The 56,349-nt window shown below is 63.4% G+C and carries 54 protein-coding genes (1 of these 54 only partly in view); 37 read left to right on the top strand and 17 right to left on the bottom strand.

The genetic code is table 11. The features are described from left to right. A protein-coding gene (locus UW3_RS0100950) for a PhoX family protein (protein WP_010220274.1) crosses the window boundary here: on the bottom strand, positions 1-1,740 show its 5' portion. The gene continues 309 nt to the left of window position 1, outside the view; the window shows 1,740 of its 2,049 coding nt (coding positions 1-1,740); the start codon lies at positions 1,738-1,740; its stop codon lies off the left edge, out of view. Positions 1,741-1,976: 236 nt separating this feature from the next. Here UW3_RS0100950 and UW3_RS0100945 point away from each other — a divergent pair, with 236 nt between their 5' ends. The 12 genes from UW3_RS0100945 to gspN are packed head-to-tail and all read left to right on the top strand — an operon-like array spanning position 1,977 to position 12,617. Then, a complete protein-coding gene (locus tag UW3_RS0100945; protein WP_010220273.1) occupies positions 1,977-3,608 on the top strand; it encodes a bifunctional UDP-sugar hydrolase/5'-nucleotidase in 1,632 nt (543 codons plus the stop codon). Beyond that, positions 3,605-4,030, top strand: coding sequence for a pilus assembly protein PilZ (locus UW3_RS0100940; protein ID WP_010220271.1), 426 nt, complete (start codon positions 3,605-3,607; stop codon positions 4,028-4,030). Before UW3_RS0100945 ends, UW3_RS0100940 begins: the two co-directional genes overlap by 4 nt. A 3-nt stretch (positions 4,031-4,033) precedes the next feature. Then, positions 4,034-5,986 (top strand): type II secretion system secretin GspD, encoded by a 1,953-nt coding sequence (gspD, locus tag UW3_RS0100935; protein WP_010220270.1) that lies wholly within the window; start codon positions 4,034-4,036, stop codon positions 5,984-5,986. Positions 5,987-5,991: 5 nt separating this feature from the next. After that, complete coding sequence (locus tag UW3_RS0100930; protein WP_026001142.1) at positions 5,992-7,440, top strand: GspE/PulE family protein; 1,449 nt, start codon at positions 5,992-5,994, stop codon at positions 7,438-7,440. Between the two features lie 3 nt (positions 7,441-7,443). After that, entirely contained in the window at positions 7,444-8,646 is a 1,203-nt protein-coding gene (gene gspF / locus UW3_RS0100925) for a type II secretion system inner membrane protein GspF (protein ID WP_010220267.1), read from the top strand. A gap of 14 nt (positions 8,647-8,660) precedes the next feature. Then, a complete protein-coding gene (gene gspG, locus UW3_RS0100920; RefSeq protein ID WP_010220266.1) occupies positions 8,661-9,095 on the top strand; it encodes a type II secretion system major pseudopilin GspG in 435 nt (144 codons plus the stop codon). 2 nt (positions 9,096-9,097) lie between these two features. Beyond that, complete coding sequence (locus tag UW3_RS0100915; protein ID WP_010220265.1) at positions 9,098-9,532, top strand: prepilin-type N-terminal cleavage/methylation domain-containing protein; 435 nt, start codon at positions 9,098-9,100, stop codon at positions 9,530-9,532. Further along, positions 9,529-9,897 carry a type II secretion system protein GspI gene (locus UW3_RS0100910; protein ID WP_010220264.1) on the top strand — a complete coding sequence of 123 codons (369 nt, stop codon included), beginning with the start codon at positions 9,529-9,531 and terminating at the stop codon, positions 9,895-9,897. Before UW3_RS0100915 ends, UW3_RS0100910 begins: the two co-directional genes overlap by 4 nt. Next, on the top strand, positions 9,894-10,481 hold the full coding sequence (locus tag UW3_RS0100905; RefSeq protein WP_010220263.1) for a prepilin-type N-terminal cleavage/methylation domain-containing protein: 588 nt from the start codon (positions 9,894-9,896) through the stop codon (positions 10,479-10,481). Before UW3_RS0100910 ends, UW3_RS0100905 begins: the two co-directional genes overlap by 4 nt. Further along, positions 10,481-11,590, top strand: a complete 1,110-nt coding sequence (locus UW3_RS0100900; protein ID WP_010220262.1) for a GspL/Epsl periplasmic domain-containing protein — start codon at positions 10,481-10,483, stop codon at positions 11,588-11,590. The genes UW3_RS0100905 and UW3_RS0100900 overlap by 1 nt, the downstream gene beginning before the upstream one ends. Next, complete coding sequence (gspM, locus tag UW3_RS0100895; protein WP_010220261.1) at positions 11,587-11,973, top strand: type II secretion system protein GspM; 387 nt, start codon at positions 11,587-11,589, stop codon at positions 11,971-11,973. The genes UW3_RS0100900 and gspM overlap by 4 nt, the downstream gene beginning before the upstream one ends. Then, entirely contained in the window at positions 11,970-12,617 is a 648-nt protein-coding gene (gene gspN, locus UW3_RS26350) for a type II secretion system protein N (protein WP_010220260.1), read from the top strand. Before gspM ends, gspN begins: the two co-directional genes overlap by 4 nt. Before the next feature lie 6 nt (positions 12,618-12,623). Here gspN and UW3_RS0100885 read toward each other — a convergent pair whose 3' ends face one another. Together UW3_RS0100885 and UW3_RS0100880 are read right to left on the bottom strand one after the other, a co-directional pair. Next, positions 12,624-13,181, bottom strand: coding sequence for a L,D-transpeptidase family protein (locus UW3_RS0100885; RefSeq protein WP_010220259.1), 558 nt, complete (start codon positions 13,179-13,181; stop codon positions 12,624-12,626). Positions 13,182-13,202: 21 nt separating this feature from the next. Beyond that, positions 13,203-13,757, bottom strand: a complete 555-nt coding sequence (locus UW3_RS0100880) for an NUDIX hydrolase (protein WP_010220258.1) — start codon at positions 13,755-13,757, stop codon at positions 13,203-13,205. A 134-nt stretch (positions 13,758-13,891) separates the two neighbouring features. Here UW3_RS0100880 and UW3_RS0100875 point away from each other — a divergent pair, with 134 nt between their 5' ends. The 5 genes from UW3_RS0100875 (at position 13,892) to purT (ending at position 17,072) form a co-directional block, all read left to right on the top strand. Next, positions 13,892-14,491: a CoA pyrophosphatase gene (locus tag UW3_RS0100875; RefSeq protein ID WP_010220257.1), complete on the top strand. Its 600-nt coding sequence runs from the start codon at positions 13,892-13,894 to the stop codon at positions 14,489-14,491. Between the two features lie 43 nt (positions 14,492-14,534). Then, entirely contained in the window at positions 14,535-15,059 is a 525-nt protein-coding gene (locus tag UW3_RS0100870; RefSeq protein ID WP_010220256.1) for a gamma carbonic anhydrase family protein, read from the top strand. Continuing rightward, on the top strand, positions 15,059-15,262 hold the full coding sequence (locus tag UW3_RS0100865) for a DUF1289 domain-containing protein (protein ID WP_010220255.1): 204 nt from the start codon (positions 15,059-15,061) through the stop codon (positions 15,260-15,262). Before UW3_RS0100870 ends, UW3_RS0100865 begins: the two co-directional genes overlap by 1 nt. Positions 15,263-15,325: 63 nt before the next feature. Further along, entirely contained in the window at positions 15,326-15,793 is a 468-nt protein-coding gene (locus UW3_RS0100860; RefSeq protein ID WP_010220254.1) for a VUT family protein, read from the top strand. A 97-nt stretch (positions 15,794-15,890) separates the two neighbouring features. Next, the gene (purT, locus tag UW3_RS0100855; RefSeq protein ID WP_010220253.1) at positions 15,891-17,072 is read left to right on the top strand and encodes a formate-dependent phosphoribosylglycinamide formyltransferase; all 1,182 of its coding nucleotides are present in this window, start codon (positions 15,891-15,893) and stop codon (positions 17,070-17,072) included. 91 nt (positions 17,073-17,163) lie between these two features. Here the strand turns inward: purT and UW3_RS0100850 are convergent, their stop codons facing one another. From UW3_RS0100850 to UW3_RS0100840, 3 genes are all read right to left on the bottom strand, one after another. Then, positions 17,164-18,468: an MFS transporter gene (locus UW3_RS0100850; protein ID WP_010220252.1), complete on the bottom strand. Its 1,305-nt coding sequence runs from the start codon at positions 18,466-18,468 to the stop codon at positions 17,164-17,166. A 264-nt stretch (positions 18,469-18,732) separates the two neighbouring features. Next, positions 18,733-19,944 carry a transporter associated domain-containing protein gene (locus tag UW3_RS0100845; RefSeq protein ID WP_026001140.1) on the bottom strand — a complete coding sequence of 404 codons (1,212 nt, stop codon included), beginning with the start codon at positions 19,942-19,944 and terminating at the stop codon, positions 18,733-18,735. Positions 19,945-19,957: 13 nt separating this feature from the next. After that, positions 19,958-20,770 (bottom strand): cytochrome C assembly family protein, encoded by an 813-nt coding sequence (locus UW3_RS0100840; protein WP_010220249.1) that lies wholly within the window; start codon positions 20,768-20,770, stop codon positions 19,958-19,960. A gap of 196 nt (positions 20,771-20,966) precedes the next feature. Between UW3_RS0100840 and ffh the strand changes: the two genes are divergently transcribed. From ffh to UW3_RS0100810, 6 genes are all read left to right on the top strand, one after another. Then, on the top strand, positions 20,967-22,343 hold the full coding sequence (ffh, locus tag UW3_RS0100835) for a signal recognition particle protein (RefSeq protein WP_010220248.1): 1,377 nt from the start codon (positions 20,967-20,969) through the stop codon (positions 22,341-22,343). A gap of 238 nt (positions 22,344-22,581) precedes the next feature. After that, a complete protein-coding gene (gene rpsP / locus UW3_RS0100830; protein ID WP_010220247.1) occupies positions 22,582-22,833 on the top strand; it encodes a 30S ribosomal protein S16 in 252 nt (83 codons plus the stop codon). Positions 22,834-22,838: 5 nt separating this feature from the next. Further along, a complete protein-coding gene (gene rimM, locus UW3_RS0100825; protein ID WP_010220246.1) occupies positions 22,839-23,375 on the top strand; it encodes a ribosome maturation factor RimM in 537 nt (178 codons plus the stop codon). Between the two features lie 3 nt (positions 23,376-23,378). Further along, on the top strand, positions 23,379-24,131 hold the full coding sequence (trmD, locus tag UW3_RS0100820) for a tRNA (guanosine(37)-N1)-methyltransferase TrmD (protein ID WP_010220245.1): 753 nt from the start codon (positions 23,379-23,381) through the stop codon (positions 24,129-24,131). A 42-nt stretch (positions 24,132-24,173) separates the two neighbouring features. After that, the gene (gene rplS / locus UW3_RS0100815) at positions 24,174-24,524 is read left to right on the top strand and encodes a 50S ribosomal protein L19 (protein ID WP_010220244.1); all 351 of its coding nucleotides are present in this window, start codon (positions 24,174-24,176) and stop codon (positions 24,522-24,524) included. Positions 24,525-24,619: 95 nt separating this feature from the next. After that, positions 24,620-25,027, top strand: a complete 408-nt coding sequence (locus UW3_RS0100810; RefSeq protein ID WP_010220243.1) for an acyl-CoA thioesterase — start codon at positions 24,620-24,622, stop codon at positions 25,025-25,027. A gap of 136 nt (positions 25,028-25,163) precedes the next feature. Here UW3_RS0100810 and UW3_RS0100805 read toward each other — a convergent pair whose 3' ends face one another. Then, positions 25,164-26,966 carry a cation:proton antiporter gene (locus UW3_RS0100805; RefSeq protein WP_010220241.1) on the bottom strand — a complete coding sequence of 601 codons (1,803 nt, stop codon included), beginning with the start codon at positions 26,964-26,966 and terminating at the stop codon, positions 25,164-25,166. 76 nt (positions 26,967-27,042) lie between these two features. Here UW3_RS0100805 and xerD point away from each other — a divergent pair, with 76 nt between their 5' ends. The 10 genes from xerD to UW3_RS0100755 all read left to right on the top strand — a co-directional run bounded on the left by xerD (position 27,043) and on the right by UW3_RS0100755 (position 42,358). Continuing rightward, positions 27,043-27,939 (top strand): site-specific tyrosine recombinase XerD, encoded by an 897-nt coding sequence (gene xerD, locus UW3_RS0100800; RefSeq protein WP_010220239.1) that lies wholly within the window; start codon positions 27,043-27,045, stop codon positions 27,937-27,939. 105 nt (positions 27,940-28,044) lie between these two features. Then, positions 28,045-32,364, top strand: a complete 4,320-nt coding sequence (locus UW3_RS0100795; protein ID WP_010220238.1) for an RHS repeat-associated core domain-containing protein — start codon at positions 28,045-28,047, stop codon at positions 32,362-32,364. A 10-nt stretch (positions 32,365-32,374) separates the two neighbouring features. After that, on the top strand, positions 32,375-32,653 hold the full coding sequence (locus UW3_RS0100790; protein ID WP_010220237.1) for a hypothetical protein: 279 nt from the start codon (positions 32,375-32,377) through the stop codon (positions 32,651-32,653). A gap of 65 nt (positions 32,654-32,718) precedes the next feature. Then, on the top strand, positions 32,719-33,033 hold the full coding sequence (locus UW3_RS27815) for a hypothetical protein (protein ID WP_010220235.1): 315 nt from the start codon (positions 32,719-32,721) through the stop codon (positions 33,031-33,033). A 73-nt stretch (positions 33,034-33,106) separates the two neighbouring features. Continuing rightward, positions 33,107-33,565, top strand: coding sequence for a hypothetical protein (locus UW3_RS0100780; protein WP_010220234.1), 459 nt, complete (start codon positions 33,107-33,109; stop codon positions 33,563-33,565). A 174-nt stretch (positions 33,566-33,739) separates the two neighbouring features. Further along, positions 33,740-34,468 carry a bifunctional protein-disulfide isomerase/oxidoreductase DsbC gene (gene dsbC, locus UW3_RS0100775; RefSeq protein WP_010220233.1) on the top strand — a complete coding sequence of 243 codons (729 nt, stop codon included), beginning with the start codon at positions 33,740-33,742 and terminating at the stop codon, positions 34,466-34,468. 79 nt (positions 34,469-34,547) lie between these two features. After that, positions 34,548-35,852, top strand: a complete 1,305-nt coding sequence (locus UW3_RS0100770) for a homoserine dehydrogenase (RefSeq protein WP_010220232.1) — start codon at positions 34,548-34,550, stop codon at positions 35,850-35,852. A 105-nt stretch (positions 35,853-35,957) separates the two neighbouring features. Then, entirely contained in the window at positions 35,958-37,367 is a 1,410-nt protein-coding gene (thrC, locus tag UW3_RS0100765) for a threonine synthase (protein WP_010220231.1), read from the top strand. Between the two features lie 89 nt (positions 37,368-37,456). Further along, on the top strand, positions 37,457-41,053 hold the full coding sequence (locus tag UW3_RS0100760; RefSeq protein WP_148276781.1) for a transporter substrate-binding domain-containing protein: 3,597 nt from the start codon (positions 37,457-37,459) through the stop codon (positions 41,051-41,053). 84 nt (positions 41,054-41,137) lie between these two features. Further along, positions 41,138-42,358, top strand: a complete 1,221-nt coding sequence (locus UW3_RS0100755) for an EAL domain-containing response regulator (RefSeq protein WP_026001138.1) — start codon at positions 41,138-41,140, stop codon at positions 42,356-42,358. Positions 42,359-42,365: 7 nt separating this feature from the next. On the opposite strand, the gene UW3_RS0100750 is transcribed toward UW3_RS0100755, so the two are convergent. Next, positions 42,366-43,028 carry a response regulator gene (locus UW3_RS0100750; protein WP_010220228.1) on the bottom strand — a complete coding sequence of 221 codons (663 nt, stop codon included), beginning with the start codon at positions 43,026-43,028 and terminating at the stop codon, positions 42,366-42,368. 138 nt (positions 43,029-43,166) lie between these two features. On the opposite strand from UW3_RS0100750, the gene UW3_RS0100745 reads away from it, so the two are divergent. Further along, a complete protein-coding gene (locus UW3_RS0100745; protein WP_010220226.1) occupies positions 43,167-43,463 on the top strand; it encodes a DUF3509 domain-containing protein in 297 nt (98 codons plus the stop codon). A gap of 169 nt (positions 43,464-43,632) precedes the next feature. On the opposite strand, the gene UW3_RS0100740 is transcribed toward UW3_RS0100745, so the two are convergent. After that, positions 43,633-44,520, bottom strand: coding sequence for a TIGR02285 family protein (locus UW3_RS0100740; RefSeq protein ID WP_010220224.1), 888 nt, complete (start codon positions 44,518-44,520; stop codon positions 43,633-43,635). Between the two features lie 44 nt (positions 44,521-44,564). Further along, entirely contained in the window at positions 44,565-45,764 is a 1,200-nt protein-coding gene (locus UW3_RS0100735; protein ID WP_010220223.1) for a CaiB/BaiF CoA transferase family protein, read from the bottom strand. Positions 45,765-45,894: 130 nt separating this feature from the next. Between UW3_RS0100735 and UW3_RS0100730 the strand changes: the two genes are divergently transcribed. The 3 genes from UW3_RS0100730 to UW3_RS0100720 all read left to right on the top strand — a co-directional run bounded on the left by UW3_RS0100730 (position 45,895) and on the right by UW3_RS0100720 (position 49,428). Next, positions 45,895-46,437, top strand: coding sequence for a YaeQ family protein (locus UW3_RS0100730; RefSeq protein WP_010220222.1), 543 nt, complete (start codon positions 45,895-45,897; stop codon positions 46,435-46,437). Between the two features lie 57 nt (positions 46,438-46,494). Next, the gene (recJ, locus tag UW3_RS0100725; protein ID WP_010220221.1) at positions 46,495-48,204 is read left to right on the top strand and encodes a single-stranded-DNA-specific exonuclease RecJ; all 1,710 of its coding nucleotides are present in this window, start codon (positions 46,495-46,497) and stop codon (positions 48,202-48,204) included. A gap of 117 nt (positions 48,205-48,321) precedes the next feature. Next, a complete protein-coding gene (locus tag UW3_RS0100720) occupies positions 48,322-49,428 on the top strand; it encodes an NADH:flavin oxidoreductase/NADH oxidase (protein ID WP_010220220.1) in 1,107 nt (368 codons plus the stop codon). A 44-nt stretch (positions 49,429-49,472) separates the two neighbouring features. Here the strand turns inward: UW3_RS0100720 and UW3_RS0100715 are convergent, their stop codons facing one another. The 7 genes from UW3_RS0100715 to UW3_RS0100685 all read right to left on the bottom strand — a co-directional run bounded on the left by UW3_RS0100715 (position 49,473) and on the right by UW3_RS0100685 (position 56,237). Then, the gene (locus UW3_RS0100715; RefSeq protein ID WP_010220219.1) at positions 49,473-49,805 is read right to left on the bottom strand and encodes a type II toxin-antitoxin system HicB family antitoxin; all 333 of its coding nucleotides are present in this window, start codon (positions 49,803-49,805) and stop codon (positions 49,473-49,475) included. Next, a complete protein-coding gene (locus UW3_RS0100710; protein WP_010220218.1) occupies positions 49,802-50,056 on the bottom strand; it encodes a type II toxin-antitoxin system HicA family toxin in 255 nt (84 codons plus the stop codon). Before UW3_RS0100710 ends, UW3_RS0100715 begins: the two co-directional genes overlap by 4 nt. Before the next feature lie 85 nt (positions 50,057-50,141). Further along, positions 50,142-52,004 carry an NAD(P)-binding protein gene (locus UW3_RS0100705; protein ID WP_010220215.1) on the bottom strand — a complete coding sequence of 621 codons (1,863 nt, stop codon included), beginning with the start codon at positions 52,002-52,004 and terminating at the stop codon, positions 50,142-50,144. Positions 52,005-52,017: 13 nt separating this feature from the next. After that, positions 52,018-53,442 carry a gamma-aminobutyraldehyde dehydrogenase gene (locus UW3_RS0100700; RefSeq protein ID WP_010220214.1) on the bottom strand — a complete coding sequence of 475 codons (1,425 nt, stop codon included), beginning with the start codon at positions 53,440-53,442 and terminating at the stop codon, positions 52,018-52,020. A gap of 18 nt (positions 53,443-53,460) precedes the next feature. Further along, positions 53,461-54,267, bottom strand: a complete 807-nt coding sequence (locus tag UW3_RS0100695) for an ABC transporter permease (protein WP_010220213.1) — start codon at positions 54,265-54,267, stop codon at positions 53,461-53,463. Next, entirely contained in the window at positions 54,257-55,195 is a 939-nt protein-coding gene (locus UW3_RS0100690) for an ABC transporter permease (RefSeq protein ID WP_010220212.1), read from the bottom strand. The genes UW3_RS0100695 and UW3_RS0100690 overlap by 11 nt, the downstream gene beginning before the upstream one ends. A 1-nt stretch (position 55,196) precedes the next feature. After that, positions 55,197-56,237: an ABC transporter ATP-binding protein gene (locus UW3_RS0100685; RefSeq protein WP_010220211.1), complete on the bottom strand. Its 1,041-nt coding sequence runs from the start codon at positions 56,235-56,237 to the stop codon at positions 55,197-55,199. Between the last annotated feature and the right edge of the window lie 112 nt (positions 56,238-56,349).

The following is a 56,349-nucleotide window of genomic DNA, read 5'->3' as shown; positions in this document are numbered from 1 at the left end:
GGTCAGGGTTTTTTCGCCGTTGTCGGTCTGGAACCAGAGGATGCCGCGGCTATCGAAACTCATGCCGTCGGGGCTGGCGAACTGGTTGAGTTCGGTCAGGCCCGAGCGGTTGATGTCGGCGGTACCGGCGGCGTTGGCACCAAACACGAAGATGTCCCAGGTGAAACTCAGGTGATTGTCGCTGTCGTGCCAGCGGATGATATGACCATGGCGGTTCGGCCCGCGCGGGTTGGCGGCATCGACCTTGGCGGCGGTGCGCGCGCTGTTGTTGGTCAGGGTCAGGTAGACGTCGCCATTGAGCGGGTTGACCGTGGTCCATTCCGGGCGGTCCATCGGCGTTGCGCCCAGCGCGTCGGCAGCGCCGCGGGTGTTGAGGATAATGCCCGGCAGGTCGCCGTAGATCGAACCCAGGGTCTTGCCGCTGCTGGTCGGGGTGTTGACGTCGAGCAGCAACCACACCCCTGAGCCGTCGGCATTGAAGCGGGCGACATACAGCTTGCCCTGGTCCATGTACTTGTTGCCGGTGGCCAGGCGGTCGGCCGGGGTGGCATCGGCCGCTTCCCACAGCGCGGTGGAGACGAACTTGTACAAATATTCGTTGTTCGAGTCGTCGCCCATGTACCAGACCAGCGGCTTGCCCACTACCGGCAGGCCCGGGCAGCAGCCTTCATGGCGGAAACGGCCGAGCGCCGTGCGTTTCACCGCCAGGGTGCTGGCGTTGTACGGGTCGATCTCGACAATGTAGCCGTAGGTGCTGGCCTCGTTACGGAAGTCGTCGGTGGCGCTGGCGCCGCTCGGGGTGACGTTGAAGCGGCTGAATTCGCCATCCACTTCGGTCGGATCGCCCGCCACGCTTTCCCACTTGTAGTTACCGGCCTTGGTGCTTACGCCGATGCGCTTCTGGTCGGCCGGCAGGGTGGTGCTGGTGTTGACGAAAATCCCCGGCCAGTTCTCTTCGCAGGTCAGGTAGGTGCCCCACGGGGTGTAGCCGTTGCCGCAGTTGTTGTTGGTGCCGCGGGCCTGGGTGCCGCTCTTCGAGAAGCGCGTCTTGACGTGGTCGCTGCCGCGCAGGGGGCCGGCGATGTTCATCACCGTGGCGGTAGTGAAGCGGCGGTTCAGTGGGTCATTGTCGACCACCTGCCAGCGGCCGCTGACTTTCTTCAGGCGGATCACCCCGGCGCCGTGGGCGTTGATCTCCTTGCGTACTTCCTCGACCGGACGCTTGCCGCTGCCGTCGCTGGTCGGGCCGTTGGGGTGCAGGGCGTCGGCGTCGATGTACTCGTGGTTGATCGCCAGCAGACCGTCTTCGGAGCTGCCGTTGATGGGGAAGAAATGCATGCCGTCATGGTGCATGCCCACCGAGTTGGCCTGGTCGGCGGCGGTGTTGCTGCCGTCGGCTTTCCACGGGTTGGCGCTGGTGTTCAGCGGTGTGCCCCAGGGCGCCAGGACATAGGCGGTGTAACCGGCGGCGACCACGCAGGCGTCAGTGCGCGAGCCGGGGATGGAGGTAAAGCCCAGTTTCAGTTTCGGCGGGGTTGGCGGCTCGACCACCGGATCGTCGTCATCCGAATCACTGCTGTCAAAGCAGCCCGTCAGGCCAGTCCCGGCAATCATCGCGATCGCGGCGCCCAGGCCACCGCGTACCACGCTGCGGCGGCTCAGGTAAGACTCCAGAACGCTGTCCATGGGCAGGTTGCCACTTGGGTTGCGGTTCAGGTTGTCGCCGGTGTCTCGACTCATCAGTTCAGTTCCTTTTGTTCAATGATGCGGCGTGAAAGAAACCGGGACTTTAGTGAGCAAGTGTGATGATTGATTGGCAGTTTTGTTAAAAGGCGTTGAAGAAATAAATCGTTACCACCTGATTTGCCTGAGGTTTTGCCTGGGCTGTCGATTAACTGCCATCAAACTGTAATCCAGGCGCCCCAATATCCCGGCCCGACAACCAACAAGCGCGAAGGCGACGGGACAGGCTGAACATGCACAGACGGGAAGTGTTGAACTGGATTGGCGTTGGCGCTGCGGCGCCGCTGCTCACGGCCTGTGCGGGTCTGGGCGGGACGTCGACCGGCAACGATGCTTGGCTGGATGTGCTGTATTTCGCCGACACCCTCGACGCCCGCCAGGCGGGCAAACCGGTGGTCCCGGCCACGCGCCTGGGGCCGGTGACCCACCTGGGCCAGGCACCCTGGATGACCGGCGCCAGCGCCCGCCAGGCGCGAGCCGAACTCAACCCGCTGCTCGATGCCAACCTGGCCGATGGCGTGCGCACCGGTGGCTATGCGGTGCTGGCGGCTGTGCTGGAGCAACTGCGCCAAACCGCCGGGGCCGGGAACTGCCTGACCCTGGAGAACGGCCAGGGCTGGAACGGCAGTGGCCTGGCCTACCTGACCCAGGGTGGCAGTGGTGTTGAAGGCAGCCAATTGCTGGCCAGCGACGTGCGCGTCAGCAGCGATGAGCGGGTGCTCTGGCCGCAGCGTTGCAGCGGGCTTTATCGGCAATATGGGCAGGCTGTGCTGGGCGCAGGTCTTGCCCCGGAGCAGTCCGCTGCGCTGGGTGTTACGCCGTTGACGGTCATTCGCCGTGGCGGGGTACGGGTTGCAGTGGTCGGCATCACCGACCCCTATGCCCAGGACCAGAAAGCCTCGCTCAAACAGTGGTACCAATCGCTGTTGCCGGCCTTCGAGCAGGCCCGCGGCCAAGCCGAACTGGTGATCGCCCTGGCCGATGTCGGCACCGGCCCGGGCTTGTGGCTGGCCGAGCGTTTGAGCGACGCCGACCTGTTGCTCTGCGCCCGTGGCCAGGACTTCTGGCCCGAACCGGTCAGCGTGCTGCAAGCCAGTGGCAAGCGGGTGCCAGTGCTGTTTGCCGGCAGCCGGGCCAGCGGCGCCTTTCAAGTCCGCTGCCAACGCGCTGGCGGGCAATGGCAGTTCAGCGCTCACTTTTACCCAGCTTTCGACAGCAGCCTGACGCCCACCGCCCAGGCCCGTGCGGCGCAGTTGCGTGGGCTGTTGGCGCAGCAACGCGCCGGTCACGCCGCCTGGCTCGATCAACCCCTGGCCCGGGCACCGCAGGCACTGTGGCGCCGCGATACGCGTGGCGGCAGTTGGGACCGCGTGCTGCATCAAGCGCTGTCGGCCGACAGCGACTACCCGGTGCTGTTGCCAGGCCTGCGTTACGACAGCCCTCTGGCCGCCGGCCAGGCCATCACTCGCGAACACCTGATCAGCCTGACCGGCAGCTACCCGGCGCCGGTGGTCGAAGCGCCCGCCCGGCAAGTCGAACAGGTATTGGAAAACGCCGCCGAGCAACTGTTTGGCGACCCGCTGTTACTCGACAACAGCCAGGACCTGCCGCGCTGGCTGGGCCAGCCCTGGCAGCTCAGCTACAGCCCGAGCGGCAAGCGCGTGTCCGGTTTCAGCGAAGTGCAAGGACAGTGCCGTACCTTCGGCCTGCAGTACGCCTCCAGCAGCGGCGAGCCACTGTGGCAACGGGTCGAAGCCTGGCTGTCGAAACAGCCAGCCGACTGGCAACTGCCGGCATTGCAATTGCCGCAGCTGCGCTATGTCCAGGGCCATCCCGGCTGGCATCCGCGTGAGTTGAACGCGTGATCAGCGTCTCGCGCCTGTTCAGCGGCGCACTGCTGACCCTGGCCGCCTGGCTCGCCGCCCAGTGCGTGCTGCAGCTCAGCCGGGCACCTGTGCCGGCAGTGGCCCAGGTACAGGACGCTACGCCATTGCCGGGCCTGATGCTCGGCCACTGGCAGGCCGAGGCCGACAGCGGCGGCGTGCCGCTGACCCGTTTACCGCTGCAGTACCTGGGCGGCCTCAGGGCCGTGCCGCTGAGCGCCACCGTGGTGGTGCTGCGTTACGGCCAGGCCACGCGCACCGTGCGCCGTGGCCAGCGCCTGGCCCCGGGCATCGTCCTTGAGAGCATCGACGACCAGGGCCTGATTTTCGACAACCAGGGGCGGCGCGAACGCCTGCCCTGGCCGCCACGGCCCGCCGTGACCGGCTTCAAGCGCCAAGGATGAATGATGATCGCAAGACTCTGCCTGGCCAGCGTGCTGAGCCTGGGCCTCAACCTGGCATGGGCTGAAGAACCGGTGGCGCTGGATGACAACGAGACGCCGTTGTACGAAGTCAATTTCGTCGACACCGAACTGAGCGAGTTCATCGACAGTGTTTCGCAGATCACCGGCACCACCTTCATCGTCGATCCGCGGGTCAAGGGCAAGGTCACTGTGCGCACCGTCGATCGTCACGACAGCGAAGCGATCTACGACATCTTCCTGGCCCAGCTGCGGGCCCAGGGTTTTGCCGCCGTCGACCTGCCCAACGGCAGCGTCAAGATCGTCCCCGACCAGGCTGCACGGCTTGAGCCGGTACCGGTGGAGCGCGCGGGCAAATCGGCGCAAGGCAGCGACGGTGTCGCCACCCGGGTGTTCAATGTGCGCAATGCCGCCAGCGAGCAACTGCTGGGGATTCTCAAGCCGCTGATCGATCCACGGGTTGGGGTGATCACTCCGTATCCGGCGGCCAACCTGTTGGTGATCACCGACTGGCGCAGCAACCTGGAGCGCATCGACAGCCTGTTGCTGCAGCTCGACCAGGTCAGTGACGAACCGATGCAGGTGATGCCGCTGCAACATGCCAGCGCCAACGACACCAGCAAGTTGATCAGCCAGTTGCTGGCCCGCGAGCAGGGCGCCGACAGCGCCCAGGTGGTGGCCGATCCGCGCAGCAATGCCTTGCTGGTGCGCGGCAGTGCCGACAGCCGTGAGCGGGTGCGGGCCTTGCTCGCGCAACTGGATCGCCCCGGCGATAACCTGCGCAGTTCCAACACCCAGGTGATCTACCTGCGCCACGCCAACGCCAGCGAAGTGGTCAAGGTGCTGCGTAGCCTCAGCCAGGACAGCCTGCCAGCCGGAACGGGCGAAGGTGGCAAGGATGACAAGGCGCCGCCGCCAGTGAGCAGCTCGGGTATCCGCCTGGAGTACGAAGAAGGTACCAACGCCGTGGTCATGGTCGGCCCCGACAGTGAGCTGGCGGCCTATCGCAACATCGTCGAGCAACTGGATGTGCGCCGGGCGCAGGTGGTGGTCGAGGCGATCATTGCCGAAGTCTCGGATTCACGCGCCGAAGAGCTGGGCGTGCAGTGGCTGTTCGCCGATGAGCACTTCGGCGCCGGCACGGTCAATTTCGGCACCGGCGGCGCGAGTATCGCCGCCATCGCGGGCGCCGCCGCAGCCAAGGACAATGCCGCACTGGGCAAGCTGCTGTCCGGGACCAACGGCCTGACCGCAGGCTTTGGCAACTTCGGCGGCGGCTTCAACTTCGCCGTGCTGGTCAACGCGCTGAAAAGCAAAAGCGGTTTCAACCTGCTGTCGACCCCCACCTTGCTGACCCTGGACAACGCCGAGGCATCGATCCTGGTCGGCCAGGAGGTGCCCTTCGTCACCGGCTCCGTGACCCAGGACAACACCAACCCCTACCAAACCATTGAGCGCAAGGAGGTCGGGGTCAAGCTGCGCATCAAGCCACAGATCAACATCGACAACACCGTGCGCCTGGATATTGTCCAGGAGGTCTCCTCGATTGCCGACAACGCCTCAGCCAGCGACGTGATTACCAACAAGCGCGAGATCAAGACCAAGGTCATGGTCGAGGACAACGGCCTGGTGATCCTCGGCGGCCTGATCAGTGACGAGGTCACGTCGAGCAAACAGAAGGTGCCGTTGCTCGGCGATATTCCCTGGCTGGGGCGGCTGTTCAGCTCCTCCGGGCACCAGGGCGTGAAACAGAACCTGATGGTGTTCATTCGCCCGCGGATCCTGCGTGACGGCCCGAGCCTGGCCAGCCTGAGCACCGAGAAGTACCGCAACCTGCAACAGGACACCGCCCTCAAGCTGCCGGCCATCAGTGACGACGGCAAGCTGTTGCAGGCCTTCCCGGCCAGCCGCCAGCGCCTGGACGAGGGTGTCTGGTGATGGAACTGTTGCCCTATCGCCTGGCCCGCCAGGCCGGCCTTGCCGTGGCGCCTTCGGCGACTGGCTGGAGCTTGTGGCTGCGCAGTGATGCCGATAGCGATCAATTGCAGGAACTGCTGCGCGTACAGGGCCAACCGGATCAGGTCTGCCACCTGGACAGCGCCAGTTTCGACAGTCAGCTGGGGCAGCTGTACCAGGCCGGCGAAGGCGCCACCGCAGCGCTGATCGAAGGCATCGGCGAGCAGGTCGACCTCGACGGCCTGATGAGCGAAATGCCGCGCATTGAAGACCTGCTCGAAAGCGATGACGAAGCGCCGGTAATCCGCCTGATCAATGGCCTGTTCGCCCAGGCCCTGCGCTTGCAGGCATCGGACATTCATATCGAGACCTTCGAGCAGAGCCTGGTGGTGCGCCTGCGCGTCGACGGTCATTTGCGCGAAGTGCTGCGCCCACCGCGAGCGCTGTCGGCGATGCTGGTGTCGCGGATCAAGGTCATGGCCCGGCTGGACATCGCCGAGAAGCGCCAGCCCCAGGATGGCCGTATCACCCTGCGCTCGGCTGGGCGTGAAGTGGACGTGCGGGTGTCGACCCTGCCGGGCATCCATGGCGAGCGGGTGGTGATGCGTGTGCTCGACAAGCAGGCCAGCTTGCTGGCGCTGGCCAACCTCGGTATGCCGCAGGCCGTGGAGCAGGGCTTGCGCGCTTGCCTGGCGCGGCCCAATGGCATCGTCCTGAGCACCGGGCCGACCGGCTCGGGTAAAACCACCACCCTCTACGCCAGCCTCAACAGCCTCAACGACGGCAGCCGCAATATCCTCACCGTCGAGGACCCGGTCGAATACGCCATTGCCGGTATCGGCCAGACCGCAATCAACCCGCGCGCCGGGCTGACCTTTGCCACCGGCCTGCGGGCGATCCTGCGCCAGGACCCGGACGTGATCATGCTCGGCGAGATCCGCGACCGCGAGACCGCGCAGATCGCCGTGCAGGCCAGCCTTACCGGCCACCTGGTACTTTCGACCCTGCACACCAACAGCGCCGTCGGCGCGGTGACGCGTCTGCGCGACATGGGCATCGAGCCGTTCCTGATTGCCTCGTGCCTGCGCGGGGTCATGGCCCAGCGTCTGGTCCGGCGTCTGTGCCCGTGTGCCCGAGCGCAGCCCTTACAGGCGGCCGAGCGGCAGCTGTGGCCGGAGCTGGCCGAGTTGAGTGAGACATTTCATGCCGTGGGCTGCGAGCAGTGCCAGGGCACGGGCTATCGTGGTCGGCTCGGCCTTTATGAATTCATCGAACTGGACGCCGGCTTGATCGCCTTGCTCTACGACGGCGCCAGCGAAGTGGCCATGCACGAACACCTGGCCGGGCGTCGGCAGAGCCTGGCCGGCATGGCCAGCGAGTGCCTGCGCCGCGGCGACACCAGCCTCGCCGAAGTGCTGCGCGCGGTGCAGGGCTGAGCCATGCCGACCTTTCGCTACCAGGCAGTGGACCTCAGCGGGCGGGCGCACAAGGCCAGTATCCAGGCCGACAGCGAGCGCCATGCCCGCCAGTTATTGCGTGAGCAGGGGCTGTTCACCCGGCAGTTGCAACGCCACGAAACCGGCAACGCCCAGCCGCGACGCCAGCGCGTCAACCGCGCCCAGTTGTGTGAACTGACCCGGCAACTGGCGACCCTGACCGGCGCCGGCATTCCCCTGGTGGATGCCCTGGCGACCCTGGAGCGGCAACTGGTGGAGCCGGCCTTGCGCAACGTGCTGGTAGCGGTGCGCGGTTCGCTCGCCGAAGGCCTTAGCCTGGCCCGCAGCCTGGCGCGCCAGGGGGGCTTGTTTTCCGGTTTGTATTGCGCGCTGGTCGAAGCTGGCGAGCGCTCCGGGCGCCTGGCCCAGGTGCTGGAACGGCTGGCCGAACACCTGGAGCAGGTCCAGCGCCAGCAGCACAAGGCACGTACGGCACTGATCTACCCCTGTGTGCTGATGGGCGTGTCGCTGGCGGTGGTGGTTGGCCTGATGACTTTCGTGGTGCCCAAGCTCACTGAACAGTTTGCCCACTCGGGGCAGAGCCTGCCGTGGATCACCTCGCTGCTGATCGGCATCAGCGACCTGCTGGTGCTGCTCGGCCCGTGGTTGCTGATCGGCGGGGCGCTGGCGGCCCTGCTCGGCGCCTGGCTGTTGCGCCGCCCGCACTGGCGTTTGCGCCGCGACGACCTGCTGCTGCGCCTGCCACGGATCGGCAACCTGCTGGCGGTGCTGGAGAGCGCGCGCCTGTCGCGCAGCCTGGCGATTCTGGCCGGCAGCGGCGTACCGTTGCTCGAAGCCCTGCAAGTGGCCACGGCCACGGTCAACAACCGGCGCATTCACCTGGCCCTGCAACGGGTCAGCACTGATGTGCAGGGCGGGGTCAGCCTGCACCGGGCGCTGGATGCCAGCGGCCACTTCCCGCCGTTGCTGCTGAACATGGTCGCCAGTGGCGAGGCCAGCGGCACGCTACCGGACATGCTCGAACGGGTCGCCGACAACCAGGAGCGCGGCTTCGCCCGCCAGGTGGACAGCGCCATGGCGCTGTTCGAACCGCTGATGATTTTGGTCATGGGCGCGGTGGTGTTGTTCATCGTCCTCGCCGTGCTGTTGCCGATCATGCAGCTCAACCAGGGACTGACACTTTGAAAAGGAGCAAGACCATGCACAGCCCACGCGCGCGTCAGCGCGGTTTCACCCTGATGGAAATCATGGTGGTGATCTTCATCATCGGCCTGTTGATCGCCGTGGTCGCCCCCAGCGTGCTCGGCAGCCAGGACAAGGCCATGAAGCAGAAGGTCATGGCCGACCTGTCGACCCTGGAGCAGGCGCTGGACATGTACCGCCTCGACAACCTGCGTTTCCCGTCGGCCGAGCAAGGCCTGTCGGCGTTGGTCAGCAAACCGACGCTAGAGCCGCTGCCACGCGCCTGGCGCGCCGACGGTTACATCCGCCGCCTGCCGCAAGACCCGTGGGGCACGGCGTATCAGTACCGTGCCCCCGGCCAGCACGGGCGCATCGACATTTACTCGCTGGGCGCCGATGGTGTCGAGGGCGGCGAAGGCATCGATGCCGACCTGGGTAACTGGGAACTCTAGGCATGCGCGCCGAGCGTGGTTTTACCCTGCTGGAAATGCTTGTGGTGCTGCTGATTGCCGGGCTGATGAGCACCTTGAGCATTGCCTGGCTCGACAGCGGCAAGGCGCCGGTGCACCAGGCCCTTGAGCGCCTGGCCAGTGCCAGTCGCCAGCAGGCGGAGCTGGCGCTGCATGGCGGGGAGATTCGTGGCCTGCGCTGGAATGGCAGCCGTCCCGAATTTGTCCGCCTGATCGATGAGCGTTGGCAGGCCGAGCCCGTTGCCTTGGGCGACTGGCCGCCAGTTTTGCAAGCCGACTGGCCAGCCAGCCGCGAGCCACGCCTGGTGTTCACCCCCTCCGGTGTTGCCCGCAGTGCTGCCTTGAACTGGCATTGGCCGGAGGGGGCCCAGCGTTGGCAGTGGAACGGCGCCGGCCAGTTGCACAGGGCACCGCGGTGAGGCGCGCACAGCGAGGTTTCACCCTGCTGGAGGTGACCGTGGCCTTAGGGATTGCCGCAGCCTTGGCCATCATGACCAGCCAGGTGCTGCGCCAGCGCCTGGCGGTGCAGCAGAGCGTGCAGCAACACCGCCTGGGCGTGTTCTGTGCCCGGGAGCTGCAGGCGCGTTTTGCCGTCGAGCAGTACTGGCCGATGGACAACAGCGTTGGCGGGCAATTGCAGCAGGGCGATGGCCTCTGTCATTGGCAGCTGCAACTGACGTCCACGGGCGTGCGCAACCTGCGCCGTGGCGAGTTGCGCCTGTTTGCCGACCGTGACGGGCGCGACCCCCTTGGCCAGTACCGCATCTTCCTGGTGCGCCCATGAAGCGCCGTCAGCAGGGCCTGACCTTGCTCGAACTGCTGGTGGCCCTGGCCCTGACTGCTGTGCTGGGGGGCTTGCTGGCAGCGCTGGTCAATGCCTGGGTGGGTGTGCGCGAACGCCTGCAACAACCTGCCCAGGCCTCGCCGGTACTGAATTTTTGCCTGGCCCTGGAGCGGCGCTTCGACTCGACGGTGTTGCGTCAGCTCTACGAGCAGCGCCTGCCTCTGGCAATCAATTGGCTGGACTGGCAACCCGCCGCCTTGCAACTGCACTGGGTGGCCCGCAGTGCCTGGCCGCAAGCTGAAGGCGGTTCACGCGTGCAGCGCCAGCGCCTCAGTTACGACCCACGCGGCCAACGCCTGCTGCTGGAAACCTCCGCCGACCTGTATGCGGTGGGGAAACCGCAGTGGCATGAGCGCGATCAGCTCGATCAGGTTGCGGCGCCGAGCTTCTCCTTTTTTCACTCGGGCCGCTGGCTGGCCTTTCCTTCTGCCGAGCGATCCGCCCCGGATCGCGGCATACGGCTTGAGTTCAAGCGTGATGGAGCACCTTATGTCTGTACCTTCGCCCTGCCGGAGGCGCCCTGATGAAATGGCTTGAGCGCTGGCAATCTCCACGCGCGAGCAACTGGCTGCTGCTACGGCCTGGCCTTGGGCACGCGCCCTGGAGCTGGCTGCGCCTGGCAGACGGCAGGCGCGAAGCCGGCGAGGGACCGCCACCCAGCCCTGACGGCGCTTGCGTGGCGCTGGTCCTGCCGGGCAACCAGTGCAGCCATTGCCAGCTTGCGGCGCCACCGGGGCTCAAGCGTGACGAGTGGCCGCTGCTGCTTGAAGAGCGTTTGCTGCAGCCCGCCGAGTCCATCCGTTGTGGCTGTGTGTCGCGCCAGGGCAATCAGCTGGAGCTGGTCAGCGTCGATCAGGCGCTGCTCGGCCAGTGGTTGGCCCAGTGTACGGACTGGGGGCTAGTCGTGGAGCGTTGCTGGGCCGAGTTTCAGTTGATGGCGGATACGCCGGCAGGCACGGCCCTGTGCTGGCAGCGCAGCCCTGATCTGTTGTTGCTCAAGGGCGTAACCGAACAGTCCCGACAGCACTGGCTGGCTTGGCCGACCTTGCTCGGGCCGAACCTGCCGGCACCTTGGCCGGGCCTGCAACGCGAACAGTTCGAGGGTGCCTGGCCACCCCGACTGGTCGCGCTGGAGCGTTTGCCCAGCCTGTTTGACCTGCGCCCGGCACGTGAGCTGCGGCTGCGGCTTCCAATGGCCCCCGGGCAATGGCGACTGATTGGCGCGTGCGCGCTACTGGGCCTGCTCTGGAGTGGCTTGTGGCTGACCCAGCAATGGCGCCAGAGCGAGGTCTACAAGGCGCAGGTGGTCGCCGTGACCGGGCCGGTCACTTCACCGCGGCAGGCCGCCCAGGTCCTCAAGCGCCTGCGTCAGGCCGAGGAAGATCGCCAACTGCGCCTGCGCCAGATCGAGCAGCTGCAGGCGGCGTTGCAGCAATGGCTGCAAGCGCAGCCTGCCTGGCACATGACCGCCACCGGCTTCGACGGGCAACGCTGGACGCTGCGCCTTCGTGGCAATCAGCCGCCTGCGGCCGCGACCTGGGAGGCCATCGCCAAGCAGGTCGGTGTGCTGGTTGAAGTCGTCGGTGGCGAAGATCAATTGCAACTGGTCTTCGACCTGGGAGCGGCGTCATGAGTGAGTGGATACAGCGCCGCTGGTTACTGCCGGCCGCCTGGGCAACGGTCGCGTTGTTACTGCTGACCCTGGTGATGCGCGAGGGCATGGCCCGCTGGCAGGCCGCGCAGCAGTGGCAGGCGCTGGCGCGGTCGGCGGCCAGCGTGCCGGTCGACGCGCGCTTCAGTGTCGAGCAACTGCAACAATCAGCCCAGGCAAACAGCATCGTCCTCAACCAGGTACTGGCGGAAAATCACAGCTGGCAGATCAAGGGCCGCGCAGCCGATGAGCAAGGTTTGCAGCGCTGGTTACTGGCCGTGCAGGGCGAAGGCCTGCGCCCGCTGCGCTGGTCACTGGAGCAGGCTGAGTCCGCCATGACCTTCGAGCTGGAGTTGCAACAATGAAGCGCATCGGCTGGTTCAGCCTGGTGTTCTTGGTGAGCGTATTGGCCGGGTTACCGGCGAACTGGTTGCTCGCGCCCATGGCCGCCCAGGGTGTCTCCGGCAGCCTCTGGCAAGGCCAGGCTCAGCGACTGGGGCAGGTGGGGCCGCTTGCCTGGCACTGGCAGCCCTGGCGTTTGCAGGCGCAGGTCAACCTCGGGTTTCAGGGGCAGGACTGGCAGCTCAAGGTGGCTGGCTGGCCGTGGAACTGGACCGCCGCTGTCGAGCCGTGGCAGCGCACGTTGGCAATGCCTTTGTCCTATCGCCTGACGGGCGAGTGGACAGGCCGGATCGAAGTGCAGGGTAGCGGTCGGCAGTGCCAGGGCAGCCAGGGTGAGATCGCTGGCCACAACCTGGCACTGGTTGCGCCATGGTCAGTGCCGTTGGGCGCCACCCGGGTGCGGGTTGATTGCTCGGTCGGCATGCACCTGTTGGCGCAATTGCAGTTGCAGGGGCAGCATCAGTTCGAACTGGACGCCGACCTGCGCCAGCGCCGCGGGCGTTTGCAAGGCGCTGTCGAACCCGGCGCAACCTTGGCCCCGGTGCTGCTCAGCGCCCAGTGGCTCAAGCCCGATGATTCGAGGCTGAGCCGCAGGCTCAAATGGTGACGGAGCTCAGGGCCGGATTTCGATCATGGTGCCGTCCGGCACCATGTTCCACACCTCGCGCATGTCGCGGTTGGTCATGGCGATGCAGCCTTCGGTCCAGTCCAGGGTGTGGAACACCTCTTCCGGGTACTCCTCGCTCAGGGGCGTGCCGTGGATCATGATCATGCCGCCTGGCGGGACGCCTTCACGACGGGCGCGGGCGGCGTCGCTGATGTTCGGGTAGGACACATGCATGGCCAGGTTGTAGCGATCGCTCTGCTTGCGCCAATCGATCCAGTAGAAACCTTCGGGGGTGCGCTTGTCGCCTTCCTGCACCTTGGCGCCCTTGGGCTGCTTGCCCAGGGAGATGCGGTAGGTCTTCAGCGGCGCGCCGTCACTGATGAGCTGCAGGCGGCGTTCGGACTTGATCACCAGGATCTTGTCGATCATCGCAGGCTTCGGCTGTTGCGGTTGCAGTGGCGAAGGCGCGGTCTTGTCGACCGGCCGGGTAATGATGGTTTCGGTGAAACCCGCCTGGGACATCGAAGCCACACTGAGGCAGAAAAGGGCAAGCAACCAGCGCATGAAACGATATCCCTGAAAATGCTAGGTGTTGGGTGACAAGACGAGCATGGGCGAAAGGCATTCGTTGCCAATCGGGAAGCGTTGCTCGATGCGGTCACGATAATAGCATTCTAGGGTACGACTGACGGTGCGGAAAGCCAGCTCGTCCCAGGGGATTTCACTTTCGTCGAAAAGCCGCACTTCCAGGCTCTCGACGCCGACGGCGAAGTCCAGGTCGGCGAGTTCGGCGCGAAAGAACACGTGCACCTGGTTGATGTGCGGCAGGTCGAACAGCTGATACAGGCTCATGGTCCCGACCCGGGCGCAGGCTTCTTCGATGGTTTCCCGGCGGGCGGCCTGGTCCATGGTTTCACCGTTCTCCATGAAACCGGCCGGCAAGGTCCAGTAACCACGGCGCGGTTCGATGGCGCGGCGGCACAACAGCACCTGGCTGCCCCAGATCGGCAGCACCCCGGCGACGATATTGGGGTTCTGGTAATGAATGGCCTTGCAGTGATCGCAGACAAAACGCAGGCGGGTATCGCCCTCGGGAATACGCTGAATCACCGGATTGCCGCACGCGCTGCAGAATTTCATGCTTTTATTCCTGTTAGGTGCGCCTATCTTGGCGCCACTGTCACCGCCGCCGCAAGCCGGATCGTCGTCGGGGCTTGGGCGGTTCGCGGCTTTGGTGCATCATGCAGGACAGGCTTTGGAATCGAGAGAGAGCAATGCTGGACGAGCTACTTCGCCGCGTGAGCAGTCATACGCCGAGTACCCTGGAGACGGACCGACGTTTTCCCGAGGCCGCTGTGTTATTGCCCATCACCCGCAGCGAAGAGCCGGAACTGGTGTTGACCCTGCGCGCCAAGGGGCTGTCGACCCACGGTGGCGAGGTTGCCTTCCCGGGCGGTCGCCGTGACCCGGAAGACCCCGACCTGATCTTCACCGCCCTGCGTGAAGCCGAAGAAGAGATCGGCCTGCCGCCAGGCCTGGTGGAAATCATCGGTCCGCTGAGCCCGCTGATCTCCCTGCACGGCCTGAAGGTCACGCCTTTCGTTGGCCTGATCCCGGATTTTGTCGAGTACCAGGCCAACGATGCCGAGATCGCCGCGGTGTTTACCGTACCGCTGGAGTTCTTCCGCCAGGACCCGCGCGACCATACCCACCGTATCGATTACCAGGGCCGTAGCTGGTACGTGCCCAGCTACCGCTACGGCGAGTACAAGATCTGGGGCCTGTCGGCAATCATGATCGTCGAGCTGGTCAACTTGCTTTACGATGCCAACATCAGCCTGCATCAGCCACCTGAACGTTTCACCCCCATTTGAGCGGGTGCACCCGCCAGCCACGCCGCACCGTGAGGAACCACGCATGAAATACCGTCTGGGCGACCTGCGGGTCGAAACCCATCCGCGCAGCTGGGTTGCGCCGACCGCCACGCTGATCGGCAAGGTCCGCCTGCAGGCGGGCGCCAACGTCTGGTTCGGCGCGGTGCTGCGCGGCGACAACGAGCTGATCGATATCGGCGAGAACAGCAACGTCCAGGATGGCACGGTGATGCACACCGACATGGGCTCGCCGCTGACCCTGGGCAAGGGCGTGACCGTCGGTCACAACGCCATGCTCCACGGCTGCACGGTCGATGATTACAGCCTGATCGGCATCAACGCGGTGATCCTCAACGGTGCACGCATCGGCAAGTACTGCATCATCGGCGCCAATGCGCTGATCCCCGAGGGCAAGGAGATTCCCGACGGCTCGCTGGTCATGGGCTCGCCGGGCAAGGTGGTGCGCGAACTGAGCGACGCGCAGAAGAAAATGCTCGAAGCCAGCGCCGCGCACTATGTGCACAATGCCGAGCGCTATGCCAGCGACCTGGCACCCCAGGAGGATTGATGAGCAGCCCTGAACGTCCGGTTGCCTCGCCTTGCGTGCAGATCTGCGCGCTGGACGACGCTGATATCTGCACCGGCTGCCAGCGCAGCGCCGCTGAAATCACTCGCTGGGGGCGGATGGACAACAGCGAGCGCCGCCAGGTGCTCACGCTGTGCCATGAGCGGGCAGTCGCCGCCGGGCTGGTCTTCAGCGTCGGCGCGTGATCCGCCCCTTGGCCGCCGGCAGTCGCTGCAGTACCCTGTAGCGCTTGCCCAGCGGTCGATCCCATGTTCTTTCTGATTGCCTATATCAGCAGCGTAGTGCTGATCAACTACGCCTTCTCCAGTGCCCCGCACCTGGACGTCATCTGGTCCGCCTGGGGCGGGCTGGTGTTCATCCTCCGTGACATGGTCCAGACCCGCTTCGGCCACGGCGCGCTGATTGCCATGCTGGCGGCCCTGGTGCTGTCCTATATCACCTCGGAGCCGGCCATCGCCCTGGCCAGTGCCACAGCCTTTGCCGTGTCCGAATGCATCGACTGGCTGGTGTTCACCCTGACCAAGCGGCCGTTGCATGATCGCCTGTGGTTGAGCTCGGCGCTGAGTATCCCGATCGACACCTTTATCTTCTTCGGCATTATCGGCGCCCTGACCCCGGCTGTGGTCGGCACCGCCCTGGCGTCGAAATTCGCCGGGGTTACCGTGGTCTGGCTGGCCATGGCCTGGCGCGCGCGCAAGCGGGTGGTCACCGGCTGAGGCCGACGGCCACGGTTCATGTAAAATGGCGCTCCTTTTCACCGGGTTGCACCGAGTACGGGGCGGCCCAGGATGTTCTTCCCTCTGAGGACCTGAAATGACCCGTATCGGAACCCCATTGTCGCCGACCGCGACCCGCGTACTGCTTTGTGGCTGCGGCGAGCTGGGCAAGGAAGTGGTGATCGAGCTGCAACGCCTGGGTGTTGAAGTGATTGCCGTGGACCGTTACGCCAATGCCCCGGCCATGCAGGTGGCTCATCGCAGCCACGTGATCAACATGCTCGACGGCGCCGCCCTGCGGGCCGTGATCGAAGCCGAGAAGCCGCACTACATCGTCCCGGAAATCGAAGCCATCGCCACCGCGACCCTGGTCGAACTGGAAAACGAAGGCTTCACCGTGGTGCCGACCGCACGTGCCGCGCAATTGACCATGAACCGCGAAGGCATCCGTCGCCTGGCCGCCGAAGAGCTGGACCTGCCGACCTCGCCGTATCATTTTGCCGATACCTTCGAGGAGTACTCCAAGGCCGTCGAAGACCTGGGTTTCCCGTGCGTGGTCAAGCCGGTAATGAGCTCGTCGGGCAAGGGCCAGAGCCTGCTGCGCAGCGCTGACGATGTGCGCAAGGCCTGGGACTACGCCCAGGAAGGCGGGCGTGCCGGCAAGGGCCGGGTGATCATCGAAGGCTTTATCGATTTCGACTACGAAATCACCCTGTTGACCGTTCGTCATGTCGGCGGCACCACCTTCTGCGCGCCGGTCGGTCATCGCCAGGAAAAGGGCGATTACCAAGAATCCTGGCAGCCGCAAGCCATGAGCCCGGTGGCCCTGGCCGAGTCCGAGCGGGTGGCCAAGGCGGTGACCGAGGCGCTGGGTGGCCGTGGCCTGTTCGGGGTCGAACTGTTCGTCAAAGGCGATCAGGTGTGGTTCAGCGAAGTCTCGCCGCGCCCGCACGACACCGGTCTGGTGACCCTGATTTCCCAGGACCTGTCGCAGTTCGCCCTGCATGCGCGAGCAATCCTGGGCTTGCCGATCCCGCTGATCCGCCAGTTCGGCCCGTCGGCTTCGGCGGTGATTCTGGTGGAAGGCCAGTCGCAGCAGACCGCGTTCGCCAACCTGGGCGCCGCCCTGAGCGAGCCGGATACCGCCATTCGCCTGTTCGGCAAGCCTGAGGTCAACGGCCAGCGGCGCATGGGCGTGTGCCTGGCCCGTGACGAGTCGATCGAAGCCGCCCGGGCCAAGGCGACCCGTGCTTCGCAGGCGGTCACGGTAGAGTTCTAAACCCAAGGCTGGCTCCCACCATGGATCTGCATTGCGCGAACCCTGTGGGAGCTGGCCTTGCCAGCGATGGGCTGCGCAGCAGCCCCGCTTGTCAAAGCTCCGAGTGCCGCGTCTCTTTCAGGCACAGCACCGCAATCAGGCTCAATACAGCCGCCGCCGACACATACCCGCCGACCCAGCTCAGGCCGCCCATGGCCACCAGCTTCTGGGCAAAGAACGGCGCCGCCGAGGCCCCGACAATCCCGCCCAGGTTATAGGCTGCCGACGCCCCGGTGTAACGCACGTGGGTCGGAAACAGCTCAGGCAGCAGCGCCCCCATCGGCGCGAAAGTCACGCCCATCAAGAACAGCTCGATAGCCAGGAACAGCGCCACGCCGGTGGTCGATCCCGAGGTCAGCAGCGGCTCCATGGTAAAGCCCGAGGCAATCGCCAGCACGCCGCCGACAATCAGCACCGGCTTGCGCCCGTAGCGGTCGCTGAGCCAGGCCGACAGTGGCGTGGCCAGGGCCATGAACAGTACCGCGAAGCACAGCAGGCCGAGGAAGGTCTCGCGGCTGTAACCCAGGGTCGAGACGCCATAGCTGAGCGAGAACACCGTCGAGATGTAGAACAGCGCATAGCACACCACCATGGCCGCAGCGCCCAGCAGGGTCGGGGCCCAGTATTGGGCGAACAACTCGACCACCGGCATTTTCACCCGCTCGTGACGGGCCACGGCCTTGGCGAAGATCGGGGTTTCTTCCAGCTTCAGGCGCACATACAGGCCGACGATGACCAGGACGGCACTGAGCAGGAACGGGACGCGCCAGCCCCAGCTGCGAAACTGCTCGTCGCTCAGGACCATGGCCAGGGTCAGGAACAGGCCGTTGGCCGCCAGAAAACCGATGGACGGGCCCAGTTGCGGGAACATGCCGAACCAGGCGCGCTTGCCTTTGGGCGCGTTCTCGGTGGCCAGCAGGGCCGCGCCGCCCCATTCGCCGCCCAGGCCCAGGCCTTGGCCGAAGCGCAATACACAGAGCAGGATCGGCGCCCAGGCACCAATGCTGTCGTAGCCGGGCAGTACGCCGATCAGGGTGGTGCAGACACCCATCAGCAGCAGCGAGGCCACCAGGGTCGACTTACGCCCGATGCGGTCGCCGAAGTGGCCGAACAGCGCCGAGCCCAGGGGCCGGGCGAGGAAGGCGATACCGAAGGTCAGGAATGCCGAGAGCATCTGCGCGGTGCCGGAGGTCTGCGGAAAGAACACCGGACCGATTACCAGCGCGGCTGCGGTGGCGTACACGTAGAAGTCGTAGAACTCGATGGCAGTGCCGATGAAGCTGGCGGTGGCGACCCGCGCCGGCGAATTGCCGGGGCTGGCCTGGGCGGTTTCGGAGTAGGTGCTGCTGGTTGTCATACGATTATCCCTGACAGTCGAATGCTCCATGGGCATGGCCCCAACCTGTTTGAACAGGCAGGCAAAGGCGCGCGCCGAAGCGAATTGTTATGGTCGCGTGGCTGAACATACGCCTTTTTGGGATAGGGGCGGGCGCGGGCAAGGTTCGGGGTGTGAACCAGTACCGCTATTGCGCGCAATGTGCAGCCAGGCTGACGGGCCGTGTGACGCCGGTGCGGGTAGCGGGCGAGACGGCTGGGGCTGGGTAAGCGAGCCTCAGTATAGCTAGCGCTTGAGCGTCCAGACCAGTATGCGACTGGCACAATTGTCCTCGGTTTCGAGGATTTCCAGGCGATAACGGCCGATTTTCAGGCATACCGCGCTTTCCGGGATGCTTTCCAGGGCTTCGGTGACCAGGCCGTTGAGGGTTTTTGGACCGTCGCTGGGCAAGTGCCAGCCCAGGGTGCGATTGAGCTCGCGGATCGACACGTTGCCTTCGATGACGAAGCGTCCGTCGGCCTGGGGGTGGATGTGCGGGTTGTCGAGGCTGTGCTCGTCTTCGAATTCGCCGACGATTTCTTCGAGGATGTCTTCCAGGGTAACGATACCGAGCACTTCACCGTACTCGTCGACCACCACCCCCAGGCGCCGCTGCTGCTTGTGGAAATTCAGCAATTGCAGCTGCAGCGGGGTGCTTTCCGGCACGAAGTAGGGTTCGTAGCAGGCCGCTTGCAGCGTTTCGCGGGTCAGCTCGGCATTGGGCAGCAGGTGGCTGATCTGCTTGGTGTTGAGGATCGCTTCAACCTGGTTGATGTCGCTGTGGTAGACCGGCAGGCGGGTGTGGCGGCTGATGATCAACTGCTCGATGATCGCCTCGATCGGCTCATCGAGGTTGATGCCGTCAACATCGTTGCGCGGCACCAGGATGTCGTTGACGGTGATCTTGTCCAGCGCCAGCAGGCTTTCGGGCAGGTTCAGGCGCTGTTCGGTGTCAGGCGCATCGGTGTCATAGCGGTCGGCAGCGTCGTTGTCGTGCACCGCCACGGCATGGCTTTGTACGCGAAACGGGCGCAGCAGCAGGCGCGCGCAGCCATCGAGCAGCCAGGCCAGGGGTTGCAGCAGCTTGAGCGGCGCCTTGAGCAGGCTGTTGCCCAGGCCGATAAAGGCCTGGGGGTTGCGCCGGGCCAGTTGCCGCGGCAGGTATTCGGCGAAGATCAGCAGCACGGCTGCGGCGCCCAGGCCGGCCAGCCAGAAGCCATGTTCGCCGCTGTAGCGCTGGCCCATCAGGCAGGCCAGGGCCAGCACCAGCAGTTTGCCCAGGGTCGAGCACAGCACCAGGGCCTGGGGGGGGACGGCAAGTTCCGGGTGTTCGCCGCTCTGGGCGTTGCGCCGTGCGCCGTTCAGCTGCTGGGCGGTGTCCACCGCAGTGAACAGCGCCGACCAGAGCAGTGCCAGTGCCAATACGCCGAGTAGCGGTCCTAACGGCAGAGCGTCCATTTACCTGTGCCCGTCAGATATGCAGGATGAATTCGCGTACCAGCTTGCTGCCGAAATAGGCCAGCATCAGCAGGCAGAAACCGGCCAGAGTCCAGCGAATCGCCTTGTGCCCACGCCAGCCGAGGCGCGTACGGCCCCACAGCAGCACGCTGAAGACGATCCAGGCCAGGCAAGCCAGCAGGGTCTTGTGCACCAGGTGCTGGGCGAACAGGTTGTCAAGGAACAGCCAGCCGGAAATCAGCGACAGCGACAGCAGGCCCCAGCCAGCCCAGAGGAAGCCGAACAGCAGGCTTTCCATGGTCTGCAGCGGCGGGAAGTTCTTGATCAGCCCGGACGGGTGCTTGTGCTTGAGCTGGTGATCCTGCAACAGCAGCAGCAAGGACTGGACCACGGCGATGGTGAACATGCCGTAGGCCAGGATCGACAGCAGGATATGGGCGAGGATGCCCGGCTCTTCGTTGATCAGCGGTACCGTGCCGGACGGCGCAAACTGGGCGATCAGGGCCGTGGCGGTGCCTAGCGGGAACAGCAACAGCAGCAGGTTCTCCACCGGGATGCGCAGGCAGGCCAGCAGGGTCAGGGCGATCACCGCCGTGGCAATCAGGCTGGCGGCGCTGAAGAAGTCCAGGCTCAGGCCCAGGGGCGTGAGCAACTGCCAGAACAGCGCGGTGCCCTGGGCAATGACCGCCAGCGCGCCAAGCAGGCCGAGCAGGCGTTTGTCGGCCTTGGTGCCCTGGGCCAGGCGTGAGCCTTGATAGAAGGTCGCGGCGGCATACAGGCAGGCGGCGATGAGATTGGGTAGCAAGCTGGGTGACAAGGGGAGCATAAGTCCTGTTAGGCAAGCCCGAAAGGGACTGAGTTTGGCATAGATCGCGCCCGCCTAGGAAGACTGCCAGCCGACGGCATGGTGTGCGCTGGGCCAAGTCTTCGTTATAATCGCCGGCCTGCCCCTGCCCAAGGCCGGCCGAATACGCCAGAGGCAGCTGATAAACCTCGGTTCTACAGAGCCCGAAAGGATCACCATGTTTGAAAACCTGACCGACCGTCTGTCACAGACGCTGCGCCATGTCACCGGCAAGGCCAAGCTGACCGAAGACAACATCAAAGACACCCTGCGCGAAGTGCGCATGGCGTTGCTCGAGGCTGACGTCGCCCTGCCGGTGGTCAAGGATTTCGTCAACAAGGTCAAGGAGCGTGCGGTCGGCACCGAAGTGTCACGCAGCCTGACCCCGGGCCAGGCGTTCGTGAAGATCGTCCAGGCCGAGCTCGAAGGCCTGATGGGCGCCGCCAACGAAGACCTGGCGCTCAACGCCGCGCCGCCTGCGGTGGTGCTGATGGCTGGTCTGCAGGGCGCGGGCAAGACCACCACCGCCGGTAAGCTGGCGCGCTTCCTTAAAGAGCGCAAGAAGAAGACCGTGATGGTGGTGTCGGCCGACGTCTACCGTCCGGCGGCGATCAAGCAGCTGGAAACCCTGGCGGGCGACATCGGCGTGACCTTCTTCCCGTCCGATATCAGCCAGAAGCCAGTGGCCATCGCTGAAGCGGCGATCCGCGAAGCCAAGCTCAAGTTCATCGACGTGGTCATCGTCGACACCGCCGGTCGTCTGCACATCGACGCCGAAATGATGACCGAGATCAAGGACCTGCACGCCGCGGTCAAGCCGATCGAGACACTGTTCGTGGTCGACGCCATGACCGGCCAGGACGCCGCCAACACCGCCAAGGCGTTTGGCGATGCGCTGCCGCTGACCGGTGTGATCCTCACCAAGGTCGACGGTGATGCCCGTGGCGGTGCCGCGCTGTCGGTGCGTGCGATTACCGGTAAGCCGATCAAGTTCATCGGTATGGGCGAGAAGAGCGATGCGCTCGAACCGTTCCACCCGGACCGCATCGCCTCGCGCATCCTCGGCATGGGCGACGTGCTCAGCCTGATCGAGCAGGCCGAGCAGACACTCGACAAGGAAAAGGCCGACAAGCTGGCCAAGAAGCTGAAGAAGGGCAAGGGCTTCGACCTCGAAGACTTCCGTGACCAGCTGCAACAAATGAAGAACATGGGTGGCCTGGGCGGCCTGATGGACAAGCTGCCGAGTATCGGCGGCGTCAACCTGGCCCAGATGGGCAGCGCCCAGGGCGCCGCCGAGAAGCAGTTCAAGCAGATGGAAGCGATCATCAACTCGATGACCCCGGCCGAGCGCCGCGACCCTGACCTGATCAGCGGTTCGCGCAAACGCCGTATCGCCCTCGGTTCCGGCACCCAGGTGCAGGACATCGGCCGTCTGATCAAGCAGCACAAGCAGATGCAGAAGATGATGAAGAAGTTTTCTGCCAAAGGCGGCATGGCCAAGATGATGCGCGGCCTGGGTGGCATGATGCCCGGCGGCGGCATGCCCAAGCTGTAACCCCATTCGGATCGGCGGCCTGGAAACGGGCCGACGATCGGAACCCCGCCTCGGCGGGAACGCCGCAGCCTTTATATAAAGGCTGCACAAACCGCAGATCGGCAGGCTGGCCTTTTTACCCGGCGTAAAAAGGCATTTGCAAAAGTCCGTGTATTCCTTGAGAATATGCGGCCTTTCGGGCACCCGTGTGCCCGCTGTGCATTATGATTTGCAGCACCGACTACAGGAACGATGTTCAATGCTAACCATCCGTCTTGCCCGTGGTGGCTCTAAAAAGCGCCCATTCTACACCCTGACCGTGACCGACTCGCGTAACCCGGTTACCGGTTCGCACATCGAGCAGGTTGGTTTCTTCAACCCTATCGCCCGTGGCCAGGAAGTTCGCCTGTCCGTTAAAGAAGACCGCGTTGCTCACTGGCTGAGCGTTGGCGCACAGCCGTCTGAGCGCGTTGCTCAGCTGCTGAAGGAAGCTGCCAAGGCTGCTGCCTGAACAGTATGAACGCGACGCCAGAAAATGCAGATGACCTGATCGTCGTCGGCAAGATTTTTTCGGTTCACGGCGTTCGCGGCGAGGTGAAGGTCTTTTCCTTTACCGATCCGATTGAAAACCTGTTGGATTACCGTCACTGGACGCTTCGGCACGAAGGGAAGGTAAAACAGGTCGAGCTGGTCAGTGGCCGTTCCACTCAAAAGGACCTGGTCGCCAAGCTCAAAGGCCTCGATGATCGTGATGAAGCCCGTCTTCTGAGCGGTTATGAGATTTGTATCTCGCGTAGCCTTTTGCCCAACCTGTCTGCTGACGAGTACTACTGGTACCAGTTGGTGGGTCTGAAAGTCATCAATCAGGACGAACAGCTGTTCGGCAAGATTGATCACCTGTTGGAGACCGGCGCGAACGATGTAATGGTGGTCAAGCCCTGCGCGGGCAGCCTGGATGATCGAGAACGCCTGTTGCCCTATACCGAGCAATGCGTGTTGAAGATCGACCTGGTTGCAGGCGAAATGAGGGTCGAATGGGATGCGGACTTCTAAGCAATGGCCAGCCTGCGCGTAGACGTCATCACGCTGTTCCCCGAGATGTTCTCGGCCATCAGTGAGTACGGCATTACCAGCCGCGCGGTGAAACAGGGGTTGTTGCAACTGACCTGCTGGAACCCGCGGGACTACACCACAGATCGTCACCATACGGTGGATGATCGGCCGTTTGGCGGTGGTCCGGGCATGGTGATGAAGATCAAGCCTCTGGAAGACGCCCTGGTGAGTGCCAGGCAGGCAACCGGAGAGGCGGCGAAGGTGATTTACCTGAGCCCACAAGGCCGCAAGCTGACCCAGTCGGCGGTCAAAGACCTGGCGAAGCATGAATCGTTGATTCTGATAGCCGGTCGATATGAAGGCATCGACGAGCGCTTTATTGAAGCTCATGTCGATGAAGAGTGGTCGATTGGAGACTATGTCCTGTCTGGCGGCGAGCTGCCGGCGATGGTCCTGATCGATGCGGTTACACGACTGCTGCCTGGAGCTTTAGGGCATGCGGACTCGGCGGAGGAAGACTCCTTCACCGATGGTCTGCTGGATTGCCCGCATTACACCCGACCTGAGGTGTATGCGGATCAGCGTGTTCCCGACGTGTTGCTTAGTGGCAACCATGCACACATCCGGCGATGGCGTTTACAGCAGTCCCTTGGGCGGACCTATGAACGACGCGCCGATCTTCTGGAAAGTCGCTCACTTTCTGGAGAAGAGAAGAAGCTGCTCGAGGAGTACCTCCGAGAGCGGGACGATAGTTAACGTATCGATGGTAGATCCGACGATTTACCTTAGGAGCACAGCATGACCAACAAAATCATTCAGCAGATCGAAGCTGAGCAGATGTCCAAAGAGATCCCGACCTTTGCCCCGGGCGACACCATCGTCGTTCAGGTGAAAGTGAAGGAAGGCGATCGTTCGCGTCTGCAGGCTTTCGAAGGCGTTGTAATCGCCAAGCGTAACCGTGGTCTGAACAGTGCTTTCACTGTTCGCAAGATCTCCAACGGTGTTGGCGTTGAGCGTACTTTCCAGACCTACAGCCCGCAAATCGACAGCCTGGCCGTGAAACGTCGTGGTGACGTGCGTAAAGCCAAGCTGTACTACCTGCGCGACCTGTCCGGTAAAGCCGCTCGCATCAAGGAAAAACTGTCCTGAGGACAGCTTGACCGGTGGCTGCGGCCACCATGCGAAAAAAGCAGCCTTCGGGCTGCTTTTTTGTTGTCTGAATTTTGTCGTCCTATGTGAAGCCCATGAGCCCCAGAGAGCAGGAAATCGAACGCCGCACCGAACTGTCGGTGACCCGCGTGACCAAGGCGGTATTCCCGTCCACCACCAACCACCACAACACCCTGTTCGGCGGCACCGCGCTGGCCTGGATGGACGAAGTGTCGTTCATCGCCGCCACGCGTTTCTGCCGCTTGCCGCTGGTGACCGTGTCGACCGACCGCATCGACTTCAAACACCCGATTGCCGCAGGTTCCATCGTCGAACTGGTCGGGCGGGTAGCGACTGTGGGTAACACCAGCCTCAAGGTCGAGGTCGAGGTGTTTGTCGAAAGCATGAGCTGTGACAGCCGCGAGAAGGCCATTCACGGCCTGTTCAGCTTTGTCGCCATTGATGAAGACAAGCGCCCGGTGCCGGTGTTGCCCGGGTTCTGACGTCAGCAGGTCAGGCCTCATCGCCGGCAGGGCCGGCTCCCACCGTTAACCAGATGACAGACAGTTGTTCCCACAATGGATCGGCTTGCACCGGCCCCTGTGGGAGCTGTCCTTGCCAGCGATGAGGCCCTTGAGGTTAGCCTTGATCTGGTTGAATCAACGCCACCAACGTCCACCCAGGCCCAGGTTTCAGCGCAGTGTCCGGCCCGAACACATGCACCCAGCCACTACCATCGCGGGCAAACAGCAGGTTCGCCCGCTCGCCATGCAGCGCCTGATAATCGGTCCAGCCAAAGGCCTCGGTCAGGTTGGTGCTATACAGCTCGGCACCTTTGTTCAGTAAGCCGGCCAACTGCCCGTAGGTCAGCGGCTGGTTCCCCAGCGTCTGCCCGCGATGTTCATCACTGGCCCGGTGCTTGTCGCTGCGCTTGGCCTCCAGGCCGCTGGCCAGGACGAACAGCCGCTGTGCGCCAAAGTCATGGCGAAAGCGGGTGCAGGCCAGGGTATTGAGCTCGCCTGCAGGTGACAGCCCCAGTAGATGGCCCAGCCCGACCAGGTCCAGGTGGGCATCGGCATGTTGCGAAGCCGGGTGGCCAAAGTAAGTCGGCAAGCCCTCCATGCGTGCGGCGCGGATGTTCTCCCAGCTGGAGTCAGCCAGCAACACTCGGCAATCGAGTTGCTGCAGGGCCTTGGCCACGGCGCGGGCCGGCGGGTTGGCGCCGACGATCAGAAAGCCGCTGGGCGCGGGTTCGGCGACCTTGAGCAGGCGCGCCAATGGTCGCGAGGTGGCGCTCTGCAGCACCACGGTGCCGATGATCACCGCGAAGGTCAGCGGCACCAGCAGCAGGGCGCCTTCATGCCCGGCTTGATCCAGGCGAATGGCAAAAATCGCCGATACCGCCGCCGCTACAATGCCGCGCGGGGCGATCCAGGCGAGCAGGGCGCGTTCACGCCAGTTCAGGTGCGAGCCCGCAGTCGACAGCGCGACGTTCAAGGGGCGGGCAATGAACTGGATGATCAGTAACAAGGCCAGTACCGCCGGGCCCAAGCCAATCAAGGCATCGAGGTCCAGGCGTGCGGCCAGGAGGATGAACAGCCCGGAGATCAGCAGCACGCTGAGGTTCTCCTTGAAGTGCAGGATCTGCCGGACATCCACCCCTTTCATATTGGCCAGCCACATGCCCATGAGGGTGACCGCCAACAGCCCGGACTCATGCATCACGTGGTTGGCGGCAATGAAGATCCCCAGCACCGCCGCCAACGAAGCCAGATTGTGCAAATACTCGGGCAACCACTGGTGACGCATTACCTGGCCCAGCAGCCAGCCGCCGGCCACACCGAAAGCGCTACCGCAGACAATCACCCCGGCAAAGGTCACCAGGCTATGGCTCAGGCCATCACCGGCGGCGCTGGCAATGATGAAGCTGTAGACCACTACCGCCAGCAGTGCGCCGATCGGGTCGATGACGATGCCTTCCCAGCGCAGGATGTTGGCGATGGCCGCTTTCGGTCGCACCACCCGCAGCATCGGGACGATCACCGTCGGCCCGGTGACCAGGGTCAGGGTGCCGAACAGGGTCGCCAGCAGCCAGTCGAAATCCAGCAGCCAGTGGGTCGCGAGGGTGATCACCAGCCAGGTCGATAGCGCGCCGAGGGTGACCATGCGCTGCACTACGCTGCCGATGTCTTGCCACTGCGACAGGTGCAGGGTCAGGCTGCCTTCGAACAGGATCAGCGCCACTGCCAGTGATACCAGTGGCATCAACAGCGGGCCGAACAGTTCCTGTGGGGCGAGCCAGCCGAGCACGGGGCCGGCGAGAATGCCGCTGAGCAGCAGGAAAAGGATTGCCGGTAGCTTCAGGCGCCAGGCCAGCCATTGGCAGCACAGCGCCGCCAGACCTATCCCGCCAAATGCCAGCAATATCTGTTGTTCGTTCATTCGGGCTCCCTATGCCGGCAGTGTTATGGAAGACTAGCGGCAATTCTTCGTTTTCGTCGCCTGCCGCAGAGTTGTCATGCCCGCTATTGAACATCCGCTTATCGATCAGTTTCTTGACGCCCTATGGCTGGAAAAGGGCCTGGCCGACAACACCCGCGATGCCTACCGCAGCGACCTGGCGCTGTTCAACGGCTGGCTCAAGGAGCAGGGCGTCGAGTTGCCCAATGCCGGGCGCGAACTGATCCTCGATCACCTGGCCTGGCGCCTGGAACAGGGCTACAAGCCGCGTTCGACGGCACGCTTTCTCTCCGGTGTGCGAGGGTTTTATCGCTACTTGCTGCGGGAAAAGCTGATCGGCCTCGACCCGACCCTGCAGGTGGAAATGCCGCAACTGGGTCGGCCGTTGCCCAAATCCCTGTCGGAAGCCGACGTCGAGGCGTTGTTGCAGGCGCCGGACCTGAGCGAGCCGATCGGCCAGCGCGACCGCGCCATGCTCGAAGTGCTGTACGCCTGTGGCTTGCGCGTCACCGAACTGGTCAGCCTGACCCTGGACCAGGTCAACCTGCGTCAGGGCGTGCTGCGGGTGATGGGCAAGGGCAGCAAGGAGCGCCTGGTGCCCATGGGGGAAGAGGCGGTGGTGTGGATCGAGCGCTACCTGCGTGACGGGCGTAACGAGCTGCTCGGTGGGCGCCCCAGCGATGTGTTGTTTCCCAGCCAGCGCGGTGAGCAAATGACCCGCCAGACCTTCTGGCACCGCATCAAGCACCAGGCGCTGGTGGCCGGTATCGACAAGAGCCTGTCGCCGCACACCCTGCGCCATGCCTTTGCCACGCACTTGCTCAACCACGGCGCCGACCTGCGGGTGGTGCAAATGCTGCTGGGCCATAGCGACCTGTCGACCACCCAGATCTACACCCATGTGGCCAGGGCGCGGCTGCAGGAACTACACGCTTTGCATCACCCCCGGGGTTGACGCTCGGGCGATCATCCAGCAGATTCCGACACCTCAAACGCTCGATATGGAAATCAAGCATGACCAGGTTCAAGTGCCCTGTAGCCGTGCCGTTGCAGGTCAGTAATGTCTGACGCCTTGTGGGCCGCCCGCCAGGGCGACGCCCTGATGCACACCTCGATGATGGCCGACATCGTCAGCGGCGTGCTGGAGGTGGCCGCCAACGTCGCCATCGGCGTCCTGGCCACCGCCGCGGTGACCGCGGCACTGGGCCTGACCGTGGCCACCGGTGGCTTGGGTTGCTTCGTGCTCGGTGCAGTGGTGGGCATCGTGGTCGGCGTGGCCATGAGCAAGACCGGCGCCGACAAAGGCTTGAGCAGTTTATGCGAGGGCATCGGCAACTTTTTGTTCCCGCCCTCGGTGCAGGCCAACATCCTCACCGGCTCGAAGAACACCCACACCAATGGCAAGCCGGCCGCCCGCGCCGCCGGTGTCATCGTTGCCGCCGCGGCGCCCGCCGGCAGTGATGCCGCTCAGCCGCCGGCCGCGGAGGAGGAAGAAAGCTTCCTCGACATGGCCAAGGGTTTTTTCTCGCAGATGTGGCGGCCCACCGTCGCCAGCCCGGCGCCGAACACCGAGCCTGCCGACGACGACAAGATCCTCTGTAGCAAGCACCCGCCGATGCCGCCGCAGTACCTGGCCGAAGGTTCGAGCAAGGTCACCATCAACGGCCATCCGGCCTGCCGCAGCGGCGATCGCAGCACCTGCGAGGCGGTGATCGTCGATGCCGGGCTGATCTCCGACAACGTGCGCATCGGCGGCGGCTCGATCGTGGTCCGCGAGATTCGCAGCGGCAAGACCCCGGGCATCGGCCTGGCGATTACCGCCTTGATGCTGCTGCGCGGGCGTGGCGGCAAGTTCTACAGCAAGTTCGGCTGCATGGCGATTGGCGGCATTGCCAGCGCCGTCACCAGCCAGGTGACCGGCGCGATCACCAGCGCTATTGCCGGCTCACCCAACCCGGTGCATGTACCCACCGGGGCGAAGATTCTCAGCGGCGAGGAAGAACTCGATTTCAGCCTGCCGGGGCTGATCCCGTTGGACTGGCAACGCTACTACAACAACCGGGATGAGCGCCGCGACGGCCTGTTCGGTGCTGGCTGGAGCGTCGATTACGAAGTCTTCGTCGCCATCGAAGCGCATCCTGAAGGCGGCGAGCGCCTGCTGTTCACCGACGAACAGGCGCGGGTCGTCGACATGGGCAACATTCCCCGGGGTGATGCGGTATTCAGTGCCGGCGAAGGCCTGAGCGTGCGGCGCGCGCACAATGGCGAGTTGCTGATCGAAAGCGTCGACGGCCTCTATCGCCTGTTCCAGCCAACCCCGGGCGACCCGCAGCGCCTGCGCCTGGCGCAACTGGGCGACCGCAACGACAACCGCATCTACCTGGACTACGACACCAACGGCCGCTTGCTCAGGCTGCGCGATACCTTCGATGTGGTCCAGGTGCAGTTGGTTTACAGCAGCCAATGGCCAGCCCGGGTCAGCCATATCGAGCGATGGTACAGCGACGAGTCGAACGAGCTGCTGGTTAGCTATGCCTATGACAGCAACGGCGACCTGGCGGAAGTGCGCGACGCCAGCGGCCAGCTGCAACGGCGCTTCGCCTACGACCAGGGCCGGCGCATGGTCGAGCACCAGTTGCCCACCTGCCTGCGCTTCTTCTACGAATGGACTCGTGCTGCAGACGACTGGCGCGTGGCCCGGCACTGGACCGACGACGGCGACGAATACCGCTTCGACTACGACCTTGAAGCCGGCATCACCCGGGTCACCGACGGCCTGCAGCGGGTCAGCAGCCGCCACTGGAACCCGCAGTACCAGATCACCCAGTACACCGACGCCCTCGGCCACACCTGGCATTTCGAGTGGAACGACGAACGCCAGCTGCTGGCCGCTACCGACCCGCAGGGCGGGCAATGGCAGTATCTGTACGATGAATCCGGCAACCTCTGCGAAAGCATCGACCCACTGGGTCGCAGCGAGGCGACCCAATGGCTGGAACACTGGTCGCTGCCCCGGGTACAGACCGACAAGGCCGGCAAGCGCTGGAGCTACCGTTACGACCAGCGCGGCAACTGCAGCAGCGAAACCGACCCGCTGGGCCACACCACTCGCTACCGCCATGACGAACGCGGCCAGGTGGTGGAGATCATCGATGCGGCGGGCAAGCACAAGCACCTGCGCTGGAACGAATTGGGCCTGCTGATTGAGCAGGTCGATTGCTCAGGGTATCCGACCCGCTTCAGCTATGACCGGCGCGGGCATCTGCAGGCTGTCACCGATGCCCTCGGCGAACGCACCGAGTATCAACACGACTCGAAGGGCCGCCTGCTCGGTTCGCAACTGCCGGACGGGCGCAACCAGCACTATCAGCATGATCGCAACGGCCAGCTCAGCAGCTATACCGACCCCGCCGGGCACACTACCCAGTACCGCTATAACCGGCGTGGTCAGGTGCATCAGCGCATCGACCCGCATGGTCGGCGGGTGCAGTTCAGTTATGACGCCTACGGCCGCCTACAGGCGCTAAGCAACGAAAATGGCGAGAGCTACAGGTTCAGCTGGGACCTGGCTGATCGCCTGGCTGAACAGCAGGACCTGGACGGTAGCGCAAGCCGCTATCACTACGACCGGCTGGATAACCTCAGTTGCGTTGAGTTCCTCCCCACCCCGCGAGGCGGTGCTGAAGCGATCATCCATCAATTGCACCGGGACGCCGTCGGGCGCTTGATCAAAAAGCACACCGACGATGGCGAAACCCTGTACAGCTACGATCCTCTCGATCAACTGACGGCCATCAGCTTCACCGACAATGCGGGCAACACCGAACAGCTGGCGTTCGCTTACGACGCCCTTGGCCAACTGCTGGAGGAACACAGCGCCAGCGGAGTGCTGCAGCATCACTACGACGAACTCGGCAACCTGATCCAGACCCAGCTGCCCGATGGTCGCTGGCTCAACCGCCTGTACTACGGCAGCGGTCATCTGCACCAGCTCAACCTCGACGGCAAGGTGATCAGCGACTTCGAGCGCGACCGCCTGCACCGCGAAGTGCTGCGCAGCCAGGGCCGTATCAGCACCCGCAGCGAGTACGACCGCAGCGGTCGTTTGCGTTCACGGCTGCGCCGCCCCAACCTCCAGCCGCCGCAACTGCCGGCCACCGTGCAGCAACGCTTCGACTTCGATCCGGCTGACAACCTAATCAGCCGTTTCAACCAGCAGCCCGGCAGCCAGCACCAGCAACTGCTGCATTACGATGCCAGCGGGCGGATCATGGCCAGCCAGGACGCCGGCCAGGGCCAAAGTGAAGCCTTCGCCTACGACGCCGCCGCCAACCTGCTCGATGGGCCGCAAGCCGGCATCGGCCTGGTGCGCCATAACCGCGTGCTCACCTACCAGGACAAACGCTATCGCTACGACGGCTTCGGCCGCCTGATCGAGAAACGCAGCAGCCGGCGTGGCATCCAGCACTTCAGCTACGACGCCGAGCACCGCCTGATCCAGGTGCGCAGCCAGCACGGTGGGCGCGAACGGGTACTGAACATGCGCTACGACCCGCTGGGGCGGCGTATCGAAAAGAGCGAGCACGACGATCAGGGCAATCTGCTCGACCAGACCCGCTTTGCCTGGGATGGCCTGCGCTTGCTGAAGGAGCATCGATACAGCCAGACCAGCCTGTACCTGTATGTCGAAGACAGCCACGAACCCTTGGCTCGGGTTGATGGTACGGGGCTGCACCAGCAGGTGCGCTACTACCACAATGACCTCAACGGCCTACCCGAACAACTGACGGATGACAGTGGCGAAGCGGTCTGGCTGGCGCGTTATCAGGTCTGGGGCAATACCCTGCAGGAAGTGCGTGAGGCGCATTTCATCGAAGAGCAGAACCTCAGGTTCCAGGGCCAGTACCTGGACCGTGAGACGGGTCTGCACTACAACACGTTTCGGTTCTATGATCCGGATATCGGTCGCTTTATCCAGACGGACCCGATCAGTCTGGCCGGTGGTATAAACCTCTATCAGTACAGTGCGAACCCGATTGAGTGGATCGATCCACTGGGACTCTCCTGTGGACCTAGAAGGACCCGGCACGTTCCGAATCGGCATGTCAGGCGGCACAATGATGTAGGCAAAAGTAAATTCACGCCTGCGGAACATAGAAAGCTACAAGCAAAAAGCAAGTACAGAAAGCCGAGCCAATACAAGAAGCTAGAGGACAAAACCATGAACCACCCCACCCGAGTTGTTCGTCAGAATGATGGGCGAATTCGTTATGAGCGTGATTATGGTAGGGTGATCGGTACACGGGGTGAGAAAGGTCATGTCACAATCTATGACCCAGTGAAGGATAAAGTAGTAACCTCTTACCCCTCTCACTTTTAAGGTGTTTTTGATGTTGGACTTCTCTTATTTGTCAGACAAACGAGGCGATAAGCCTTTTCTTCAGCTAAGTGATGCTGACGTCGCACGCGTCCATGATGCCTTTGCTGGGTTGCGCGAAAAGACGGGTATTTATATTGATCCTTATGGTCGAACAAGAATTTATCCTGAACATCAAAAAATACTCGTCACGCTCCTGTCGAAGGATGCAGATGGCAGTGTGCTTCTTTTTATTGAATTTTTGAAAACTGCCAGTGAGGCAGATGAGGTTTTGCTGGCAGACGGTGATTGATAGGGTGCCGTAGATAGGTGAGGTGTTCCGAAATTTGCCAGAAACCTCAAAGGCTGCGCACTCTGATGAACGTCATCGGCAACAAAACATCAATCGCCATCGAATATGTCCTGACCGATAGTGTCGAACTGATGGGGTATGCTCGATTCTGGTTCAGTTCTCAGCCGCTGGGCTCTCTGGAGGATTTGATCTACTTCGAAGGTTATCTGCTGGGTTGCCTTGAGGACCTGCTGCATAAACCAGACCTGCCTGAGTGCAGAACCGGCCTTGGTAAAGCCTATTTTCTGGTGGAGAGCGCGCCATCCTCTTTACTAAGAAAAGGGTATTCTTTAAACGTGTATGAAGGCAGGCGGTACGTTGCAGTGGTTGAGGTGGTTTAGCTGTTTCATCTGTAACGGCTGGTGAATATCCGCTCTAGATGCTTGCAGTCGGTGATTACATTCAAGGGTGAACATGAAAAATAGAATCATCGTTGAAACCTACATTAAAATCGCCGACGGTTTCGTTGACTTTTTTGAGTTTCAAGGCGAGGTACGCCACCTGGATCAAATTGAAGGGGCTTTGGTTCTATCTATCAGTGGTAAACGTCTTATTGATCAAAGCATGTTTGATTACGTCGACGACCTGTGGAGCTATTTGTCAGAAGGACTGCTGAAGGTCAGTGAGGGTCAATCGTTCAGCTGCTTTTTTCCGGACCAGCCAATCGAAGTCAAACTGACCCCTGCCAATGGTCGTCTGCAGGTGAGCGTCAATTGCCACGGCGAGGTGTCTGTCGCCGCCGATAAAGATGAATTTGTCAGGGTCATGAGCGAGCACGCGCGCAAATTCTTCATCCACTTACAGAACATACAACCCGGCGCCCAAGGTACGTGCAGCTGTGCCTTGGGCCATTTGGACAAGATTCGTCGGTAAATGTCGATCACCGACACCTGGCGCTATCTGCCTTGCGCTCCCGATCGAGCACGCCTCCGACCGCCGCCGCTTCTGTGGTAGGCTTGGGCGGTTTGCACCGAGGGCCGCAATGACACCCCGTTTTTCAGGACGGGCGTGCTGCCTCCGGCCCCCTGTCCGCCTTCAGGAGTTCCCATGCGCGTGACCCAGATTTTCGCCGCCGCCGCCCTGGCGCTGGTCAGTACCTTTGCCGCTGCCGCCGACAACGCCGAGCAGGCGATCCGCAAGACCCTGCAGTCCCTGGAACTGGGCGTGCCGGTCGACAGCGTTGCCAGCAGCCCGCTGAACGGCCTGTATGAAGTCAAGCTCCAAGGCGGCCGCGTGCTGTACGCCAGCGGCGACGGCCAGTTCGTCATGCAGGGCTACCTGTTCCAGATCCAGGACGGCAAGCCGGTCAACCTGACCGAGAAGACCGAACGACAGGCCATCGCCAAGACCATCAATGCCATTCCAGCGGCCGAGATGGTGGTTTATCCTGCCAAGGGCGAAACCAAGTCGCACATCACGGTGTTTACCGACACCACCTGCCCGTACTGCCACAAGCTGCACGCCGAAGTGCCTGAGCTCAACCGTCGCGGTATCGAAGTGCGCTACGTCGCCTTCCCGCGTCAGGGCCTGGGTTCGCCGGGTGACGAGCAGTTGCAGGCGGTCTGGTGCTCGAGCGACCGCAAGGCGGCGCTGGACAAGATGATCGACGGCAAGGAAATCAAGGCCGCCAAGTGCGCCAACCCGGTCGGCAAGCAGTTCGCCCTGGGCCAGTCGATCGGCGTCAACGGTACGCCGGCCATCGTCCTGGAAAACGGCCAGGTGATTCCGGGCTACCAGCCGGCACCGCAAGTGGCCAAGCTGGCCCTGGCCAAGTAATTCAATCTGAAGCCGTCACCTTGGGGTGGCGGCAGTTTCACGATCGGCTGCCAGCCGGTCGTTTCATGGGGAGTTCACAGTGAAACCGGTCAAAGTAGGCATCTGTGGGTTGGGGACCGTCGGTGGCGGTACCTTCAATGTACTTCAGCGTAACGCCGAGGAGATCGCCCGCCGTGCCGGGCGTGGTATTGAAGTGGCACAGATTGCCATGCGTTCGCCAAACCCGAATTGCCAGATTACCGGTACCCCCATTACCGCTGATGTGTTCGAGGTTGCCACGAACCCGGAAATCGACATTGTCATCGAGCTGATCGGCGGCTACACCATCGCCCGCGAACTGGTGCTCAAGGCCATCGACCACGGCAAGCACGTGGTCACCGCCAACAAGGCGCTGATTGCCGTGCATGGCAACGAGATCTTCGCCAAGGCACGCGAGAAGGGCGTCATCGTCGCGTTCGAAGCGGCCGTGGCCGGCGGCATCCCGGTGATCAAGGCGATCCGCGAGGGTCTGTCGGCCAACCGCATCAACTGGGTGGCCGGGATCATCAACGGCACCGGCAACTTCATCCTCACTGAAATGCGTGAGAAAGGTCGTGCGTTCCCCGATGTGCTGGCCGAAGCCCAGGCCCTGGGTTACGCCGAAGCCGACCCGACTTTCGACGTCGAAGGCATCGATGCCGCGCACAAGCTGACCATCCTGGCGTCCATCGCCTTCGGTATCCCGCTGCAGTTCGACAAGGCCTACACCGAAGGCATCACCCAGCTGACCACCGCTGACGTGAATTACGCCGAAGCACTGGGCTACCGCATCAAGCACCTGGGCGTGGCCCGCAGCACGGCCAACGGCATTGAACTGCGTGTGCACCCGACGCTGATCCCGGCCGACCGCCTGATCGCCAACGTCAATGGCGTGATGAACGCGGTGATGGTCAACGGCGACGCTGCCGGCTCCACCCTGTTCTATGGTGCCGGCGCCGGCATGGAGCCTACCGCTTCGTCGGTGGTGGCTGACCTGGTCGATGTGGTTCGCGCCATGACGTCCGACCCGGAGAACCGCGTACCGCACCTGGCCTTCCAGCCGGACTCGCTGTCGGCCCACCCGATCCTGCCGATCGAAGCCTGCGAAAGCGCCTACTACCTGCGCATCCAGGCCAAGGATCACCCGGGCGTGCTGGCCCAGGTGGCGAGCATTCTCTCCGAGCGCGGCATCAACATCGAATCGATCATGCAGAAGGAAGCCGAGGAACAGGACGGCCTGGTGCCCATGATCCTGCTCACTCATCGAGTGATCGAGCAGCGCATGAACGATGCCATCACCGCCCTGGAAGCCTTGCAGGATGTGGTCGGCAACGTCGTGCGTATCCGCGTCGAACAACTCAATTGACAACAGCGGCAAGCGGCAAGCTACAAGCTGCAAGATCACAGCGGGACTGCGGTGACTTGCAGCTTGAAGCTTGAAGCTTGAAGCTCAAACCGAAGGTTTGCAAAAATGCGCTACATCAGTACTCGCGGCCAGGCACCGGCCCTGAATTTTGAAGACGTGCTGCTGGCAGGTCTCGCCAGCGACGGCGGCCTGTACGTGCCGGAAAACCTGCCACGCTTCACCCAGGAAGAAATCGCTTCCTGGGCCGGCTTGCCGTACCACGAGCTGGCTTTCCGGGTGATGCGCCCGTTCGTCACCGGTAGCATCGCCGATGCCGATTTCAAGAAGATTCTCGAAGAAACCTACGGCGAGTTCGCTCACGCCGCGGTCGCGCCGCTGCGTCAGCTGAACAGCAACGAATGGGTACTGGAGCTGTTCCACGGCCCGACCCTGGCGTTCAAGGACTTCGCCCTGCAACTGCTCGGCCGCCTGCTCGACCACGTGCTGGCCAAGCGTGGCGAGCGCGTGGTGATCATCGGCGCCACCAGTGGCGACACCGGCTCTGCCGCTATCGAAGGCTGCCGCCGTTGCGACAACGTCGACATTTTCATCCTCCATCCGCACCAGCGCGTGTCGGAAGTTCAGCGCCGGCAGATGACCACCCTCTTCGGTGAGAACATCCACAACATCGCCATCGAAGGCAACTTCGACGACTGCCAGGAAATGGTCAAGGCCAGCTTCGCTGACCAGGGCTTCCTCAAGGGCACCCGCCTGGTCGCGGTGAACTCGATCAACTGGGCGCGGATCATGGCCCAGATCGTCTACTACTTCCACGCAGCCCTGCAGCTGGGCGGCCCGGCTCGTTCGGTGGCGTTCTCGGTACCGACCGGCAACTTCGGCGACATCTTTGCCGGCTACCTGGCGCGCAACATGGGCCTGCCGATCAGCCAACTGATCGTCGCCACCAACCGCAACGACATCCTGCACCGCTTCATGAGCGGCAACCAGTACGTCAAGGAAACCCTGCACGCGACCCTGTCGCCGTCGATGGACATCATGGTCTCGTCGAACTTCGAGCGCCTGCTGTTCGACCTGCACGGTCGCAACGGCGCGGCCATCGCCGGCCTGATGGACAACTTCAAGCAGGGCGGCGGTTTCAGCGTCGAACAGGACCGCTGGACCGAAGCACGCAAGCTGTTCGATTCGCTGGCGGTCGATGATGCGCAAACCTGCGAAACCATCGCCGAAGTCTTCGCCCAGACGGGCGAGGTGCTCGACCCGCACACCGCAATCGGCGTCAAGGCCGCCCGCGAATGCCGTCGCAGCCTGGACACGCCGATGGTGGTGCTGGGTACCGCGCACCCGGTCAAGTTCCCGGAAGCGGTGGAGAAGGCCGGTGTCGGCAAGGCCCTGGAATTGCCTGCACACCTGAGCGACCTGTTTGCCCGTGACGAGAAGTGCACGGTCCTGGCCAACGACCTGAAAGCCGTTCAGGCCTTCGTCAGCCAGCACGGTAATCGCGGAAAGCCGCTCTGATCGACTGATCGGCACATGAAAGCCCGTCTCTGACGGGCTTTTTTGTTTCTACACTGGCATTGGTTTGCAGCAACGGATCAGGGGTATCAATGAGCACAGGACGTCGTCGCGCAGCAGGGCTGCTATGGGTTTGCCTGCTGGGGCTATGTACCGGACAATGGGCCCAGGCCGCCCAGAGCCTGCCCTTTACCCTGGTGCCGCCGTTTACCGAGCTTGGTCCAATGCCGCTGACCTCCGCCCAACAACAGTGGCTGGGCCCGGCACGGGTGTTGCGGGTGGGCATCTCGTTTGCCGATTACGAGCCGGTGGATATCACCATCGACCGCAATCGCTACCAGGGTATCAGCGCCGACTACCTGAGCCTGGTCGCTGAACGCCTCGGGGTGAAAACCCAGGTGCTGGCCTTTGCCAAGCGCGAGCAGGCCATCGAGGCCCTGCGCCAGGGCGATATCGATGTACTGACCAGCGCCAATGGCTTCGAGCGTAGCGTGCCGGGCCTGGCGTTCTCCGACGATTACATTCCGGACCGCTCCATGGTCGTGGTGCGCGGCGGTGCGCCGATTCCGCCGGCCTCACTGGCGGGCATGAAGGTGGTCCTGCTCGACGGTTACGCCGACACCCAGGTTATGCACCGGGTTTATCCCGGTAGTCAGGTGCTGCTGGCGCCCAACCTGAGTAGCGCACTGGAAGCGCTCAATCAGGGCGAAGTGGATGCGTTTATCGGCAACGAAATCATCATCCGCGCTTTCAATGCCCTGCGCCCGTACCTGGGGTTGCAGGTGGTCGGCCCCAGTGCCTTGCCGCCGATCGGCTTTGCCTTTGCCGTGCGCAACGAGGACCGGCTGCTGCAGGCAATGTTCAACGACGCGCTGGCCAGCATTGATGAGTCGGTGCGCCGCGAAATTCTCGGCCGCTGGACCTCCGGGCTAGGCTCGGACGTGGCACATAACCGGGTTGAACTGAGCGTGGCCGAGCGCCAATGGATCGCCAACCACCCGAGCGTGAGCGTAGTCGGCAGCCAGTACCCGCCTTACCTGTTCCGCACGCGCCAAGGGGCCTGGGTTGGCCTTAACAGTGATGTGCTGGCGACCATCGCGCAGATGACCGGGCTGCGGTTTGTCTACGCGCCATCCTCGTCGATTGCCCAGAGCCTGGAACTGCTCAAGAGCGGGCAGGCTGACATGAGCACGACCCTGAGCGAGACCCCGGAACGTCGCGAGTTTCTCGACTTCACCCATTCCATTGGTGGCCAGAGCTGGGTGTTCATCGTGCGCAAGCCGCAACTGGGCCTGGCGTCGCTGGATGAACTGGCCGGGCAGACCCTGGCACTGCCAGCGCAGCACGCGCTGGAAAACACCATTCGCCAGGATCACCCCGGTATTCGCCTGATGTTGGTGGACTCACTGGAGCAAGCTCGGGAAAAGGTGCGCAGCGGCGAAGCGTTGGCGACCATCGATAGTGAAATCGGTGCCTACAGCGTGGTCGGCAATGACCCGGTGCTCAAGGTCGGGCGGGGGGTGGAGGGCAAGTGGGCGCCGGACCGCTTCTCGGTTCGGCGCACTGCGCCGGAGCTGGAGAGCATCCTGAACAAGGCGTTGGAAGCGTTCCCGGTCGCCGAGTTGCGCGCCGTGCGCATGAAGTGGCTGGGTGCGCTGGCACCGCCCGCACCCGCCTGGCAGCGGATTGCGCCATGGATCTACTGGACCGTGGCTGCTGCTGTGTTGTTCGGGTTGGTGTCGCTGGTCTGGAGCAGCCGCCTGCGTGCGCAGATCAGCCAGCGGCAAAAGGCTGAAGAAGCCCTCAACGACCAATTGGCCTTCAAGCGCGCATTGCTCGACGGCATCCCCAACCCCATCTATGTACGCGACCTGGAAGGGCGGCTGATCACCTGCAACAAGAGCTATGAACAGGCGTTCTCGTTGCGCCTGGAAGACGTCAAGGGCCAGCGTCTGACCGATATCGAGGTCATTCCCGTCGAACTGGCCGAGCAGCTGCATGGCGATTACCTGGAGCTACTCAAGGATCCCAAGCCGGTATTCGTCGATCGGCATATTGAGTTCCAGGGCCAGCGTACCGATGCCTACCAGTGGACCGTGCCGTTCTACCGTGCCGATGGACAGCTGCAGGGCTTGCTCGGTGGCTGGATCGACATCACTGAGCGCAAGCAACTGGAAGAAGCGTTGGTGCATGCCCGGCAGCAGGCCGAACAGGCCAACCAGGCCAAAAGTGCGTTTCTGGCCACCATGAGTCACGAAATTCGCACCCCCATGGCGGTCATCATCGGCTTGCTCGAACTTGAACGGGAAACCACCCTTGCCCGCGGCGCGCAACCTTCCCAAGGATTGGAAACGGCCCATCAGTCGGCCCGTGAGCTGATTGCCCTGATCGGCGACAGCCTGGATCTCGCTCGCATCGAGGCCGGTAGCCTGCAACTGGAGCCCCAGGCACGGGCGCTCAAGCCGTTTCTCAGCGCAATCGTTGAGCAGTTTCACGCCCAGGCCCAGGGCCAGGGCCTGGATTTGCGCCTGCAACTGGCAAGCGATGTGGATGGGGTGTACTGGTTCGACCCGCTACGCTTGCGCCAGGTATTGACCAACTTGCTGGGTAACGCCCTGAAGTTCACCCACCTGGGGCTGGTGGAGTTGCAGGTCGGCCGCAGCGGGCACGACAGTTTGCACGGCGTTGGCCTCAGGCTGTGTGTGTGCGATACCGGCATCGGCATCAGTGCGCAACAGCAGAGCGAACTGTTCCAGCCGTTCTCACAGGCCGATGCTGGCGCCGACTATGGCGGCTCGGGCCTGGGCTTGAGTATTTGCCGGCAACTGGTCGAGTTGATGGGCGGCAGCATTACCTTGCACAGTGTGCTGGGCAAGGGCACCGAGGTCTGTGTCGAGCTGACCCTGGAAGCCCTGGCCGCCGAGCCTGCGCCGACGGAGGATGCCGCCGGCCTGTCCGGTGGGCCAGCGCGGCGGATCCTGGTGGTCGACGACCTGTCTGCCAGTCGCTTGGTACTCAGCCAGCAACTTGAGTTTCTCGGCCATGAAGTGCTGGCCGTGGAGAACGGCCAGAGCGCGCTGCAGGCCTGGCAGAACGGGGCGTTCGACCTGGTGCTCAGCGACTGCAACATGCCGGTGATGAACGGCTATGCACTGGCCCGTGGCATTCGCCGGTTGGAGCGCAGCAGCCAGCGGCCAGCCATCGCCATCGTCGGCTGCACCGCTAACGCCATGAAGGAAGAACGTGCTCGCTGCCTTGAGGCCGGTATGGACGAATGCCTGGTCAAGCCGGTTGCGCTTGCCCAGCTGGTGGCTGTTATCGAGAAGCTGGCTCCCCGCCACAGCTTCAAGATGCAGACCCTGCAGAAGATGACCCAGGCCAAACCTGCAGTGCTGCAACGCATGCTGGAAGAATTACGGAAAAATCTGGCCGAAGAATCGATCCTGCTGGCAGCGGCCGTTGAGGCGCAGGGCTGGGAGCGAATCGGGGTGTCATTGCACCGTCTCAAGGGCGTGGCCTGCCTGATCGATGCGCTGCCCCTGGCACAGGCCTGTCGGCAACTTGAAAGCGCCAGCCAGGCTTGTTCTACGCAGGCGGCGCACTCGGCGTGGTCAGCGTTGCAGGTGGTGATCGGCCAGTTGAGTCAGGATATTGAACAGGAGCTGTGGAAATTGTTGCCTGAACTTTAGGACATGTCCTATGGGCGTTTCAGGTCGATTTTCCTAGAGTTGCACAGTGCTGTCGTTCAGATCGGCTACTGCGGGGAAATTTTCATGCGCTCACTTAAGGTTCTGATCCTTGAGGATCATCCTTTTCAACTGATGGCCTTGCATCAGATGCTCAACGCCAATGGCGTCTTCGATGTGCTGACGGCGGAGTCGGTCGAGGGTGCCCGGCAGACCTTGTCGCGACGCGGACGTGTCGACATCGCCATCTGCGACCTGCACATGGACGGTCAGGACGGCCTGGAGCTGATCCGCCACCTGGCCGACAGCGGGCTTGCTGCAGCGCTGATTATCCTCAGCAGTGCCGAACGCGGGGTGCTCGATAGTGTTGCCGACCTGGCTCGGCAACTGGGCTTGCGGGTTCTCGGCAGCTTGCAGAAACCAGCCTGCAGCGTTTCTCTGCACAAGTTGCTGCGCCGCTACCTGGATGAGCCTGGTGCTCCCCCCCAGGCGGTCGCCGCACCGGCCCATGCCGAACTGTTGGCCATGTCGCCGGCCGAAGTGGCGCAGAGCAAAGCGCAATGGGTGGTCCATTACCAGCCCAAGGTCGCTTTCGACGGCACCCTGGCCGGGGTCGAGGCGTTGGTGCGCTGGCAGCATCCGAGCCTTGGCTTGCTCGGCCCGGGGCAGTTCTTCCCGCTGGTCGAGGGCGCCGGTTTGCTGGAGACGCTGAGCTGGCATGTGCTCGACCAGGCCTTGGCTTTCAGCGCCAAGGTCAGGCTGCACAGTGGCCAGCCACTGCCGGTGGCGGTCAACATTGCCCCGCAGATGCTGGTTCACGACGATTTTGCCGAGCGGGTCGTCGCTGCCCTCAAACGTCATGACGTGCCGGCCAGCGCCCTGACCCTGGAGGTCATTGAAACCCATGGCTGCCAGCTCGACAGCAACCAGCTCGAAGGCTTGCTGCACCTGCGCATTCAGGGCTGCCAACTGTCGATCGATGACTTCGGCATGGGCGTATCCAACCTCCAGCGCCTGCTCGAACTGCCGTTCAGCGAACTGAAGCTGCCCAGCGAGTTCGTCCGTGGCATGGCCGACGATGGTCGCAAGGCGGCGGTGGTCGCTGGTGCCCTGATCATGGCCCGGCGCATGGACCTCAAGGTGGTGGTCGAAGGGGTCGAGACGGTTGACGACCTGATGGCGATCAAGGCCCTGGGCAGCCCAGTCATGCAGGGTTACTTCATTGCCCGGCCGATGGCAGGGGTAGAACTCTGCCAATGGATGCTGGAGCGTGAGCCGGGCGAAGCCAAGCAGCGGCGCAGGGCGTGAGCCACTTTCAGCCCAGGCCATGTTCCTGCATATAGAGGTACAGCGCAGCGTCATTGGCCAGGCCCAGCTTGCGCATGGCACTGACCTTCTGGCTGCTCACCGTCTGCTTGCTGCGGTTGAGCAGGGCGGCGATCTGGCCGACCGTGTGGCCGGCGGCAAGCAGGCGGGAAACTTCCAGTTCCCGCGGCGACAAGGCCGTCTGGGCACGGGCCAGGTCTTCGCGCACCGCGCCCTCCTGCAGCAGTAACTGCTGCACCGAGTCGGCCAGGTAGATCTTGCCGCGTTGCAAGCGTGCGATGGCCTGGGGCAACTCGTCAGCCAGGCTGGCTTTGCTCAGCAGGCCATTGACGCCCTGGGCCAGCATTGCCCGGAACAAGCCGGCGTTGTTGAGCATCGTGACCACCAGGATGGGTAACTGCGCAGAGTGCCGCCGTAGCTGCTCGAGCAGTTTCAGACCATCGTTCTGCTGCTCGACGGGCATCATGAAATCGGTCACCAGCACATCGCAATCCTGCGACTGCACCAGCTGCATCAGCTCCAGCGGGCTACCGGCCTCTGCGACCACGCGTACCGATGGAATCTGTTCGAGCACGGCGCGCAGGCCAATGCGAAAGATCGGGTGGTCATCGGCAAGGATGATGCGCAGTTCGCCAGAGGCAGGATCCGTCACAGGCAGGCTCCGATCAATCGGCTGGATTTCAATCTGTCATTTTTGCCGGGCATGCTGGGTCGAGGAAATCGCACAGTGAGAACTTTTCCGGCTGCCGCAGGGTCAGTGAAAGACCCCTTCTCGACAGGTAGGTGAACAATGAATGAGATGGAATGTATCAGATTGTTGCTCGGCGAAGCATTGGCACCTTACCGGGTCAGGTTGGTGCGCCTGAGCACCGGTTGTGATTTTGACCTGTGCCTGAGCGATGAAGCGAACCGCACCGTGCTGCAGCGTACGGTAAAACCCAGCCAGTTGCAGGACCAGCGCCTGCTGGTCGACCTGGTCGATGGTTTGCAGCGCGACTTGCTCATCGTCGAGGGGCGTTTGCAGCCCTGCGTGATAGCGGCCCAGCGCCACTTGCAGCAAGGGCGGCCGATCAGCGCCGGGGTGTGACGGAACCTTTACCGATGAGCGCAATCAGATCTTACAAGGACAGCTGATCGGGATTTTGCTCCGATGTCGTGATGCTGTCGTGCGAAGCCCCGATGGGCTTCTGTTTAGCCCCGGGCGGCCTCCCCACCGTTCGGGGTTTCTTTTTGCCCGGGATTTGTCTCGGCCCGGGTCAGTCGTGCTCGCCAAACAGACGCAGGCTATCATGCACGTACTGCTCGCGCATTTGCGGGGCCAGCCACTGGGCGTAGAGGTCGGGCAAGGTATCGTTGCGCAACGGCAGCAGCAGTTTGTTGATATGGCTGATGGCTTCGCGGCCTAGCGGCGTGTCGGAGCAGCCTACCCGCAACAACTGGTATTGCTCGACGCCCTGGATCGGGAAGAAGGTGTAGTCATCGGTCGGCCAGCCTTGTTGTTGCAGCAAGTAGCGCACCTCTGGCCAGTAGCCAAGCACCAGTTGCAGGCGGTCATGCTGCTGCATCTGCAACAGGCTGGTGACTGCATCGTTACCGTAGTGGCGGCTGAGGGTAGTGTCAGGCAGAGTCTTGAGCAGTTCATCAACCGCAGTGCTATAGCTGCGCTGGGCTACCACACCGAGCTTGAGTGCAGTGTTGCCCAGCAACGCCGGCAGGTCGACCTGATTGCCCTGCAGATAGGGTTCGAGCAGGTGCTGGTCTTTGCGCCGAACCACCAGGCCACTGCTCAGCACGCCCAGGCTGGGAATCGAGAAGTGCACGTAACGCGCTCGCTCGGGCGTCCACAGCAAGGTGGGGTCGCAGGTGAAGGTGGGCTCCTGAAGCATCTGGATGCCCCGGGCGCGGTTGACCCGGACAATGCTGTGATCGTATTCGGGCATCTGGTCGATCAGCAGCGCCAGCAACTGGTCGATCGCCCCCTGGCCTTTGCCGGTGCCTTCGAAAATGGTCAGCGGCGGTAGGTCACGCAATAGCCAGAACAAGCGCTCCTTGGCCCAGGCCGAAGTCGGCATGCCCAGGCTCAGCAGCAAACCCAGCAACAACGGCCAGCCACGACGCAGGCTGGTTTGCCAGTGAAAGGTCATGTTCGGCTCTCCACCATTGCCACGGGATTCAGGCAAGGCCTTGTTCAGACCGCCCCTTGGCTGCGTAGCCGGGCAATAGCGGCGGCGTCGTAACCCAGCCCGCCAAGCAATTGATCGGTGTGTGCTCCCAGCTGCGGGCCGACCCACTCACTGGAGCCCGGAGTATGCGAGAGCTTGGGGACGATCCCCGGCATTTTGAACGGCTTGCCGTCCGGCAGTTTGGCCTGGAGGAACATCTCGCGGGCGAGAAACTGCGGGTCGCTGAACATGTCCTCGGCGCTGTAGATGCGGCTGGCTGGCACTTGCGCGTCATTGAGCACCTGCATCAGGTCGTCCAGCGGCAGGGTCCGGGCCCAGCGGTCGATCACCCCGTACAGTTCATCGCGGCGCACGTCGCGGCCGTCGTTGCTGGCCAGGGCCGGATCGTCGGCCAGGTCGTTGCGGCCGATGGCCTGCATGAAGCGCTTGAAGATCGCATCGCCATTGGCGCCGATCTGCACATGCTTGCCGTCGGCACTGGTGTGAATCGAGGAGGGGGTGATGCCGGGCATGATGTTGCCGGTACGCTCGCGAATAAAACCGAACACGTCGAACTCTGGCACCATGCTCTCCATCATGGCGAAGATCGCCTCGTACAGGGCCACATCCACCACCTGGCCCTGGCCGCCGTTGACCTCGCGATGACGCAGGGCCATCAATGCGCCGATGACACCCCACAACGCAGCAATCGAGTCGCCGATGGAGATCCCGGTACGTACCGGCGGGCGGTCCTCGAAGCCGGTGATATAGCGCAGCCCGCCCATCGACTCGCCAACCGCGCCGAAACCCGGTTGGTCCTTCATCGGCCCGGTCTGGCCGAAGCCGGACAGGCGCACCATCACCAGTTTCGGGTTGAGGGCGTGCAGCACGTCCCAGCCCAGGCCGAGCTTTTCCAGCACCCCGGGGCGGAAGTTCTCGATCAGGATGTCGGCTTCGGCCAGTAGCTTCTTGAGAATCTCCAGCCCTTCGGCATGCTTGAGATTGAGGGTCAGCGACTGCTTGTTGCGGGCCTGCACGAACCACCACAGCGACGTGCCTTCGTACAGCTTGCGCCATTTGCGCAGCGGGTCACCGCCATCGGGCGACTCGACCTTGATCACGTCGGCGCCGAATTCTGCGCAGATGCGCGAGGCGAACGGGCCGGCGATCAGGGTACCGAGTTCGATGACTTTGAGGCCGGCGAGAGGTTTGCTGGGCGTAGGCATGAGGCGTCCGTGGCAGCGGGTCAGGGCCCCCGTTTTTATCATAGCTGGGGCCGCTCAGATACTGCCGCGGCGCAACGAACATGCGGATCGGTTAGACTGGGCGACTTTCCTTGCCGCAAGAAGCCCGTCCATGGCCCAGCCGTCCACCACCTACAAGTTTGAACTGAACCTCACCGACCTTGACCGCGGCGTGTACGAAAGCGTCAAGCAGACCATCGCCCGTCACCCCTCGGAAACCGAAGAGCGCATGGCCGTGCGTTTGCTGGCCTACGCCCTGTGGTACAACGAACAACTGGCTTTTGGCCGCGGTCTGTCGGATGTAGACGAAGCTGCTGTGTGGGAAAAGAGTCTGGACGACCGCATCCTGCACTGGATCGAAGTTGGCCAACCGGATGCCGATCGCCTGACCTGGTGTTCGCGCCGTACCGAACGCACCAGCCTGCTGGCCTATGGCAGCCTGCGCGTGTGGGAAACCAAGGTGGTGCCGGCGGTCAAGAACCTGAAAAACCTGAACATCGCCGCCGTGCCCCAGGAAGTCCTGGAAACCCTGGCCAAGGATATGCCGCGCGCGATCAAGTGGGATGTGATGATCAGCGAAGGCACGGTGTTCGTTACCGACGATCGCGGCCAGCATGAAGTCCAGCTTCAATGGCTGATGGGCGAGCGCGGCTGAAGCCGCGATTGCACCGCCATCACATTTTCCTGATTCACGAGAAGCCTCAATCGCCCCATGCGTATCGATCCCCGCCCGTTGCCGTCCACGCTGCCGTTCCTTGGCGACCTGCCGCCGTTGCTGACCCGCCTGTATGCCGCCCGCGGCGTGCAATCGGCAGCCGAGCTGGATAAAAGCCTGGCGCGCTTGCTGCCTTACCAGCAACTCAAGGGCATCGAGGCGGCGGTCGACCTGCTGGTGACCGCACTGGCCGAACGTCAGCGCATCCTCATCGTCGGCGACTTCGACGCTGACGGCGCCACGGCCAGCACCGTCGGCGTGCTCGGCTTGCGCCTGCTCGGTGCCGCCCATGTCGACTACCTGGTGCCCAACCGCTTCGAGTACGGCTACGGCCTGACCCCGGAGATCGTCGAGGTGGCCCTGCAGCGCCAGCCGCAACTGCTGATCACCGTCGACAATGGCATCTCCAGCGTCGAAGGCGTGGCAGCCGCCAAGGCGGCGGGCTTGAAAGTGCTGGTGACCGATCACCACCTGCCAGGCCATGAACTGCCGGCGGCCGATGCCATCGTCAACCCCAACCAGCCGGGCTGCGAGTTTCCCAGCAAGGCGCTGGCCGGGGTCGGGGTGATCTTTTATGTACTGATGGCCTTGCGCGCGCGGTTGCGCAGCCTGGGCCACTACGACAATGCAGCGCAACCGAACATCGGCGAGTTGCTCGATCTGGTGGCCCTGGGCAGCGTGGCCGACGTGGTGCCGCTGGATGCCAACAATCGCATCCTGGTCCATCAGGGCCTCGAGCGGATCCGCGCCGGGCGGGCACGGCCGGGGCTCAAGGCAATCCTCGAAGTAGCCCGGCGCGATCACGCGCGCATCACCTCCACCGACCTTGGTTTTATCCTCGGCCCACGGCTCAATGCCGCCGGTCGCCTGGACGACATGAGCCTGGGTATCGAGTGCCTGCTCAGTGACGATGCCAACCTGGCACGGGAAATGGCCGGCCAGCTCGACGAACTGAACCAGGACCGCAAGTCCATCGAGCAGGGCATGCAGCGCGAAGCCCTGGCCCAGCTCAAGGACTTGCCGCTGGAATCGATGCCGTTCGGCCTGTGCCTGTTCGAGCCGGATTGGCACCAGGGCGTGATCGGCATCCTCGCTTCGCGCCTCAAAGAGCGTTATCACCGCCCGACCATTGCCTTTGCCGATGCTGGCGAGGGCATGCTCAAGGGCTCGGCGCGTTCGGTGCCGGGCTTTCATATTCGTGATGCGCTGGATGCCGTGGCCGCCCGTCACCCGCAACTGATCAGCAAGTTTGGTGGCCACGCCATGGCTGCCGGCCTGTCGCTGCCGGCCGAGAACTTCCCGGCCTTTGCCCAGGCGTTCGACGAAGAAACCCGGCGTCAACTGCGTGAAGAGGACCTGACCGGGCGCCTGCTGTCCGACGGCACCCTGGCGGTCGAGGAGTTTCACCTGGAACTGGCCCGCGCCCTGCGCCATGCCGGGCCCTGGGGGCAGCACTTCCCCGAGCCGCTGTTCCATGGCGTGTTCCAGTTGGTCGAGCAGCGGGTGGTGGGTGAGCGGCACCTGAAGGTGGTGCTCAAGAGCGAATGCGGCTCGCTCAAGCTCGATGGCATCGCCTTTGGCATTGACCGCGAAGTCTGGCCCAATCCGACCGTGCGCTGGGTCGAACTGGCCTACAAGCTCGACGTCAACGAGTTCCGCGGCCAGGAAAGCGTGCAACTGATGATCGCCCATATCGAGCCGCGCTGAACTCACGGGGCAAAGTGGTCTAGGCTTCGAATGATCGGTCGAAGAACCTGCGGGGAAGATTCAGTAGTCGGCCTGTCAACTATCTGGAGCCTTACCACTTGATTTGAGAGGTGCCCCATGAGCCTGCTGCTTGAGCCGTACACCTTGCGCCACTTGATCCTGCCCAACCGTATTGCCGTGTCACCCATGTGCCAGTATTCCAGTGTCGACGGCCTGGCCAACGACTGGCACCTGGTGCACCTGGGCAGCCGCGCGGTGGGCGGCGCCGGCCTGATTTTCACTGAAGCCACCGCCGTGACTGCCGATGGGCGCATTACCGCGCAGGACCTGGGCTTATGGGACGATGCGCAGATCCCGCCGCTGCAACGCATCACCCGCTTCATCACCGCCCAGGGCGCGGTGCCAGGCATCCAGTTGGCCCATGCCGGGCGCAAGGCCAGCACCCATCGGCCCTGGCTGGGCAAGCATGGCAGCGTCAAGGTGAGCGATGGCGGCTGGGTACCGGTGGGGCCCTCGAAGATTGCCTTCGACCCGGAGCACACGGCACCGACCGAACTGACCGAAGCGCAGATCGGCGAGATCATCCAGGCGTTTGTCGATGCCGCCCGGCGGGCCCTGGTGGCGGGCTTCAAAGTCGTCGAAGTGCATGCCGCCCACGGTTACCTGTTGCACCAGTTTCTCTCGCCATTGAGCAACCAGCGCCGTGACCAGTACGGCAGCTGTTTCGAAAACCGCATTCGCCTGACCCTGCAAGTGAGCGAAGCGGTGCGTGACGTCTGGCCGGCTGAACTGCCGGTGTTCGTGCGCCTGTCGGCCACCGATTGGGTCGAGGATGGCTGGAATCCCGATGAGACTGTCGAGCTGGCCAAGCGCTTGAGACAGTTGGGCGTGGACCTGATCGATGTGTCCTCCGGCGGTACCTCGGCGAAGGCCGAGATTCCCACCGGGCCTGGCTATCAGACACAGTTTGCGGCAAAAGTCCGGGAAGAATCGGGGATTGCCACCGGGACGGTGGGCTTGATTACCGACCCGATGCAGGCTGAAACCATCTTGCGAACGGCGCAGGCCGATATCATCTTCCTCGCCCGCGAGCTGCTGCGCGACCCGTACTGGCCACTGCACGCCGACGATGACCTGGGGGGCAACAAAGCGGTGTGGCCGGCGCAGTATCAACGCGCGACCAGTCGCGAGCAGCCGATTCACGAGTCTGATTTGCGCGATTGAAGCAACCCATCGCGGGGCCGGTCGACGTGCCCCGCGATCGCCCCTCAGGCATGCGCCGCCTGGCTCAACACATCACTGACCCACTGGTTGATGCTTTTATCAGCCAACTCCGCCTTTTGTGCGACGCTGGCATGCAGCGTCGGCTCCAGGCGCAGGCTCAATTTCCCCGAGTAAGCTTTCTGTGGTTCACGACCTACGCGAGCGCAGGTATCGAGGTAGTCATCCACGGCTTCTTCGAAGGCGCTACGCAGTTGCGCGACCGATTGCGCGTGAAAGCCGATTACATCGCGTATACCCGCGACATGGCCAATCAGCAATTGGTCTTCATCGCTGTATTCGATACGGGCGGCATAGCCTTTGTAATTCATGACATTCATGGGGTCACTCCTGCCTGTTCCAGAAACAACCGCGCATCGCGGATCTGATAAGGCTTGGCATCTTTATCCGGATGGGGGCGATGGAAGGTCGCGATCACTCCATTGAGTTCGAAGCGCACGCGTGAACCTCGACCTTCGATTACCCGGGCCCCCGCACCGACCAGCAAGGATTCGATGCGAGCCCATTCCAGATTGTTGGGTAACGGTTTGCTGAAGATCGACTTCAGCGTACTGCGCTGATGATTATTCATGGTATCAGATTATGATACCGCTAACTCTGCAGCAATGGGATGTCCGTAGGGCGAGGCCTTAGAGGATGAAGGAGGTTTCCTGGATTCAGCCCAATTCCCCCACCGCCCGCCAGGCCTCATCGATCGCTGCATGGGCATAAGCACTCCAGGCCGCATCCGAATTGGCGATGCTGACCTTGCCCACGGGCTTGCGCGCCAGTTCCTGCCATTGCTCGATCTGCTCGGGATCGTCGTAGAGGGTGTTGGTAAAGCAGGCGTAGCCGTGGGGCCAGCGGTTGACGGTGATCGCCAGGATGTCCTGGTTGTGGTCAAAGCCGCCCGGGCCCAGCATGCGTTGCAACTGTTCGCGCAACTGGCTCTCCAGCACCTCGAATGAGGTACCGTACAGGCGCCCACGCCCGGCGCGGGCCTGGTCGCGGCTGTTCATGCCGCTGTCGGGGCTGGTCGGCACGTAGACCATGTGCAAGCCGATAGGCTGCGCCGGGTCGCGCGGGTGCTCGTAGCCACCCAGGCTTACCGGGTAGTCGAGCTTGATCCGGCTGTAGGGCTGGGTCGCGGCATAGATCTCGTGCACGCCAAGCTTCTTGAAGGCCTGCCAGTTGCGCACGATGACCTTGGTGTACACCAGCGGGAATTTGACGTTCTGGCTCAGGGCATGGGCCTGGTCGGCCGACAGGTCGCGCAGCAGGTAGGGGATCATCATGTTGTAGCAGGCCAGGATGCAGTGCTTGCCACGCACCTGGGCCAGTTGCCCGCCACGGCTGAAGCCGATATTTACGCCGCCGTCGACGTTGCGCACGCTGACCGCCGTGCTGTTCAGGCGCAGGCGTACCGGTTGCCCGGCGCGGTCGAGCTGGCTGTAGTCGAAGTTGGCCAGGACGATGTCTTCCATGTCCTTGCCCGGCGCCACCGTCGGCACCAGGCTGCGCACCAGCAGGCGCGCCAGCGAGGCGTTGCCGTCGGGGAAGTGGTAAATGTACGGCTCTTCCATCTCCGCCTTGGCTTCTTCGCTGATGGGTTCCAGGTTCATTGCGCCAAAGCCCGGGAAGCCGGTGTTGTAGGCGTCGGCGGCGGCCACTGCATCAATGCTCAGGGCCATGAAGTCGTTGGTGCGGCCCTGGAAGTACTTGACTGCCTTGGCCGACAGGCCGACGTCCTTGAGGAGGAAATCGCGGTAGCTGGTGCGCTCAAGGTAGGCGTTCTTGTCCTCCAGCGATTTGCCGGCCAGGTAATCCCGGGGCGCTTCGTGCAGGTCGATCAGGGCCTTGCGGTCGCTTTCGGGCAGGGGGAAATCGTTGATGAAATCGCCGATCGAGCGGGCGTTTAGCTGCGCGGGGGCAATGTCATCGGCGACCATTGGCATTGGGTCGCCGCTGACCAGCTTGTCTTCGCCGAAGGTCTCGCGGTCGAAGAACACCGCGCGCGACAGGCCCAGGTCCGGGTAGAAGCTGCGGTCAAAGGCGCTCTCGAAACGCTTGATGTCCACCCCGAGTTTTGCCAGCAGGCCGTTGACCTCTTTGCTGTACAGGTGGTTGGGCGACTGGAAGGCTTCGCTGCCGCCATAACCGAGGATCATCCGCCCGCCGGCGCTGAACTCGTTGCGCTTGGCATGGCCGCCGAAGTCATCGTGGTTCTCGAGAATCAGGATCTTCGCTGCGGGGTGCTTCTCGCGGTAGAAGAAGGCTGCCGACAGGCCGCTGATGCCGCCGCCGACCACCACCAGGTCGTACGCCTCGCTGATCGGCAAGGCGTCGGTGGCGAAGGTCTGTTTTTCCCAGCCCATCTGGTGGGCGACTTCGAAGGCGCCGACATGGCTGCCGCGCAAGCCGGTCAACGCCGGTGGGTAGTAGCGCCCGCTGGGGGCCGCCTGAAGCAGTTGCAACGGGGTCAAGCCCGCTGCAACGCCGATGGCGACTCCGTTGATGAAGTCGCGTCGGGTGATTTCCATGGGTGTCCTTACCTTAATGTTTGAACATCACATGCCGGATGCAGGTGTAGTCCTCCAGCCCGTACATGGACATATCCTTTCCATAGCCGGACAGTTTCTGACCGCCGTGGGGCATTTCGCTGACCAGCATAAAGTGCGTGTTGACCCAGGTACAGCCGTACTGCAGGCGCGCCGAGATGCGGTGGGCGCGGCCGACGTCAGCGGTCCACAGCGACGACGCCAGGCCGTAGTCGGAATCGTTGGCCCAGGCCAGGGCCTGAGCTTCGTTGTCGAAACGGGTCACTGAGACCACAGGCCCGAACACTTCGCGACGCACGATCTCGTCATCCTGCTGGGCATCGGCCAGCACCGTCGGTTCAAAGAAGAAGCCGTCACCGGCCACTGCCTTGCCACCGGTCACCAGGCGGATATGTGGCTGGGCAATCGCCCGTTCGACCATGGCCGCCACCCGGTCGCGGTGCTGGGCGCTGATCAGTGGGCCGAGTTCGGTGTTCGGGTCGTTCTGCAGGCCATGCTTGATACTGGCCACGGCCTTGCCGAGCTTTTCAACGAATGGCTCGTAGATGCCGCTCTGGGCATAGATCCGGCAGGCGGCGGTACAGTCCTGGCCGGCGTTGTAGAAACCGAAGGTGCGGATGCCGTCGACCGCGGCGTCGATATCGGCATCATCGAAAATGATCACCGGTGCCTTGCCACCCAGCTCCATGTGCATGCGTTTCACGCTGTCGGCGGTGCTGGCGATGATGTTGGCCCCGGTGGGGATTGAACCGGTCAACGACACCATGCGCACTTTCGGGTGGTTCACCAGCGGCGTGCCGACACTTGGGCCACGGCCGAAGAGGATATTCAGTACGCCGGCCGGGAATATGTCGCTGGCCAGTTGGGCCAGGCGCAACGCCGTCAGTGGCGTCTGCTCCGACGGTTTGAGCACCACGGTGTTGCCGGCGGCCAGGGCCGGGGCGATCTTCCAGGCCACCATCATCAGCGGGTAGTTCCATGGCGCAATCGAGGCGACCACGCCCAGCGGGTCGCGGCGGGTCATCGAGGTGTGCCCCGGCAGGTATTCACCCGCGGCCGAGCCGCCGAGGCAGCGGGTGGCGCCGGCAAAAAAGCGAAACACATCGGCGATGGCCGGGATCTCGTCGTGGAGTGCGGCGGCGTAGGGCTTGCCGCAGTTGTCCGATTCCAGCCGGGCCAGCTCTTCACCGTGGGCCTCGATGGTCTGGGCGAGTTTGAGCAGCAGCAGCGAACGCTCCTTGGGTGTGGTCTGCGACCAGCTCTGGAAGGCGTGGTCGGCAGCGCGCACGGCGGTATCGATCTGGGCCTCGCTGGCTTCGTTGACTTCCACCAGCACGCTGCCCAGCGCCGGGTTGAGTACCGCACAGCTTGCGCCTTCGCCTTCAACCAGTTGGCCGTTGATCAACAGTCGGGTTTGCATGGTCTAGTCCTCCAGGAGTTATTTGCCGTTACCGGCGACGCTTTCGCCGCCGCGGGTCAGGTAATAGGCGCCGAGGATCGGCAGCATGGTCACCAGCATCACCAGCATGGCCACCACGTTGGTCACCGGCACATCGCGCGGCCGGCTCAACTGGTTGAGCAGCCAGATCGGCAGGGTGCGTTCGTGGCCGGCGGTGAAGGTGGTGACGATGATTTCATCGAACGACAAGGCAAACGCCAGCATGCCGCCGGCCAGTAATGCCGAGCCGAGGTTGGGCAGGATGATGTAGCGAAAGGTCTGCCAGCCGTCGGCACCGAGGTCCATCGACGCCTCGATCAGGCTCTGTGAAGTACGTCGCAGGCGGGCGATGACGTTGTTGTAGACGATCACTACGCAGAAGGTGGCGTGGCCGACGACGATGGTGAAAATCCCGGGCTCGATACCGAGGGTCTTGAACGCCGAGAGCAGGGCGATCCCGGTGATGATCCCAGGCAGGGCGATGGGCAGGATCAGCATCAGCGAGATGCTTTCCTTGCCGAAAAAACTGCGCCGGTACAGCGCCGTCGAGGCCAGGGTGCCGAGCACCAGGGCGATCAGCGTGGCCAGGCAGGCGACCTGCAGCGACAGCTTGATCGACTCCAGCACGTCCGGGCGCGAAAACGCCACGCTGAACCATTTGAGGGTAAAGCCCTGGGGTGGAAAGCTGAAGGCGGCGTCTTCGGTGTTGAAGGCATAGAGGAAGATGATCAGGATCGGGAAGTGCAGGAACACCAGCCCGCCCCAGGCCGCCAGGCGCAGGCCGATCGAGGCGCGCTCAGAGTGCATCGAAGGCCCCCAGGCGTTTGACGATGGACAGGTAGATGGCGATCAGCACGATCGGCACCAGGGTAAAGGCGGCGGCCATGGGCATGTTGCCGATGGCGCCCTGCTGGGCGTAGACCATGCTGCCGATGAAGTAGCCGGGCGGGCCGACCAGTTGCGGGACGATGAAGTCGCCCAGGGTCAGCGAGAAGGTAAAGATCGAGCCGGCGGCAATGCCCGGCACCGACAGCGGCAGGATCACCTGCATGAAGGTCTGCCGCGGCCTGGCGCCCAAGTCCGCCGAGGCGTGCAGCAGCGAGGGCGGCAATCGCTCCAGCGAGGCCTGGATCGGCAGGATCATGAACGGCAGCCAGATGTAGACGAACACCAGAAAGCGCCCCAGGTGCGAGGTCGACAGGGTGCTGCCGCCAACCCCGGGAATACCGAGGATGAACAGCAGCACTGGCCCCAGGTTCAGTTGCTGGACGAACCACTGGGCCACGCCGCCTTTGGCCAGCAGCAAGGTCCAGGCGTAGGCCTTGACGATATAGCTGGCCCACATCGGCATCATTACCGCGATGTAGAAGAACGCCTTGGTCTTGCCGCTGGTGTATCGGGCCATGTAGTAGGCGATGGGGAAGGCCAGGGTGGCGCTGGCGATCGATACGGCGATGGCCATGCCCAGGGTGCGCAGGATGATGTCGAAGTTCGACGGGTTGAACAGCGCGCTGAAGTTGGCCAGGGTCAGCTCCGGGCTGACCGCCATGGTGAAGTCGTCGAAGGTGTAGAAGCCCTGCCACAGCAGGCTCAGCAGCGAGCCAAGGTATATCGCGCCGAACCAGGTCAGTGGCGGCACCAGCAGCAGCGCCAGGTACAGGTTGGGCCGCCGGTAGAGCAGGTTGGAGAAGCGCCGCATGGCTGTCGGCGCGGCTGTTGCCGGGGCCTGGCTCATCTCAGCGGCCCTCGCCGGGCACGGTTTCCAGCAGCGCGGTCATCGCCTCGCGGGCCCAGCGTGCCTGCAGGCGTTGGCCGGGCTGCCAGGGCGCGGCGTGTTCCTGCCATTGGTTGTTGGCCTGGCTGATGCAGAGCAGTTGGCCGTTGTCCAGTTGCAGCTCGTAGCGGGTGGCGCTGCCCTGATACTGGATATCGTGGAGCAGGCCGCTGACCTGGATTTCGTTGCTGGCGGCCGGTTGGTCGCCAAGGCGGATGTGTTCCGGGCGGATCGAGAAGGGCAGCTCGCTGCCATTGAGCTGCTGTGCCAGTGTGCCGCGCAGCACATTGGAGGTGCCGACGAACTCGGCAACGAAGGTGGTCGCCGGCTTCATGTACAGGTTGCGCGGGGTGTCGACCTGCTCGATGCGGCCGCGGTTGAACACCGCGACCCGGTCCGACATCGACAGCGCCTCGGTCTGGTCATGGGTGACGAAGATGAAGGTAATGCCCAGTTGGCGTTGCAGCTTTTTCAGCTCGCCCTGCATTTGCTCGCGCAACTTCAGGTCCAGCGCGCCCAAGGGCTCGTCGAGCAGCAGCACCCGCGGGCGGTTGACCAGTGCCCGGGCCAGGGCCACGCGCTGGCGCTGGCCGCCGGAAAGCTGCACCGGCTTGCGCAGGCCGTAACCGCCCAGGGCGACCATGGCCAGGGCTTCTTCGGCGCGGGTGTGGCGCTCGGCCTTGGCCACGCCCTTGACCTTCAGGCCATAGGCGACGTTGTCGCGCACGTTCATGTGCGGGAACAGCGCGTAATCCTGGAACACCGTGTTGACGTCGCGCTGGTAGGGCGGCAAGCCCGCAGCCTCTGCGCCATGGATGCGGATCGAACCGGTACTGGGTTGCTCGAAACCGGCGATCAGGCGCAGGCAGGTGGTCTTGCCCGAACCCGAGGGGCCGAGCATCGAGAAGAACTCGCCGTCGTGAATGTCGATCGACACCTGGTCAACGGCCCTGACCTCGCCGAAGGCGCGCGAGACATTGGTGAACTGGACTGCAAGGGTCATGCTCAGGTGCTCCACAGGTCAGTGGGGGCGAAACCCATCGTTGGCAAGGCCAGCTCCCACAGGCTGGTGTACACCGGTCCATGGTGGGAGCAACTGTCTTGATCAGGCTGTT

The sequence above is a fragment of the Pseudomonas donghuensis genome (assembly GCF_000259195.1).
Lineage (GTDB): Bacteria > Pseudomonadota > Gammaproteobacteria > Pseudomonadales > Pseudomonadaceae > Aquipseudomonas > Aquipseudomonas donghuensis.
The sequence above is the reverse complement of the archived record's forward strand: the minus strand, read 5'-3'. Positions and strand labels throughout refer to the sequence as shown.

Bases quoted from the DNA above. Each gene is read 5' to 3' on its own strand.
- ffh (WP_010220248.1), top strand. From the start codon at position 20,967: ATGTTTGAAAACCTGACCGACCGTCTGTCACAGACGCTGCGCCATGTC.
- xerD (WP_010220239.1), top strand. From the start codon at position 27,043: ATGCCCGCTATTGAACATCCGCTTATCGATCAGTTTCTTGACGCCCTA.
- thrC (WP_010220231.1), top strand. From the start codon at position 35,958: ATGCGCTACATCAGTACTCGCGGCCAGGCACCGGCCCTGAATTTTGAA.
- UW3_RS0100945 (WP_010220273.1), top strand. From the start codon at position 1,977: ATGCACAGACGGGAAGTGTTGAACTGGATTGGCGTTGGCGCTGCGGCG.
- UW3_RS0100810 (WP_010220243.1), top strand. From the start codon at position 24,620: ATGAGCCCCAGAGAGCAGGAAATCGAACGCCGCACCGAACTGTCGGTG.
- purT (WP_010220253.1), top strand. From the start codon at position 15,891: ATGACCCGTATCGGAACCCCATTGTCGCCGACCGCGACCCGCGTACTG.
- dsbC (WP_010220233.1), top strand. From the start codon at position 33,740: ATGCGCGTGACCCAGATTTTCGCCGCCGCCGCCCTGGCGCTGGTCAGT.
- UW3_RS0100715 (WP_010220219.1), bottom strand. From the start codon at position 49,805: ATGAATGTCATGAATTACAAAGGCTATGCCGCCCGTATCGAATACAGC.
- gspN (WP_010220260.1), top strand. From the start codon at position 11,970: ATGAAGCGCATCGGCTGGTTCAGCCTGGTGTTCTTGGTGAGCGTATTG.
- UW3_RS0100840 (WP_010220249.1), bottom strand. From the start codon at position 20,770: ATGCTCCCCTTGTCACCCAGCTTGCTACCCAATCTCATCGCCGCCTGC.
- UW3_RS0100745 (WP_010220226.1), top strand. From the start codon at position 43,167: ATGAATGAGATGGAATGTATCAGATTGTTGCTCGGCGAAGCATTGGCA.
- UW3_RS0100875 (WP_010220257.1), top strand. From the start codon at position 13,892: ATGCTGGACGAGCTACTTCGCCGCGTGAGCAGTCATACGCCGAGTACC.
- UW3_RS0100690 (WP_010220212.1), bottom strand. From the start codon at position 55,195: ATGAGCCAGGCCCCGGCAACAGCCGCGCCGACAGCCATGCGGCGCTTC.
- UW3_RS0100685 (WP_010220211.1), bottom strand. From the start codon at position 56,237: ATGACCCTTGCAGTCCAGTTCACCAATGTCTCGCGCGCCTTCGGCGAG.
- UW3_RS0100795 (WP_010220238.1), top strand. From the start codon at position 28,045: ATGTCTGACGCCTTGTGGGCCGCCCGCCAGGGCGACGCCCTGATGCAC.
- UW3_RS0100710 (WP_010220218.1), bottom strand. From the start codon at position 50,056: ATGAATAATCATCAGCGCAGTACGCTGAAGTCGATCTTCAGCAAACCG.
- gspD (WP_010220270.1), top strand. From the start codon at position 4,034: ATGATCGCAAGACTCTGCCTGGCCAGCGTGCTGAGCCTGGGCCTCAAC.
- trmD (WP_010220245.1), top strand. From the start codon at position 23,379: ATGGCCAGCCTGCGCGTAGACGTCATCACGCTGTTCCCCGAGATGTTC.
- UW3_RS0100730 (WP_010220222.1), top strand. From the start codon at position 45,895: ATGGCCCAGCCGTCCACCACCTACAAGTTTGAACTGAACCTCACCGAC.
- UW3_RS0100755 (WP_026001138.1), top strand. From the start codon at position 41,138: ATGCGCTCACTTAAGGTTCTGATCCTTGAGGATCATCCTTTTCAACTG.
- UW3_RS0100735 (WP_010220223.1), bottom strand. From the start codon at position 45,764: ATGCCTACGCCCAGCAAACCTCTCGCCGGCCTCAAAGTCATCGAACTC.
- UW3_RS0100845 (WP_026001140.1), bottom strand. From the start codon at position 19,944: ATGGACGCTCTGCCGTTAGGACCGCTACTCGGCGTATTGGCACTGGCA.
- rplS (WP_010220244.1), top strand. From the start codon at position 24,174: ATGACCAACAAAATCATTCAGCAGATCGAAGCTGAGCAGATGTCCAAA.
- gspM (WP_010220261.1), top strand. From the start codon at position 11,587: ATGAGTGAGTGGATACAGCGCCGCTGGTTACTGCCGGCCGCCTGGGCA.
- UW3_RS0100870 (WP_010220256.1), top strand. From the start codon at position 14,535: ATGAAATACCGTCTGGGCGACCTGCGGGTCGAAACCCATCCGCGCAGC.
- gspF (WP_010220267.1), top strand. From the start codon at position 7,444: ATGCCGACCTTTCGCTACCAGGCAGTGGACCTCAGCGGGCGGGCGCAC.
- UW3_RS0100720 (WP_010220220.1), top strand. From the start codon at position 48,322: ATGAGCCTGCTGCTTGAGCCGTACACCTTGCGCCACTTGATCCTGCCC.
- rpsP (WP_010220247.1), top strand. From the start codon at position 22,582: ATGCTAACCATCCGTCTTGCCCGTGGTGGCTCTAAAAAGCGCCCATTC.
- UW3_RS0100885 (WP_010220259.1), bottom strand. From the start codon at position 13,181: ATGCGCTGGTTGCTTGCCCTTTTCTGCCTCAGTGTGGCTTCGATGTCC.
- UW3_RS0100860 (WP_010220254.1), top strand. From the start codon at position 15,326: ATGTTCTTTCTGATTGCCTATATCAGCAGCGTAGTGCTGATCAACTAC.
- recJ (WP_010220221.1), top strand. From the start codon at position 46,495: ATGCGTATCGATCCCCGCCCGTTGCCGTCCACGCTGCCGTTCCTTGGC.
- rimM (WP_010220246.1), top strand. From the start codon at position 22,839: ATGAACGCGACGCCAGAAAATGCAGATGACCTGATCGTCGTCGGCAAG.
- UW3_RS0100805 (WP_010220241.1), bottom strand. From the start codon at position 26,966: ATGAACGAACAACAGATATTGCTGGCATTTGGCGGGATAGGTCTGGCG.
- UW3_RS0100865 (WP_010220255.1), top strand. From the start codon at position 15,059: ATGAGCAGCCCTGAACGTCCGGTTGCCTCGCCTTGCGTGCAGATCTGC.
- UW3_RS0100695 (WP_010220213.1), bottom strand. From the start codon at position 54,267: ATGCACTCTGAGCGCGCCTCGATCGGCCTGCGCCTGGCGGCCTGGGGC.
- UW3_RS0100915 (WP_010220265.1), top strand. From the start codon at position 9,098: ATGCGCGCCGAGCGTGGTTTTACCCTGCTGGAAATGCTTGTGGTGCTG.
- UW3_RS0100905 (WP_010220263.1), top strand. From the start codon at position 9,894: ATGAAGCGCCGTCAGCAGGGCCTGACCTTGCTCGAACTGCTGGTGGCC.
- UW3_RS0100705 (WP_010220215.1), bottom strand. From the start codon at position 52,004: ATGGAAATCACCCGACGCGACTTCATCAACGGAGTCGCCATCGGCGTT.
- UW3_RS0100850 (WP_010220252.1), bottom strand. From the start codon at position 18,468: ATGACAACCAGCAGCACCTACTCCGAAACCGCCCAGGCCAGCCCCGGC.
- UW3_RS0100880 (WP_010220258.1), bottom strand. From the start codon at position 13,757: ATGAAATTCTGCAGCGCGTGCGGCAATCCGGTGATTCAGCGTATTCCC.
- UW3_RS27815 (WP_010220235.1), top strand. From the start codon at position 32,719: ATGAACGTCATCGGCAACAAAACATCAATCGCCATCGAATATGTCCTG.
- UW3_RS0100900 (WP_010220262.1), top strand. From the start codon at position 10,481: ATGAAATGGCTTGAGCGCTGGCAATCTCCACGCGCGAGCAACTGGCTG.
- UW3_RS0100790 (WP_010220237.1), top strand. From the start codon at position 32,375: ATGTTGGACTTCTCTTATTTGTCAGACAAACGAGGCGATAAGCCTTTT.
- gspG (WP_010220266.1), top strand. From the start codon at position 8,661: ATGCACAGCCCACGCGCGCGTCAGCGCGGTTTCACCCTGATGGAAATC.
- UW3_RS0100740 (WP_010220224.1), bottom strand. From the start codon at position 44,520: ATGACCTTTCACTGGCAAACCAGCCTGCGTCGTGGCTGGCCGTTGTTG.
- UW3_RS0100780 (WP_010220234.1), top strand. From the start codon at position 33,107: ATGAAAAATAGAATCATCGTTGAAACCTACATTAAAATCGCCGACGGT.
- UW3_RS0100700 (WP_010220214.1), bottom strand. From the start codon at position 53,442: ATGCAAACCCGACTGTTGATCAACGGCCAACTGGTTGAAGGCGAAGGC.
- UW3_RS0100760 (WP_148276781.1), top strand. From the start codon at position 37,457: ATGAGCACAGGACGTCGTCGCGCAGCAGGGCTGCTATGGGTTTGCCTG.